The sequence below is a fragment of the Tepidanaerobacter syntrophicus genome (assembly GCF_001485475.2).
Classification (GTDB): Bacteria; Bacillota; Thermosediminibacteria; order Thermosediminibacterales; family Tepidanaerobacteraceae; genus Tepidanaerobacter; species Tepidanaerobacter syntrophicus.
The window spans coordinates 1-57,671 of sequence record NZ_DF977002.1 but is presented as its reverse complement, the minus strand read 5'-3'; the positions used below and the strand labels follow the sequence as shown (position 1 = coordinate 57,671).

Here is a 57,671-nt window from a genome sequence, read left to right as displayed (position 1 = left end):
TTTTGATATATATCCAGTTGAAAATCAAGGCAAAATTTATGGAATAGGAAGAATGGGCTATATAAATGAATCCATGCCCTTAAAAGAATTTTGTGAAGTTGTAAAGCAAAAACTTAAGACCCCTTATGTTAGAGCTGTCGGCGACTTAAACAAAGAAATTAGAAAGGTGGCCATATGTGGCGGAGCAGGAGCAGACTTATTGCAGACCGCTGCCTTAAACGGTGCTGACGTTATGGTTACCGGCGACTTGAAATATCATGAAGCTGTTGATGCAGGTGAGATTGGCATAGCGGTTATTGACGCCGGACATTTTCCAACGGAGAACATTCTACTTTTGGCTCTTAAAAACTATTTAGACAATGAAAGTAAACAGCAAAACAAAGAAATAGATTTTCATATATTTGAAAATAAGGATCCTTTTATTATTATATGAGAACAGGAGTTATCCCGTTCTCTTTTTATTTTGAAAGAGGTGCATAAAATGGCTAGTGTAAAAGAAGAACTAATTTTACTGTATGAATATCAAACGTTGGAAAAGCAATCTAAGATACTTGAGGCATCATTGAATAATCATATGGCCTTAAAAGAATTAGGAAAACTAAAAAGGGAAATGAGCGAGGAAAAGTCTTCTATCGATAGTAAAAGAGAGCGCTTTTTATTTTTAGACAAAGAGCTAAAAAAAGTAGAAAAGAAGATAAATGAATTTACCGATGAAATAGGACAGTTTGAAGAAAGGATTTATGGCGGAGAAGTGACTACAATAAAGGAATTAAACGCTTTAAAAGACAAGCAGGAATTGTTGCAAGACAGGACTAAAAAAAGTGAAGAAAGTGCCATTGAGATGATGGAAGAAATTGAAATACTTAGCAAGGAAATCGAAAAGTCTCAGGAAATTATTGATACTATCAAGAAAGAATATAGCGAAAAACGATTGAAAACTTGTCAAGAACTTGGTAAAATAAAAGAGGGGCTTGAATCAATTGAAGTACGAAAAACTAAATTAGAAAATACGATTTCTCCCGAGCTGCTTAATATATACAAAAGAATAAAGAAAAATAAACCCAATCCGGTTGCTCCGGTGATAGAAAACTCTACGTGTGGAGGATGTATGACCGAATTATCTATTATGATAGCCGATGAGGTAATGCGCTCAGAAAAAATAGTTTACTGCGAGCACTGTGGTCGTATATTGGTTAAACAGTGAAGAAAAATACTAAATAAATTCGTAAAAATATAAGCAATGGGAGGATTTATGAGTAAACTTACAGTTTATACAGATGGGGCTTCTCGAGGCAATCCGGGAAGCGCGGGTATAGGCATAGTTTTCGTAGACGAAAATAATAATGTCATAAAAGAAATCAATGATTACATAGGCGAGACCACAAATAACATTGCAGAGTATACGGCACTTGTTACCGCTTTGAGAGAAGCTCTTGAGATGCAGTGTGATGAAATTGAGGTATTTTCAGACAGCGAACTTATGGTAAAGCAGATAAATAAAGAATATCAGGTAAAAAATGCCGGACTCAAGCCGTTGTATGAAGAAGTATGTTCTTTGATAAATGAATTCAAAAATTTTACTATAAGGCATATAAGAAGAGAATATAATAAGAGAGCAGATGAGCTGGCTAATCAAGGAATTGATGAAGCTATTGATGAAGAAGATATAGAATTTGATTAAAAGCTATAAAATGTAACTGATTTTACATAAAATAACACATACATAAATGAGTAAGTCAGATGGTCGCGGACACTTTGTGTTCGAGGAAAGTCCGAGCTCCATAGGGCAAGGTGCTGGGTAATACCCAGTGAGGGCGACCTCAAGGATAGTGCAACAGAAATATACCGCCCGGTATTTCCCGTGGGATGATACCGGGTAAGGGTGGAAAGGTAAGGTAAGAGCTTACCGGCGGGATGGTGACTTCCCGGCCCTGTAAACCCCACCTGGAGCAAGACCAAATAGAGGAGCTTATGCAGTGGCCCGCTGCGCTCCCGGGTATGGTCGCTTGAGGTGTCAGGCAACTGACATCCTAGATAGATGACCATCTAAAACAGAACTCGGCTTATAGACTTGCTCATTTTGCCAATAAACTCGCGTGCAAAAACATGCGAGTTTTTTGCATATCAATATGTCATTGTTATATTGCTTCTGCTTTTCTTTTTGCGTTTATTAATGTCGCACAAAGCAATGGTGAATGATCTTTACTAAAACTTTATACTAAAGGGAGAGATGAATATGTTTGATTTAACTGGAAGAGTAGCCGCCGTAACAGGGGCTTCAGCAGGCCTTGGGAGACAATTTGCCTTAGCACTGGCCAAACAAGGGGCAGATATTGCTATTATGGCAAGAAGAAAGAATAAACTTGAGGAAGTGGCACAAGAGATACGAACAACGGGAGTAAAGTGCCTTGTTGTTCCCTGCGATGTCACAAAACTTGATCAAGTAAAAGATTCTGTAGCAACAATCATAAATAAATTTGGTAAAGTTGATATCTTAGTTAATAATGCAGGTGGCGGCGGGTCTGCACCTTTAGAGGAAATGACCAATGAAATCTGGCAGCACAATATAGATCTAGAACTTACAGGAACATTTCAATGTACTCGAGAATTCGGGAGAGAAATGCTAAAAAGAGGTTATGGTAGAATTATTAATATAGCTTCGATCTTTGGCCTTGTAGGTAACGCAGATGTTCCAGTGGCAGGATATCATGCCTCGAAAGGAGGGGTAGTCAATTTTACAAGGGCTGCAGCAGCTGAGTGGGCAACAAGAGGAGTGACAGTAAACGCGCTTTGCCCTGGCTTTTTCCCGTCCGAAGCAAATAATCCTGAAGCCATGGCAGCAATGGATTCATTTATAAGAAGGTGCACACCGATGAAACGTCCAGGCAAAGAAGGAGAGCTGGATTCAGCCATCATTTTCCTTGCAGCAGACGAATCTACATATGTAACGGGATCTGTTGTAACATGCGACGGCGGTTGGACTTGCATATAAGGCTTAAACTTTTAAAAAAAGGAAAGGACTGGTAATATGGAAAATAAGTATGCAAAGTTGTTTGAACCTATGAAAATAGGTAACATGAATTTAAGGAATCGCTTAGTAATGTCTCCTATGGGCACATTTACACCTATGCAAGATGGAACTGAAAGCGAAGAAGGCATGATGTATTACGAAGAGCGGGCAAGAGGTGGATTTGGCCTAATTATCATCGGTGCCCAGTTTATAAATGAAAAACTAGCACAAGGAGGACCCACTATAGCATTTAACAATAATCGTGCCATTCCTAAAACTACTGTTTTATGTGAAAGAGTCCACAGATGGGGTGCAAAAATTTGTGCTCAGTTAAGCCCGGGCACAGGCCGTAATGGGATGCCTGACATCGGAGAAGAAGTTCCGGTTTCCTCCTCTGAAAACCCGTCCTTTTATGATCCAAATGTAATTTGCCGTCCTTTGACAGTTGAAGAAATTAAAGAGATAATTAAAGATTTTTCTAAAGCCGCAACTTTTGCTAAAAATGCCGGTTTTGATGCAATCGAAATTCATGGCCATGCAGGTTATCTTATTGATCAATTTTTCTCGCCTATTTGGAATAAGAGAACCGATGAATACGGGGGAAGCGTTGAAAATCGCGCCCGCTTTGCAGTTGAAATTGTTCAAGCTGTAAGAAACGCAGTGGGTCAAGATATGCCTATAATTTTTAGAATAGCTCTTGACCATAGATTTCCTGGCGGACGCACTTTAGAGGATAGTATGCCTATCCTTGAAATATTGGAGAGGGCAGGAGTTGATGCTTTTGATGTTGATGCTGGGGCATATGAAACTATGGACTATATATTCCCTACAGCATATGTCGGAGATGCATGTATGGCTTATGTGTGCAAAGAGGCAAAAAAATATGTAAAAGTCCCGCTAATAAATGCTGGAAATCATACACCTGAAACAGCACTTGAGCTTGTAAATTCCGGCGATTGCGATTTTATAATGTTCGGCCGCCAATCTATAGCAGATCCGGAATTCCCGAAAAAGCTAATGGAAAACCGCAGAGAAGATATGAGACCATGTCTTGTTTGCAATGAAGAGTGTATTGGACGGATTTTTGGCAGGCTTACACAACTAAGTTGTTCAGTAAATATCCAGGTGTGCATGGAAAAGTATTTTCAAATTACAAAAACAGATAACCCAAAAGATATTGTAATAATCGGAGCAGGTCCCAGCGGTCTTGAAGCAGCGAGAGTTGCGGCGCTAAAAGGGCATCATGTAACTATTTATGAAAAGACTAATGATATAGGTGGCATCTTGAAAATTATTGCAACGGCACCTTTTAAAAAACGTATAAGAGAATTAATAGATTGGTACGATGTTCAGCTTAAAAAACTTGGTGTTAAAATAAAATTCAATACTGAAATAAAAGCAGATGATACTATATTAGACTATGCTGATAAAATTTTTGTTGCTACGGGCTCTGTTCCACTTGTTCCGAATATTCCTGGCATTACTGGCAAAAATGTAATAGGTGTTATTGACGCTCATAAAAATGGTGTATTTGGTGAAAGGATTGCGATTTGCGGTGGCGGCCTTAGCGGATGTGATACTGCATTAGAACTTGCCATGCAGGGCAAAAAGGTAACTGTCATCGAAATGTTGAGCGAATGCGCTCAAGATGCAATGCCGATAAATAAGATAAGCTTAATGAGGATGCTGGCAGAAAACGATGTAACATTACTTACAGACAGCAAAGTTGTAGCTATTGAGCCCAACGGCGTTGTTATAGAAAAGAAAGACGGAAGCAGGGAGACAGTGGAAGCTGATACTGTAATTACTGCATTTGGACAAAAAGCAGATACAACTCTTTCTAATGCTATAAAAGCAAAATATAATATAAAGACTACTGTAGTCGGTGATGCCGAAAAAGTGGCAAAAGTCGGAGAAGCTATACGGACAGGCTTTTATGCAGCAATGGCAGTAGAATAAATTATTTAAACCTACAGAAAGTACGGCAACAGATTTTTAAAATTAAAATCGCTGTTGCCGTACTTTCTATTTACTTTCAGGTTCTTCACTGACAAACATAACTAGAAATCCTCCTAATACTGATATAGCTGCAGCCACATAATACGCAGCAACCAGTGAGCCTGTAACATCCTTAATAAATCCTGTAATTATCGGTGCAACTACTGCCGACATCATACCGGAAAAGTTAAATATGCCCATAGCTGTGCCGAGCGCTTTTTTGTCCATTGCAAAGGCATGACTCCCGGTCCAAGCAACTGCTATCGGATCCCAGGAAGATTTGCCTACTACGCCATAAGCTATGAGCGAAAGAATTATGGCAGCTTTGGAGCGGGCATAGGCCATGAGAAAAATAGTAAGGCTTCCGAGGGGAAAAAGAACAAGAGCCATTTTCTTCCTTCCGATTTTATCTGAGATACTACCCATTACCAGGCTCGGAATTATGGCGCTTATTCCTACGATTGCAACAAAAAGACCTGCAAACTCCATACTTATACCTCTTTCCTCATAGAAAAAAGTGGCACCCCATGTAACCGCAGTCCAATAACCATATAGTGCACAAAATTGAGAAAGATTTATAAATAATAGATTTTTATTTTTAAGCACCTCTAAAACCTTAAAGTTTTCCTGCTGGCCGGCTATGCTTTTTTCTATATTCGGTATTGCTTTATTTAAAATAAATGCGGACAGTAAAGTAAGAATTGCAAGCAGAAGAAATATTGCAGAATAATTACCAAAATGTATGTATAAAGGGCCGCTTGCAGCAAGACCTATAATAAGCCCTAATGACATTCCAAGATTTACAATAGCAGCACCCCTACCCCAAGAGTCAGAATCCACTATTTTTAGCATTATTCCATATGCACAAGGATAGAAAAATCCTGCGCCGAATCCGTGAAATACAGTAAATAAAAGCAAAGATAAATAACTTTTAGCAAATAAAGCAAATCCAATAAGAGCAAATCCTACAATTATAAAAGTTGATATCAAAAGCCTTTTCTGTCCGATTTTATCGGCAAATATTCCGGATGGTATCTGCATTGCTACATAGATGAGGAAATAACTGCCGGTAATTGTCCCTATTTGAGTGTTTGTTAAGTGAAAATTATCTCCTATTACCGAAAGAAGAGGATACATTGCAGTTCTATCTGCGTAGATAAGTGTCCATCCGAGACATAAGGCGATTAAAGGCCATAATATCTTGCTGTCTATTTTGGATTTTGACAATTTGACACCTCCGGAATAGATTTTTCTAATACCTTTTTAATATTATAACAGAAATATCATATATATAGTTAAAACAAAAATTAGTTAGAACAAAGATCTTTTATAAAAATCAAGAAATTTACTGGAAATTTTGTGAAAAATATTGTAAAATAATAGTATAAAATGTAGATTAGTATGAATAGTAGTAATAATTGTAAAACCTAGAGGAGCTTTACTGTGGTTACTATCGTACTAAGGCGGTGAAAAATAGTGCAATGGAAAAAAAGTTTATTCGGAAAATCTATGTTTTCCTTTAACAGCTGCACCTTGTCGATACTTCTCTTTTCACTTTATTCCGGTTGGTTGCTTGCTTTTCCCTTTGAAGGACAAATTTTTTATGCTTTAGGGGAAAGCAACAATATTTCTGTACAAAATATGCTTTTTTCTGGAATAGCAGCACATTCCGCAGGACTTATTTCCTGCGGCTTATTAATAAAAAATATTCATGAGGCAAAACGGGTTTTTTCAATTTCAGCCTTAGTATGTATAGCCGGCAGCAGCATTTTCTTCACTCCTTATTCTGCAGCATGGCATGTTTCAATAATAGTTATTTCATTTTCGGCAGGTTTTGCGATAGCATCTTGGGGTTTTTATCTTAAGAATTTTACACCCCCCGAAAAAAGAATAAAAACTGTTGCAGATGCACTTATTTTCTCTAATATTTTAATGATAATTTTTAATATAATTGCAGTAAACTTTTCTCCATTTACAGCTCTTGCAATATCAATCTTTTCTCTTGTCCTTTCCTTTTTTTTAAATATTAAACTAGATGTTGATGGAGCACCGGAAATAAACCAGCAAAATCCGGCGCTAGAAAAAGAGGTAAAAGTTCCATTATTGTTTTTATGCATTTTCATAATTATTATAACTATTAATTCTGGCCTTATGTATCGCATCATAAATCCTGCATTTTACGAGCATCGGTTTCTTGTCAGCTGGTTTTGGGCGGTTCCTTATATTGCAACAATACTTGTTTTGCGAAATATACCATTAGAAACCAACAGAACTTATGCGTTGATTGTCGGCATTGCCATGATAGGATTTTCCTTTCTGCTCTTTGCTTATTTAGATCGTTCCGCAGGAAGCTATATAATAATAGATTCGTTGATGCTAGGGGCATGTGGCATTTTTGATTTATTTTGGTGGAGTATCCTTGGCGAAATGGTAGATTACAGCCAAAATGCTGCAAAGATATTTGGCACAGGTCTTGCAGCAAATGTATTAGGGGTATTTATAGGAGAAATTACAGCAAGCAGAATTTACGCCGCAAATCCGAATACCTCAAGCTCAACAGTAGTAGCCCTTGCTATTGTATTTGTGATAATGTTGATGCTACCTGTCTTAAATAACCAACTTATAAGATTGCTGAAAGAACACGCTTTTCTTACTAATTTTTTTAACATGACTCATCCGGAACAAGATAAGGCAATTTATAATCTTATGACTAGCCGAGGACTTACTGAGCGAGAGAAAGGGATTACAGCGTTACTGTTAAAAGGATTAACATACAAAATGATTGCAGAGGAGCTGCATCTTAGCGAAAATACGGTTAAAACTCATATAAAAAATATTTATTCAAAATGCGAAGTCCAGAACAAGTCCCAGCTTATTAAGTTTTTTGATGAAGACAGTACTACAAATACTAAAACATGAAGAGACGAAAATTGTATAAAAATATAGCTCTATAGCTAAATTACTTGTAAAAATCCCTATCACCCTATTAATGTGATAGGGATTTTTACAAATCACCCTTTTTAGGTGGCGACTTTTTTACATTATTATATTACTATAAAATAAAAGAACGGGACAACATATATAAAAGGGTGTGTCTATTTTGAATATTATAAAATTACGGCTAAAATTTATCCTCGCCTCAATATGCTTATTTACTGGTGCAGCCCTTTTACTGACTATAAGCATGAAGGATTGGCCCTATGCCAGTTTTCTTTTTCTTGCTTTAGCCGGCATTATACTAATACTTATTATCTTGCTCATAGCTGAATACAAAGAATACAGTGATGCGAAACTGATTTTGGAAAATGAAATATTGCATATTCAAATAGTTGGAATCGAAGAAAGGGATGCAAAAGTTGTACCGAAGGTAACAAAATTAAATCCTGAATTTGTGACAATATCATGCTTTGGCATACTTTCAGACTCGAAGATGGTCAAATTTAACAAAGATAAAATATTTTTAGACAGCATAGAGATAACTCAGCACAAAATCTCTTTTACCTACAATATAGGAGGTGCAAACAAGAAGGTTATTATTCTCCACGACAAACTGGCCGATGAGCAGATTCAAAATATAGTTCAAAAATTTAAGTACGAGACCGGTGTTCTCGCCAAAATCTTAGACATGTAATTTGGCATTGCGCAGATAAAGGAATTTTTAGATATTATATAAAATAGATAGATATAAAAATATGGGGATGGGGTTGCTTAAAACTTATATAGGAGGGTAAATCATGATAGATAATTTCGCAGAGAGGGTTAATGGCCCGCCTAAAAAAGTACCAAAAGATTTTTTCGAATTGGACCTTGAGTTCTTACAAATGTTAGAAAATATGGACTATCAAAGTGTCGCAAATGCCCTTTTATTAGTATCAAAAGCTAACTGCGTATTTGTTAATTTGCTTGATGTTTCCGGCGAAAAATTCGTGATTAAAGTTGCATGCGGCCCGAACTTTAACATAAGTGAGGCTAGATCGCTTTCGGAGTACTGTACACTGTTTTGCAGAAGGCTTACTGACTACACAAAATGCAAAAGCGAACAAATTTCGGATGATATAATTATTTTCTCTTCACTTGACGAACTGCTTGGCGAAGAATTTATACAGTCTGAGATTTCAAAAATGATGAACGGACTTGACATAGGCCAGATAGCTGTTGCAAATATCACAAAAGATGGCATTCTTTTGGGAAATGTAATTTTTCTGATGCCAAAAGGCAAAAATTTCAGCAAACATAATAGGATTAGATTTTACCTTAAACATTTGGGTTTATCCATAATACGAAAAAAAGCTGAACAACTTGCAAGACAGAACATTGAGCTGAGCGAAAGCTTAATAAAAATACTCCAGCAAGATTTTAATAGCATAGAGGAATTAATTTATTTCACATTAAATGAGGCGCTAAAGATAACAGAAAGCAAATTGGCATATGCTTTCATTTATAATGAGGACAGTAATGAAATTGAACTTGCTTGTATTTCTGACAACATATTGAACGAGTGCAAATTAGAAAAAAATAATATTAAAGTAGATTTTGAAAAGGCAGGCTTCTGGGCAAATGTTATAAAGGAAAAACAATCGATAGTTATAAATTGTTTCGACAATCTTGATTTTCAAAACAATTATGTCAATCTATCCAGATACTTATCGGTGCCGATATTTGACAAAGGTAAAATTGTTATGGTGACAGCCGTTGCAAACAAAGACTCAGATTATACCAAATATGATGAGTCAAGTCTTACTATCTTGTTTAGTAATGCATGGATTCGAATTATTCGCAAGAGAAATGAAGAAATGCTGATAAATGAAAAAGAGCTTCTCGAAGCTACATTAAAATCAATAGAGTATTTAAGCTACCATGATCAATTAACCGGCCTTTATAACCGCAGATTTTTTGAAGAGGAGTTGCGCAGGCTTGATACTGATAGAAATTTGCCTATTGCTGTAATTATGGCAGATATAAACGGTCTAAAGCTGGCAAATGATGCCTTTGGACATGAATTTGGAGATGAAATACTAAAAAAAGCGGCAGATGCTTTAAGACTTTCCTGTAGAAGAGATGATATAATTGCTAGAATTGGCGGTGACGAATTTGCGGTCTTGCTTCCAAAAACTTCAGAAGAAGGTGTAAAGCAAGTCATCGACCGAATAGTAATTGCAGCTGCCAATACCAAGGTAGGCTCAATAAATTTATCTATTTCTTGCGGGTGGGAAGTTAAGAAATCCGCAGAAGAAGACATAAATGAAATCATAAAAAGAGCGGAAAATCTTATGTATAAAAATAAGTTGTTCGAAAGTTCTAGCATGCGAAATATGACTATTTCAACAATTGTTAAAACTTTATATGAAGCTCATCCTTTAGAAGAAAAACATTCGAAACGAGTAAGCGATCTATGCGTAGCCATAGGAAAGGAGATACTTTTAAGCTCAAGAGAGTTAAGTGAGCTTAAAACAATAGGCCTCCTTCACGATATTGGCAAAGTTGCAATAGACAAATCAATTATAAATAAAACCGGTCCATTGACAGAGGAAGAAATAGCAGAAATGAGACGGCACCCAGAAATAGGCTATCGAATATTGAGCTGCGTAGGTGATTTTTCAGAAATTGCACAATACGTACTTGCGCATCACGAAAACTGGGATGGTTCCGGATACCCAAAGGGTTTAAAGGGCGAAGAAATACCACTGAAAGCAAGAATTGCAGCAATTGCTGATGCATACGATTTTATGACCAATTATAAACCTTACCCAAGAACATTGTCGCAAAATGAAGCAGTGGAAGAACTTAAGAAGGGTGCGGGAAAGGAATATGATCCTGATCTTGTAGCTGTTTTTATAGAAAAAGTTCTTATAAAGTATCACTTTTAAATGTTATAATTAAAATAGAGATAAAAAGACAATCAGACTAAGAAGAAAATGGGTTTTAAAGGGGGGTGTCGGTTTGACTATAAAGATTAATACATTTGGTAATTTCGACATAAAACTTGACGATGAGTCAATTTTAAAAAAAAGCAAACGAAACAATAAGAATCTGGAATTGTTAAAGTATTTTATTACTTATTACAATAAGAAATTAGTTCCGGAAGATATAATAGAGAGTTTATGGCCTGATTCAGATTTTATAGATCCGAAAAATGCCCTTAGAACTCAAATATTTCGTCTTAGAAAAGGCCTTGAGTCTGTCGGACTTATAAATAGCGAGGAGACGAAGCACTACTTTGATATAATTTTCGAAAACGGATTTTATATATTCGATCCCGGCGATTCTTGCACAATTGATTTTGTTCAGTTCGAGGAAAAGGTAAAAGAAGCTGATAGTTTAAGAGTGGATAATCCTGAAAAGGCGAAAAAGGCTTACTTAGAAGCAATAGATATATATAAGGGAGAGTTTCTTGCAGAAAATCCCTATAGCGAATGGGCGTTTCTTTTTCGGAGCCGCTATCATCGTATTTTCGTCCAGTCCGTGTTAAGACTTTTTGAGTTGTTAAAGGAAAATAATGAATATCTGGATATAATAGACATATATGAGAGAGTAGTCAATTATGAACCTTTCGAAGAATCATTCCATGTATACTTTCTCGATGCACTAATCGAATTACATGAGTATAAAAATGCCTTGAATCATTATAATTATATAACTGCAAGACTGTATAAAGAAATGTCTGTAAGACCAACGCCTGAGCTTAAAGCCATATACCGCAAAATTACTGCCGGCAGCGAAGATGACCCTGAAAAGAATCTTACACAGATAAGCTATACCATAATAAATGAAGATGTTATTAACGGAGCGCTATTTTGCGAGCCGGATTATTTCAAAGCCATATATAACTTTGAGCGCCGCAAGATACTTAGATCCGGGGATAAAGAATTTTTAGGCTTGATTTCAATTATTGAAACTGGCAGTAATTGTTCTGACAAAGATATAGATGTAGCAAAAAATATCTTACACGAAATCTTGGCCCGGTTTCTACGCAAAGGAGATGTATTTAGCTGGTGGAACAAATCTCGAGTAGTTGTTTTGCTTACTGATATAGCGGAAGAAAATCTCCAAAATATAGGAAATAGGATTAATGAAGAATTTAAAAAAAGGCTCCTTACGCCGCAAATTTCTCTGGAAATTTCATTTCAGCCCGTAGGTGCCAAAGAATCTTTTATCCAATAAATCTTAAATTAATAATATAATTAATTGATTTTTTCCGGCTTTCTAAGCTTTCTAAGCCGGATTTTTTTGTTACTATAAACTTGCCATCCTAACAAGCAAATATCATTTCATATTCTACCCCTCTTCGTGTCCTGCTGGCCAATCTCGTCGTCCCATATTTTTCTCTTTTATTGCAAGATATGTTAGTCTCACCCCGCTATGTTTTCTCCTTTTCTTTCTATTGTATCTTACTGTTATTGTGCAAACATGAAACCATCTATTGCAAGTCAAATTAGCTCCATAAAGATCTAGCCCTCTATGAGCCTATACTTATTTTGAAGGATAACGAGGTCTTTTTTTATGTCTAAATCATTTTTTCTGCAAAAATCTATAAATATTTATATTATCTGCCATTTTAAATGCAGTAAAGAATCCTGTTATCTGTAATTCAATTGTGCCTGTAATGAAATTTAAATAAAATTAAGAAAAAATTGTAATAACATTCAAATGAAAGTCTAATAAAACACCTCCCTGATACAATAAAAATAGAAAAACTACTAGAAGTGCAGGGGGCATCATAATGAACAAGGAACTGATTACAAATGATGATAAAAGCATAAAACAAACTGCTTCCACAACGACATTTGTAATCAAAGTGCTGTATTGTGAGAACGCAAGTGTTCAGGGATATACTCAGTGGCTGGAAGACGAAAAGACAGTCCCTTTCAGAAGTTTAATGGAACTTATTCATTTAATGGAAGAAGCTTTAGAAAAAGAAGGGAAGGGGTTGGTGAAATTTCGTTCGTGGGAAGCTGATGAAGCATGACTTTTGTTACAAGGAGGTGAAAATTAAATATGATAAGTACCTCAAAGAAAGTTTTAGCCACAATTCTTATGATATTGCTTATCTTCACACCGGCAATTACTGTAGTTTCTGCCGATGAATCTGGCACAGATGCTACACCTTCAATTAACGAATTGGTAAATACGGATACGCAGTCAATAGATTCTGTAAGTTCTGAAGTTCCCGGTGAAATAACTCAAGATCAGGGCACGGGTAATTCTGAAGAAGGCGGTTCTCCCGAAACAGAGGACCCGGTAGCAGGTGATGAAGAAGTGCAGCCGGAAGGTCCGTCAGATCAAACACCTGATGAGGCTCAACCGGAAGAACCTACAAATCCGGATACCGAAATCCCAGGACAAGTTACTAATCCTGAAGATGAAATACTACCTGATGATCAAGAGGCAAATCCTTCAGAAGAAGGTGGTTCTCCCGAGATAGAAGGTCCGTCAGATCAAACACCTGATGAAGATCTACCAGAAGAACCTACAGATCCAGATACTGAACTTCCGGGACAGGTTACTAATCCTGAAGATGAAACAGCGCCGGAAGAGCCGGCAACCACTGAAGAAGATACAAATGGTGAACCTTCTGAAGACACAGGAGAGACAGGTTCTAACGAGGAAACCGTACCTACTGATCCGACAACTCCAGAAAATCCTGACGGACAGCCCCAAGAACCGGAATCTCCCGAGGGAGAGATACCTGCCGAAGAAGGTGGAGAAGTCATACCACCAGAAGTTGTGCTGCCTGAGGAAGTATTAGATCCTTTAGTGCCTGTAGAAGAATTGCCAATTATTCCACCAGTAGTTTACAATCCCGCTTTAAGTATCTCAATTTCTACAGACAATGATTTTTATAATGTAGGCGAAAGCATTAATTACCATGTTGTAGTTTTAAATACAGGTGATGTTCAACTTCAAAATATATCAGTGGATGTAAACAGCAGCCTTAAAAGCTCAAATGAGACAATATCAGAACTTACACCAGGCGGAGAATATCATATTGATGGTGAAATTCCCATAGATCCATACTTTGTTGAGTCGTCACTTGTAATTCAGGCAAAAGCACAATGCCAGTTTGAAGCAAATCTTGTAGAAGCTTCAACTTCTTATGAAGTCTCAATAGAAAACGATCCGTTTCTTGAGTTACTACCACGGCCCGCAGGCATGGATTCAGCAACTTCGCTGAAAGCATTTAGGAGTTTGCAAACTGATACCGTTCTAGATTATGGGGCTCCTAAATCAGTCATAATGCCGGAACTTGTAGCAGCCACATCAGGCACTGATACGATACAAGTTAACAAAACAGCAACTACTGCTACACCGTGCAGAAATTACACTGTAAAACTTCAGATAACAGGCACACCTGCTCCGGCTCCTGTAGATGTAGTTTTAGTAATAGATAGATCAGGCAGTATGAATGATAGAGTATCAGGCAGCCATACTGTACTTTACTATGCCAAACAAGCCGCGAAAGAATTTACAGACACAATTTTAGCTGACAGCAATAATCGCATTTCAGTAGTTTCTTTTGCAGGTCCTTTGTATCTTGGAGATCTAGGCTCGGCTTCTAATGCGACACAAAATATTGGGCTTTCAAGCAATGCTACATCGGTAAAAAATGCAATTGACGGAATTACTGCAAATGGTGGAACAAATATAGAAGCAGGATTTTTAAAAGCCAAAAGCATTTTACAAACCAACGGCCGACAAAACGCTAATAAAGTAATAGTCTTGCTTACGGATGGTGTGGCAACAGCTAGTATAGGAAATCCATCAGGACCAAATGAACCTACAGGGCACAATGTGCATACCATAGCGGCATATACGGCAGGACAGGGTTGTTGGAGCATGGCAATGGTCTTTACAGTTGGGATTATAAGTCAAGTGCCTACCCAAAGCAGAACTGTTGCAAGGGAAACTCTTCAATGGGCTCAGAACTCCGGTTATTACGAAGCTAGCGGAGCACCGGATTTATCAGGGATTTACGATACAATATCCGGACTACTCGGATATTCAGCAATCGATGCTGTAGTAACCGATGTAATTAATGAGAACTTTGAGCTGGTTGACGGAAGCATTACGACAAATCCAAATGCTACAGTAACATACAATCCGTCAACACGGACAATAACCTGGAGTCCCGGCACAATAACTACATTAGCTGAGTTAAGCTATAAGATTAAAGCAAAAGACGGGGTGATGGGCAATAATTTACCGACAAATACAAGCGCTGTGCTTCACTATACTGATATAAACGGTACCCCCAATGTAGAAAAAATTTTCCCGATACCAACAGTAAATGTAATAGGTGTGGAAGCCGGGCCTGACTCTATAATAGTTGTGGGAGATACCATTAATATAGGCCAAAACTTGCAGGTGTATGGTTATTCGCCATTCACATACCTTTGGACAAGCAGCGCTGATTCTACATGGACTTCAACGAGTGCAAATCCTTCACTTGTGCCGGAAGAGGATGCTGTCTATACAATTCAAATAACAGATGCTAATGGATGCAAAGCGACTGATAGCATATCAGTTACAGTAAAAAAGGGAAAGATAATTGTAAAGAAGTTTGTTGAAAACGGTGATTATGGAATAGATACTGTAAAAGAGTTCGCTATACATGTGAATGGCCCTTCAGGGAAAAAATGGAATACACTTGTAAAACACAATGATCAACAGATAATCGACGGATTGTGGCCGGGAAACTATACTGCAAGCGAAACAGTTCCTATGGATTACAGTTTAACAAATTTAACAAACCAAAGTTTTACAATTACAAGAGATATGATTTTAAATAATGTTGCAGTAACTGTAACAGCAACCAACAAAAAAGTCAATGATTCCTGGTTTAGAGACGAGACAGAAAAAAACAACTCCTTTACAATTGCAGTGTCTTACAGCGGTTCAAGCACTGCAGGACAAAAGAGCAGTGCAGAAGTATTACTGAGCTCGATGGATCTGAAAGCTGTTTTACCTGATAAAGAAAAACTTTTAGCATCAACAGAAGAATCTGAAGAGTAAAGAGATGGCAGCATGAAAAAGAACACGGTTTGCAAAGTAAAAGGTTTTCTATCAAATACAATATTGATTCTGCTTACCTGCGCGGTTATAGTGCTCCTGATTTTTGTAGTGCAGAGCAAAATTACAGGAAAGGCTCCGTCGATAGGAGGCTACCAAATGTATATAGTTATGAGCGGAAGCATGAATCCCACTATCAAAACAGGAAGCCTTGTGATAGTAAAACCGGCAGGTCCAAAAGAAATAAAGGCTCAAGATGTTATTACTTTTAGAGGAAAGCAGGACGGTGAAAATACTACCACACACCGGGTAATCGATATATATGAAAAGGACGGGCTCTTTTTCAAGACAAAGGGCGATGCCAATGAAGTCGAAGACCCAATGCCGGTAAGCGCCAATCACTTAATAGGAAAAGTTGTTTTTACAATACCCTACATCGGTTACGCATTTTACTTTGCAAGATCAAGAGGCGGAATTCTGATTTTACTTGCTACATGGACCCTCTTTCTCGCAGTAGAACTGGCGAAAATCATAGTAAGTGAAAGAAAAGGGGACAAAAATAAGAGCGAACGGAAAATAAACGAGGGGGAGATTACAAAAGAAGAAGCATAGAGGGGTAAACGGGAAGAATTAGGGATTGCGGGTTAAAATTATTAAAAACTGCAGTATTAGAGTTAGAGAAGAAAGATAAAACCTTAAAAACCTGAGGAGGGTTTAGAATGAAAAAAAGTTTTCTCATAGGCCTGCTTGTATTTTCACTTGTCGCCCTCCTAGTGGTAGGCGGAACCATGGCTTGGTTTACGGATACAAAAGAAGCTAGTAATAAATTTACTGCAGGAACAGTAAAAATTCAAATACTAGAAAATGGCCAAACAAATCCTGTGGTAAAAGAAAATGTAAATCCCGGCGACATATACGACAAAGAAGTGAAGGTTGAGAGCCTAGGATCAAAACGGACATATGTAAGAGTAAGTATAAATCCTGTATGGGAGGGAAATCTTCCAATAAACAATGTAAATCTTATCTTTGCTGATGGAGAGTTAGGAACGCATTGGGTAGACGGCGGAGACGGATGGTACTATTACAAACATATATTAGCCGCAGGAGCTGTTACCGAACCACTTCTTTCAAAAGTTGAGATTATAGGAAGTTTGACAGGAGATGATTATCAAGGCAAAAAACTTACCGTAAATGTCAAAGCTGAAGCTGTTCAGGCATCTCATGAAGCATATAAAGATGCATGGGGGCTAAGTAATATGCCGACGGGTATAGAGCCGTGGACAGAATAGAGAATATTCCTCTATGCAATATTTAAACAATCAAAGACAAAGCGTGTTTAGTTTAAAACGAAAATAAAAATTTTAAGGAGGATTTTAAGATGAGAAAGAATTTGTTAATAGGTTTACTAGTATTTTCACTGGCTGCTCTTCTCGTGGTAGGCGGAACTATGGCTTGGTTTACGGACAGTCAGACAGCCGATAATAAATTTACAGCAGGAACTGTTGCAATTGAAATTAATGAGCATGACTTTCAAGACATAACAAATTGGAACCCCGGAGATACAACAAATAAGGATGTAAGTATTAAAAGCACAGGTTCAAAAGGAACATATGTCAGGGTCAAATTAACGCCGGTTTGGGGCGCCCTTGACGGAGAAGAGTTTATACCAGATAATACACTTTCAACAACAAATGTTACACTAAATATAATCAATTCTGATAAATGGATCGCCTCTGGCGGGTACTACTATTACTACAAGATAATGAATCAGGGCGTTGAAACAGAATTACTTTTGGACAGTGTGACAATTGCAGGACCAACTACAGGCAATGAATATCAAGGAAAAACCCTTAAAGTTGACGTCGAAGCTGAAGCCGTTCAAGCATCTCATGAGGCGTATAAAGATGCGTTCGGAATTACCTCTTTGCCAGACGGCGTTGAAGCATGGAGCGAAAGCACACCTGAATAAGACCTAAAATCAAGCAGCATAACCTCCAAGGCATGCAGTCTTGCATGCCTTGGCCACCACCTTAGAGGTGAATAAAATTCACCCCCCGACAAAGGAGGGTAGTGAAGGTGAATAAAAATATAAAAAAATATCTCATAGTGCTTTTGGTCTCGTTTTTTGCAGCTAGTGTTTTTACGATGTATGGTGCAGAAGGAGTTTTTGCTGCCGACGATGTGGAACTTAGAGGCGATTCTTCAGGACTTGTCTTAGTGCCGGAAGGCGGAAAACTTTTTGACCTAGGGCGCATGAATCCGGGCGATGCAATAACACGAACGCTGAAGATAACAAATAATTACAGCAGGCCCTTCACTCTCTATATGCGCGCTGAAAGAATCGGAGATGAGCCTACAGGCGCCGATTTGTTAAAACAACTAAGACTTACTATTTCATATCAAGGTGAAGTTATTTACCGGGGTCCTGCTACCGGAGCAAACAGCGAAAGTTCTGGTGGTATTGGAGATATAAGCAGCAATATAAGCCTTGGAAGGTTTGCCTCGTCAGAAAGTAGAAATCTAATTGCAACTATTGAACTTCCGGGTCCTGAAACAGGAAATGAGTTTCAAAATGCTACGGCAGAAGTGAGATGGATTTTTACCGCAGAAACTAGCGGCGGAGGAGGAGGCGGCGGAGGCGGTAAAAAAGAAGAACCGATAGAAGAACCTCCGGTTGAAGTGGAAGAGGAGCCCGTTCCGGAAGGAGAGCCAATACCTCCTGAAATAGAAATTCCTGAGGAGGCCCCTCAAGAAGCTGCCCCTATTGAAATACCTATTGAAGAAGTTCCTATGGGAGCACCGGCAATGCCGAAAACAGGCGAAGAACTTCCATATATATATTATATAGCAGGCATTGTAGCGATTGTTGCAGGAGCCAGCTTGACCATAAGAAGAAAGTGAAGTGCTTAACTTGTTATAACCAACATCCCCTATATATTGCCTGGAATATATTTTACAATATAATCCAGGCAAATTTTTAAAGATGGTGAGGATTATGAAAAGGTTTATTGCTGTAATACTAATTTTGTCCGGCATATTTTTAATATCTTATCCGAAACTAAAAGAAGCCTACTTCGATTATCAACAGAAAAAGCTTATTGAAACATGGAACAAGACAATGGAAGATCTGGGAGATTATCCAGACGAAGCACCGAAAGAAGATACTTCTGCGCCGCTTGCAAGCAAAAAAAATGATTATCTTATAGAATATATAAACTCTCATATGGAAGGCATGCTAAAAATTGATAAAATAAATATTTTCTTGCCCATATTAAAAGGCGCAACAAAAACCAATCTTGATATTTCGGCAGCTTCAGTATCCGGCACGGGTAATCCTGGAGATATAGGCAACTACTGCATTTCGGCACATCGGAGCCGGAGTTACGGCAGGCAGTTTAACAGATTAAATGAACTTAAAAAAGGAGATAAAATCGAGATTATAGTAAAGGATAAAACATGTACTTATGTAGTATCCGAGACATTTCTTGTTGAGGCAGAAGATACCTGGGTGATGCTGCCGCAAAAGGACAAAAAACTCTTAACTCTTATTACGTGCGATTACAGCAGGAAACCTTACCCAAGATTAATAGTAAGAGCTAACCTTTTGGAATCAGGTGAGAATATATAGCCTGGTTTTTTTTGTGCTTGAAAATCTATGTAAATTATGGTAAAATTAGCCTAAATTGAATATTTGATTCGAGAGAATTTTTTTTAGTTAAACTTTCAAACGATAAAGGCAAACTCGTGGAAACGCGGGGACGCAAAGCTAGAGGGCCTTCGCAAGATGGCAGCCAGCTACCGAAAGGAGAGTTTTATTTTGCTTAAACTAAAGAGGATACTCTGCCTTTTGATGTGTTTTTTGTTTATGCTTCCAATTTTAAACAAACCTCTTGCAAGCCAGGCAGATGTATTTGATTTAAGCGATGCAGAACTTGGAATAGTAAAGGTAAATCAGGCGCTGAAAGATAAAAAAATAAAGGTAATGATTCAAAAGAACAATGTAAGTTATTTTTACGATGTAAATAATGTTGGGCAAACACTTCCGCTTCAGATGGGTTCAGGCACATACAAACTGACGCTGTTGGAGTATATTGACAGCAACAAGTACATGCCTAAAGACAGCAAAGATATAGAGGTTAAATTAGCAGACGAAAAATTGCCTTTTTTACAGTCAGCATCTCCGATTTACTGGGATAAAAACGGGGAAGCGGCTAAGATGGCTGCAAAGCTTTCAGAAAACTTAAGCACCGATGAGCAAAAAGCATATGCCATATATGATTACATAGTAAAAAACTTTGAGTATGACAAAGATAAGGTCAAAAGCCTTAACAGTAATTACATACCCTCAGTGGAAGAAACGCTTTCCACAAAAAAAGGTATATGTTTTGACTATGCGGCACTTTATGCTGCAATGCTTAGGAGTATTAACATACCGGCAAAACTTGTCAAGGGCTATAAAAATGACGTAAGCGAGTATCATGCATGGAATGAAGTATATCTTCAAAATCAAGGCTGGATTACAGTTGATGCATGTTATGATTCCATAATGTCAAAAAGCGGTAAAGCAGTTTCATTTAAGAAAAATGCAAATGAATTTAAAAAAGAGAAAGAATATTAGCTAGAGGGGTTTAATAAGGGTAATTATATACATAGAAAAACAATAAGCACTTTGTGGTGTAAAAACCGCAAAGTGCTTATTTTTTATACGACATCAAAATCAAACTTTAAACCAAAAAGGTTTTATGTTAAAATTAGGAGAAACTTAATCAGTTAAAAGCAAAAAACAGTAGGAGAGGATGTATTTGGCAGGCCAGATTCATAAATTTAGAGTATTTGACAAAAATCTAGTCTTGGATGTAAACAGCGGCTCGATTTTTGAGGTAGATAATATAACGTATGATGTACTGGATTATTATAACACTTTGAGTAATAATGATATAATCGCAAAGCTTAAAACCAAGTATTCAAAGCTTGAGATAGAGGAAGCCTTAAAAGAAATTAAGGCAATGGAAACCGAAGGATATCTTTTTAGCAACTTGGATACAAATGCTATTCTAGACAAACTAGATACAAGGCAGTACGTAAAAGCTCTTTGTTTTAACGTTGCCCATGACTGCAATTTACGCTGCAAATATTGCTTTGCGTCAAAGGGAGATTATCACGGCAAAAGAGAAATAATGAGCAGCGAAGTAGGTAAAAAAGCCCTAGAATTTCTTGCAGAAAATTCGGGAGACATGGAAGATGTGGAAGTTGACTTTTTTGGCGGTGAGCCATTGCTTGCTATGGACACTATAAGAGAAGTTATTTCTTATGCGCGTATACTCAAAAAAACATGGGGTAAAAGATTTCATTTCACAATAACAACAAATGCAGTGCTGCTAGACGATGAAACCATTGAATATCTCCATGAGAATATGGACAACATAGTTTTAAGCCTTGATGGCAGAAAAGAAGTAAACGATTTTATTCGAGTGAGGGCAGACGGCAGTGGCAGTTATGATAAAATAGTGCCTAATATAAAAAGGGTTGTGGAACTTAGAGAAAAGGATAACAAAGAATATTATGTAAGAGGTACTTTTACAAAGCACAATCTTGATTTTGCAAAAGATGTTTTTCATATTGCAAACCTTGGGATTCGTGAAATATCTCTCGAACCGGTTGTTGGAAAAGAAGGGGATTATCTTTTAGAAGATAAAGATTTAGATACTTTATGGAAACAGTACGATGAAATTGCCAAGGAATACATGAACCGTAAAAAAACCGGTAAATTACCCTTTAAATTCTATCATTTTAACATAGATATATATAATGGGCCATGTGTATATAAAAGAGTATGGGCCTGTGGAGCAGGCAGAGATTACCTTGCGGTAACTCCTTCGGGAGACATATACCCATGCCACCAGTTTGTAGGGCAAGATGAGTTTTTAATGGGAAATGTGGCTGACGGAAAGCTTGACCAAAAAATTGTGGATATACTGAAGGATACACATGTCTTTGCAAAAGAAGAATGTTCCAAGTGCTGGGCCAGATACTTTTGCAGCGGAGGATGCAATGCTAACAATTTACTAATTTGCGGCGATATGAAAAAACCCTATCATATTACTTGCGAACTCCAGAAAAAGCGAATTGAATACGCAATCTATTTAAATTTGTTTTCATCTGAATAGAGACGAATAAAAACAGCCATGTAGGCTGTTTTATAATCAATGAAGGCTTCTTTACTTTATATTATTTATGGTCGGGGCGGCGGGATTTGAACCCACGGCCTTTCGGACCCGAACCGAACGCGCTACCAAACTGCGCTACGCCCCGACGCACCTATTATACTATAATTTATATTTTATTTCAAACCCTTTTTTACTTTTATGAATCTCGCTTATTTTTACCGAGATTAAAGCAGGAATTTTGCGTTTTAAAGGCGAAGATTACTTAATGCTTATAAGATAAGACAAGCAAGACAAGGAGGCTTATTAATTGGGGAACTTATTTAAACAAAAAGCTTTAGAGAATAATATAAATATCCATATTTACCCTACTTCAAAATTTAAAACCATTAATTTTTATTTATTCGTTCATCAGGAATTAAAGAAAGAAATTGCGACAAAAACCGCACTTTTGCCCTTTGTATTAAAAAGAGGCAGTCAGAATTTCCCTACTCAAAGGAGTATGAATCTATTTCTTGAAAATCTTTATGGGACAAGCACCGACAGCGATATATTAAAACGTGGCGAAGTGCATGTCTTGGAATTTTACATGGAAATACCTAATCCAAAATTTATAGGAGAAGAAAACCTGATTGAAGAAGGATTAAAAGTCTTTCAGGACGTGGTGCAAAATCCTCTTACAGAAAATGGCAGCTTTAAAAAAGAATACGTAGATCAAGAAAAAGAAATCCTAAAAAGAAACATCGAATCTCTCTATAATGATAAGTTTAATTATGTAATCGAAAGATGTATTCAGGAAATGTGCGAAGGCGAACCATTCAGCATTTACAAATACGGTAGTGTAGAGGATTTACAGACTATAGACAGTAATAATTTATACAGCTATTATAATGAATGCATTACTACCTGCCCCATGGATCTTTTTATACTAGGTGATATCGATGAAAATAAAATAGAAAAACTGATAAAAGAAATGTTTTTTATCCAGAGAAAAGACATCAAGAAGATAAATACCGAGTTTTCTGAGAAAATTGTGGAAAAACCTAAATATGTTGAAGAAAAGCAAGATGTAAATCAAGGAAAACTTGCTCTGGGATTTAGGACAAATACAAAGTATGGCGATTCGGATTATTATGCTTTAGCGGTCTATAATAGCATATTAGGCGGAGGCCCGTATTCTAAGCTTTTCCAAAATGTAAGGGAAAAGGAAAGCCTGGCTTATTATGCATTTTCCAAGCTTGAAAAAAATAAGGGCTTGATGCTTATAAGCTCCGGAATAGAGTTTAGCAAAAAAGACAAGGCGCTGGATATAATAGGTAAGCAAGTTGAAGATATGGAAAAAGGCAATATTTCGGCTTATGAGTTTGACAGTGCGGTAAAAAGCCTTGTAAATGCCTTTAAGGAAGCGGCAGACAGCCCCTCTGCAATCATCCAGTCTCGCCTTGACGGTATAATAAACGGCGTAGATGAAACGACAGATGAAATTGTAGATAAACTGCAAAAGGTGACAAAAGATGATGTCGTAAATGTTGCACAAAAAATTAAGTTAGATACTATCTTCTTCTTAAATAAAATCGACTGAAGGGTGGAAAATAATGGACGCATATTTAGGAGAACGCCTAGTTTCCAAAAACTTAAAAGATGGTCTTAAAGTATTTGTAGTGCCAAAGATGGATTATAATAAAGTTTTCGCAATGTATTCTACACACTATGGTTCCGTAGACAACGAATTTGTTGTGCCGGATACAGGTGAGCAGATAAAAGTTCCTGAAGGCATAGCACATTTTTTAGAACATAAAATGTTTGATATGGAATATGGCAACGTTTTTGATAAGTTTTCAGAGCTGGGAGCCTCGACAAATGCTTTTACCAGCTATAATTACACCACATACCTGTTTTCTTCTACATCAAAATTCGAAGAAAATCTAAAATTGCTTCTGGAATTTGTAGAAACTCCTTACTTTACCAAGGAAAGTGTAGAGAAAGAAAGAGGCATTATAGCCCAAGAACTTGAGATGTATGAGGACGAGCCTGATTGGCAGCTTTTACTTAACCTTTTAAAATGCCTTTACCATAAACATCCGGTTAGGATAGATATAGGGGGAACACTGGAGTCTATACAGAAAATTGATGTAGATACATTATATAAATGTTATAACACCTTTTATCATCCAAGCAATATGGTATTATTCGTAAGCGGTTGCATACAGCCTGAGACGGTTTTTGAGATAGTGGAAAAAAGCAGACAGGCAAAAGCTTCTCCTCTTAAAGCAGAGATAAAGAGAATTTACCCCGATGAGCCTCCTACAATATATAAACCTTCTCATACCACATACCTTGACACTGCAGAGCCGCTTTTTCTGATGGGCTTTAAAGACATAGACGTGGGATACGACGGCAGACCGCTTTTGAAAAAGGAAATAGCTACTGATATACTGCTTGAAATTTTACTAGGACGCAGTTCAAAATCCTATGAAAAGCTTTATGAAGAGGGACTCATAGATGATAGATTCAGCTTCAATTATGAAGGGCAAAAAGATTATGGTTTTTGCACAATAGGCGGCGAAACCCCTGACCCTGAAAGACTTCATAAAGAACTTGAACAAATTATCTCAGATAGTCTCAGCAAAGGAATTTCATCTGATGATTTTGAAAGAGTAAAGAAAAAACACATCGGTGAATTTATTCAAGGATTTAATTCATTAGAGTTTATAAGCAGCGCATTTGTTGCATATCATCACAAAAATGTAAATATATTCGATTACTTAAATATCTTAGAAGAAATTAGCTTTGAGGATGTTACAAAGAGACTCAACACATTTTTCAATCTTTCACGACATGCTGTCTCGGTAGTTATGCCAAAAGAAATTATGAAATAGTATAATAGGAAATTAGTTTAACTTTTCACAAATATTGGTGCTGCAGGGCAATAGAAAATACTGCCCTGCAGCACCAATATTTTAGTGGGATATTTTTTTGTCAAAAGCAGGAATTCTCAAATAAACGTAGAATATGGTATGGTAAGTGGTATTTTATGGGTGATTGTGGGGAATTTATTATAATTACAAGTGACACGTTGGAGTGAAGGCTATGTTTATGGGTCAGTTTCAACATTCTCTCGATCATAAGGGCAGACTTATAATGCCTGCCAAGTTTCGTGAGATATTAGGGCCGGTTTTTGTTTTGACAAAAGGCCTTGACTCATGCCTGTTTGCTTACTCCAATGATGAATGGACATTACTGGAACAAAAATTAAAATCTTTGCCTTTTACCCACAAAGACTCCAGAGCCTTTATTCGCCTGTTTTTTTCCGGAGCTGTAGAAGCAGAACTTGACAAGCAGGGCAGAATATTAATTCCGTCTCATCTTAGAGAACATGCTCACATCGACAAAGATGTAATGGTTTTGGGAGTGTCGAACCGAGTGGAAATATGGAGCCTGGAGCAGTGGGAGTCTTACAGTAAAGAGGCTGCTCAATCTTACGAAGAAATAGCGGAAAAACTAGACTTAGATATTTAGGGGATGTAAATTTGTGAAATATCATCACGTGCCAATACTGCTTAAAGAAAGTATTGACATTTTGAATCCAAAGCCAGGTGGAGTTTATGTAGATGCTACCCTGGGCGGAGGAGGACATTTTGAGAATATATTAAAGCATGCAGAGTATAAAGGAACATTTATCGGAATCGACCAAGATGAAGATGCTATTCTTGCTGCAAAAACAAACTTTTCAAAACTGGATTGCGACATACGTTTAGTACATGATAACTTTTGTAACCTGAAGAAGATTCTTCGGGAAAATAAAATAGATGTAATTGATGGTATAATATTTGACTTAGGAGTGTCTTCTCACCAATTAGATGAAGATGCGCGAGGTTTTTCGTACAATAAAGATGCACCATTGGATATGCGGATGAACCAAGAACAGGAATTAAGCGCAGAAGATGTTGTAAATAACCTGCCTCAGGAAGAATTAAAGAGGATAATAGCAGAGTATGGAGAAGAACCTTGGGCAAGCCGGATAGCTGATTTTATTTGTGAAGCGAGACAGAGAGAAAGAATTAGAACAACGGGTGAACTGGTTGAAATAATTAAAAATGCTATTCCTGCAAGAGCAAGGAGAAAAGGCGGACATCCGGCTCGAAAAACCTTTCAGGCACTGCGGATATATGTAAATAAAGAGCTGGATATATTGGAATCTAGTATAAAAGATGCAGTTGAAGTTTTAAGGCCGGGTGGAAGGATTTGTGTTATAACATTTCATTCCTTAGAAGATAGAATTATCAAAGACACCTTTAAACTGCTTTCAACAGACTGCATATGTCCAAAAGATTTACCCGTATGTGTCTGCAATCACAAAAAACTGATTAAGGTGCTTACACGTAAACCTATATATCCGTCAGAAGAAGAAGTAAAGTCGAACCCAAGGGCCCGAAGTGCGAAGCTGAGAGCCGCCGAAAGACTGTAAGTTTAAAAATCCTCGAAGAGGTGATTAAATCAATGGGGGTTGCTGAAAGGGAATTACAGCGAAGAAACTATTTACAAAATCAATACGACATTCCTGAAAAAAGCATAGAAAAACAAGAGAAGAAAAGTAAGGCGAATTACAAATTAAGATACATAATGAAATTGTTTTGTATAGTTCTTTTAGCGCTTTTGCCATTGTATAGATTTGCTGTAATTACCGAGGCTCAAGATAGAATTAACAAACTGCAAACTGAAGCAAAAAAATTAGAAGCGCAAAATGAGCAGCTAAAAGTTGAAGTGGCAAATTTAAAGTCTATCAAGAGAATAGAAGAGATAGCAAGGGGTAAGCTGAGCATGAAAGAACCCGAAAGTGACCAAATATTATATCTCAATACCGATTAACTGTGTAGGTGAAAAATGTGGACAGTTTACAAGCTGTTGTTAAAACAAGGCTATTTATCGTACGCCTGATTTTGACAGTATTAGGTTTTGCTATTTTAGGACGTGTTTTTTGGATACAGATTGTTCGAGGGGATGACTTAAAAGAGCAGGCGCTAAATCAGTGGACAAATGATATGCTCATTGAACCTGCCCGAGGTAATATATACGACAGGAATAATAACCCCCTCGCCATAAGCGCTAAGTCTGATACTGTAGTTGCCAGTATTCCTGATATCAAAGACGAGGATATAGAAAAAACGGCTGCATCATTGTCGGCCGTTTTGCATATTAAAGAGGAAGATTTGGAAAAATCTTTAAGAGATGCTAAAAAAGCAAAGAAGGGCGCTATTTATATTAAACGAAAGATAAGCGACGAAGAATCAGAGGCTTTAAAAAAGCTAAATTTAAAAGGAATATATTTTATAAAAGAAACCAAGCGTTTTTATCCTGAGAAAAATCTATGTTCTCAAGTTTTAGGTTTTACGGGGATAGACGGAGAGGGGCTTAATGGAGTAGAATTAAGTTATGAAAATTACCTTAAAGGAACTCCCGGCAGAACGGTCTTTGAGAAAGACGTTTGGAGCAGAAAACTGCCATTCGGACAAGACCAATATACTCCGCCAAAAGACGGGCTGAATTTAGTGCTTACAATAGACAAAGTGATTCAAAATACTGCGGAAAGCGAATTGGAAAAAGCTCTTGTCGAACATAATGCCAAAAGAGGCACTATTATAGTAATGGACCCAAAAACCGGTGAAATACTGGCTATGGCAAGCAAACCTGATTATGATCCTAATTCATACAGCGAGTTTGATGAACAGCTGTGGAAAAACCCGGCTATATCTGATACGTATGAGCCCGGATCCACTTTTAAAATTATGACTGCACTAGCTTCTTTGGAAGAAGGTGTAGTAAGACCTGAAGATAAATTCTTCGATCCAGGGTATATTATGGTGTCTGGCGTAAAGATAAAATGCTGGTATCACAGTGGCCACGGCAGCCAAACCTTTGTGCAGGCCGTTGAAAATTCATGCAATCCGGTTTTTGTTGAGGTTGCAACAAAACTCGGTAAAGATCGCTTTATGGAGTATATAAATAAATTTGGTTTCGGAAAAGCAACAGGCATTGACCTACCGGGAGAGGCCAAGGGTTTATTACTGGATTCCTCTAAGATTGGTCCGGTAGAGCTGGCAACTATCTCTTTTGGCCAAGGGATATCGGTAACGCCTATACAAATGATTTCTGCGCTTACATGCGTGGCAAATGATGGGAAAATGGTAAAACCTCATATTGCAAAAGCTCTTACCGACAAAAACGGTAATGTGGTTAAGGAAGTTTTACCTGAATTTTCAGACCAGTTGGTCTCACCTAAAACAGCCCAAGAGATGAAAGGGATTTTAGAAAGCGTAGTCAGCAACGGAACAGGCGGAAAAGGGAAAATAGAAGGATACAGCGTGGCAGGTAAAACAGGTACCGCGGAAAAATATTCTCCCGGTAAGTATATTGTTTCATATATGGGATTTGCACCCTGCAAAGATCCAAAACTTGCAGCACTTGTAATCATTGATGAGCCAAAGGAAGATCTTATCTATGGAGGAACTATAGCCGGACCGGTTTTTCAAAAAGTAATGGCTGACTCTTTATCTTATCTTGGTATAAAGCCGGAGACTGCAGCAGTTGTAAATTCTGGCACTATCAAGTTACCAGATTTAAGGAATTTATTTATAGAAGATGCAAAAAAAATATTGACTCAAAATGATCTGGTTCCACAGATTGAAGGCAGCGGTTATGTAGTCGAAGAACAGACGCCGGCTCCGGGAGCCAAAGTTCAGAGAGACTCAAAAGTTATTTTAAAAGTTTCATCATCCAGTACAAACCGCGAACCTGTGATAATACCTGATTTAGAGGGTCGAACAGTTAAAGAAGCGACTGATATTTTAAATGCTATAGGCTTAAATATTGAAATTATCGGCAGCGGGTATGCAATAAAACAAAATCCTGCACCAAACTCCGAAGTAAATCTCGGAACTACGGTTAAAGTTGAATTTTCACAGACGCCGATAGAGGACTAAAAGAGGGATGATTTGTGAAATTAAAAGAAATAATAGAAGTAATTCCTGATGTTTCAGCAGTAAATGGAAATATAAATGTAGAAATAAAATCTGTAGCATATGATTCTAGAAAAACAGAAAAAGGAGCAGTTTTTATTGCGATCTCCGGATTCAATTTTGACGGTCATAAATTTATAGACGATGCATTAGAGCGTGGGGCTTGTGCTGTTGTCGGAGAAAAACCCATAAAACTTGAGGGCGTACCGTATATTCAAGTAAAAAACAGCCGGAGAGCGCTAGCTGCGATATCAGCAAAGTTTTATAACTATCCTGCAGAAAAATTGAAACTAGCAGGGGTTACCGGCACAAGCGGAAAAACAACAGTAACTCATTTAATTGGAAGAATGCTCAAGGGCTCAGGGGCCTCTGCAGGGATTATAGGCACCATTGAAAACACTATAAATAACAAGAAGATTGCTGCTACTCATACGACCCCGGAGTCTCTAGAACTGAATAAAATCTTTTCACAGATGGTGCAAGATAATGTAGAATATGTGGCGATGGAAGTATCTTCACATTCCCTAAAACTTGAACGGGTATATGGCTTAAAGTTTGAAGTAGGGGTTTTTACCAACCTTAGCCGCGATCATCTGGATTTTCATAAGAATTTTGAGGATTATTTTAGTTCAAAGAAAAAGCTTTTTGATAGCGTAAATCAAGCAGTAATTAATATAGATGATGAAAATGGAAGAAAACTGCTAAATATGCTAGCTGTGCCTCCTATTACTTATGGTAGAGATAAATCGGCCGATTTAAGGGCTGAAAATGTTAAAATATCTGCCACAGGCGTCTTGTATGATTTAGTTTTTAAAGGTAAAATTTATCCTGTGTCTTATTCTACACCTGGTATGTTTAGTGTATATAATTCGCTGGCAGCTATAGGAGCGTGCCTTGCCTTAGGATTTCCGGTTGAACAGCTAATAAGCGTTCTTAAAGATGCCGGAGGCGTTCGAGGCAGATTTGAGCTGGTAGAAAACCCGCTGGGCATAAATGTAATAGTGGATTATGCCCACAAACCTGATGGGCTGAAAAATGTATTAGAAACAATAAGAGGATTTTGCTCAAGGAGGATAATTACCGTTTTTGGCTGCGGCGGAGACAGAGACAGGGGTAAAAGACCGCAAATGGGCAAAATTGCCTCTGAGCTTTCTGACTATGTTATAATCACGTCCGACAATCCAAGAAGCGAGGATCCTGAAAGCATTATCAGGGAAATTGAAGCTGGGATTTATAAAAACAATTATGAAAAAATTGCCGACCGAAAAAAGGCTATTCAAAGAGCCATATCTCTTGCAAAAAAGGGAGATATAGTGCTTATCGCAGGTAAAGGTCACGAAACCTACCAAATATTTAAAGATAAGACAATTCACTTTGACGATAGAGAAGTTGCTAAAGAGTTTTTAACAAGGAGCTAAGTCGATGAAACCACTTATTATAAAAGAAATTGTTCATGCCACCGGTGGAGAATATACAGGAAAAAATCATGAAAAACAGATAAAGGGAGTTTCTACAGATTCCAGGACGATTATTGCCGAAAGCCTATTTGTTCCGATCATAGGACCAAATTTTGATGGTCATGATTTTATAGGTAATGCCATTAAAAAAGGTGCTGCAGCAGCACTTTGCAATAAATCTAAAAAGGAAAAACTTGAAGGGCTTTTATTCGATGATATTATATTTGTTGAAAACACAAGCACTGCTTTGCTCGAGCTTGCAAGCTACTACCGCAGCCTTTTTAGCATACCTTTTGTGGCGGTAACAGGCAGTGTAGGCAAGACAACTACAAAGGAAATGATCGCAGAAATATTAATGACAAGGTACGATGTTTTAAAAAGCCGAGGAAATTTTAACAATGAAATAGGTCTACCACTTACAATTTTTTGCCTTGAACAAAAGCATGAGGCAGGGGTAGTTGAGCTTGGCATGAGTGCCCTAGGCGAAATAAGCCGGATGGCAAATGTAGTAAAACCTCACATTGCTGTAATTACAAATATAGGAGTTACACATATAGAGCATTTGGGAAGCAAGGAGAATATAGCTCGTGCTAAGCTGGAAATTTTAGAGCCTCTAAAAAAAGATGATATAGCAATACTAAATGGCGACTGTGCTGAACTTTGGAATGCACGAAAAAATATCGTGCCGAAAACCGTGTTTTTTGGCGAAAAACGCGGTGATGTTTTAATAGACGAAATAAAAAATTTAGGTCCGAATGAATTAGAGTTTACAATCAGCGGCAAGTACGGAGAGGCAAAATTCAAATTACCTCTTTCCGGCAAACATAATGCAATAAATGCAGTTGCTGCTGTAGCTGTAGGTTTTGAAATGGGCTTTACAAAAGAAGAAATTCAGCAAGGGTTATCAAATCTTAAACTGCCGGGTATGAGGCAGGAGTTTAAAAAATCTAAATTTGGATCAGATATTATTGACGATGCTTATAATGCCAATCCGGATTCAATGAAAGCCGCCCTTGATTTAATAAAAGAACTTGCGCCTTATAAAATGAAGGCTGTAATACTTGGGGATATGTTAGAGCTAGGACCGCTTGCCAAAAAAGCTCATTTTGAAGTTGGGACATATGCGGCCTTATGCTCTGACATATGTGTTTTTATAGGCAGCTATGCTGACGCTTTAAAGGAAGGGGCAATAGCTTCAGGATTCAACCCGGCGCGGATTTATACATTTCCTACTGTGCAAGAAAGTGTGCAAGAGATAGAGAAACTTGTAAAAGATTGTGATATAATTTTAGTAAAAGCATCGCGAGGTATGAAATTCGAGCAAATTACGCAGAAGCTAGTCGGGGGATTGTGATAAATGCAAAATAATTTTTACGCAGCAGCTGCTTCATACGGCATGACTATCTTGTTGGGTTTATGGCTAATTCCTGTTTTACACAGGTTAAAATTTGGGCAAATAGTTAGGACTGACGGACCTCTACGGCACCTTGAAAAAACCGGAACCCCTACAATGGGGGGCATCATTTTTATTCTTCCAATAGCATTTTGCACATTGCTTTTTTCAGGTTTTTCTAAAGATGTTTTAGTAGTTATAGCATCCATGATATGCTTTGGAGCAATAGGTTTTATTGATGATTTTATTAAAGTTGCCAAAAGAAGATCTTTAGGCCTTGGAGCAAAACAGAAACTTGCACTTCAATTAATATTTTCGCTAGGTCTTACAAGTTATGTGATTACAAACTTTAAAGACCCATATAATATTTTAATGCCTTTTTCTCATGAGATGATAAACTTAGGATTTTGGTACATTCCGATAACAATGATTATCGTTATCATGGGAACAGTAAACAGCGTGAATTTAACTGATGGTTTGGACGGCCTTGTTGCCGGTGTAACTGCTATTTTAACCCTTATGTATACAATATTTTTAGTTAAAAACGGTTATAACAGTTTAACGGTACCTGCTTGTGCGATATGCGGTGCCTGCCTTGGGTTCTTGGTGTTCAATCGACACCCTGCAAAAGTATTTATGGGAGACACAGGCTCTCTAGGCTTAGGTGGTGCAATAGCCGCGATAGCGGTGCTTTCGCGAAGCCACTTTTATCTTGCGGTTTTTGGCATTATATTTGTAGTCGAAACTTTATCGGTTATACTGCAAGTTATTTCTTTTAAAACTACAGGTAAAAGGATATTTAAGATGAGTCCTATTCATCATCATTTTGAGCTATGCGGATGGAGCGAGGTTAAAGTAGTTCGCACATTTTGGGCTGCAACTTTTATAGCGGGCATTATAGCGCTTCTAATATAGATTGATTGCTACATAAAACTTTGCAAGAGGAGAAATACTGTTGAAAGAAATATATATGGATTTTAAAAACAAGTATGTACTGATATTGGGGCTGGCACGCAGCGGAAGTGCTGCAGCGATTAAATTATCAAATCTTGGAGCACATGTTACGATAAGCGATATAAAGCCAAGAGAGACTTTTGAAAATACGGATGTACTAGAGTCAAAGGGGATAAAGCTGGTATTTGAAGGCCATCCCTTGACACTTTTAGATAATTGCGATCTTCTTGTTTTAAGTCCAGGGATACCAAGCGATATTGAAATCGTGACAGAGGCAAAAAAACGCAATATACCTGTTATAAGCGAACTGGAGCTTGGATACAGATTTGCTGCATCACCGATAATTGCTATTACCGGCACGAATGGAAAGACAACTACAACTACACTAATAGGCGAAATATTGAAAAATGACGGGAAAAGGGTCGCAGTTGCAGGCAACATAGGAACACCATTGGTAAGCGAAGTAGAGAAAACTTTGGAGAACGATTATCTTGTAGTTGAGGTTAGCAGCTTTCAATTGGAAAATATTTTATATTTTAAGCCAAAAATTAGTATTATATTAAATATTACCGAAGATCACTTAAATCGCCATAAAACTTTCGAAAACTATGTTAACATCAAGGCAAGGATTTTTGAAAATCAAACAGAAGAAGATTATACAATATTAAACTATGATGATGCAGTAGTAAGGGAACTGGCAAGATACGCAAAATCCGATGTTTGGTTTTTTAGCCGGAAAGACGTAGTTCGTCATGGTGCCTGCATAGAAAACGACATGATTGTTATAAAAAACAAGGGAAAAACCTATCCTATAGCTAAAGTAGACGAAATAGGAATAAAAGGCAGCCACAACTTAGAAAATGCGCTGGCAGCTGCTTGTTCAACATATTTGGCAAATAGTAAGGTTTCTAGTATTGCTAAAACTCTGAAAAGTTTTCGCGGGATTGAGCATCGCCTGGAATTTGTTGCAGAAATCAATGGTATAAAGTTTATAAACGATTCAAAGGCCACAAATCCAGATGCTGCTCAGAAGGCAATTGAAGCGGTAGATGGACCTATCATCCTTATTGCAGGCGGATATGATAAAAAAAGTGATTATACAGATTTTGTAAAATCATTTGATGGTAAAGTGAAAAAACTTATATTGATAGGTGAGACTGCCGATGCCATAGAGAACGCCGCGATAAAGCAAGGTTTTTTAAACGTTGAAAAGGTAAATTCCCTTAAAGAAGCTGTTATGTGTGGGTACAGAGCGGCATCTTGTGAAGATACAGTTCTTTTATCGCCGGCTTGTGCCAGTTGGGATATGTTTGCAAATTTTGAAGAAAGAGGCCGGCTGTTTAAAGAAGCGGTAAACTCTTTAAAGAAATAAAGGAGCGATTATTATGCGCCTAAAACCGCCGGACTTTTACATATTATTTATAGTTTTACTTCTTTTAAGTATTGGAATTATAATGGTGTTTAGTTCCAGCAATGTAAGAGCATATTATGACTACGGCGACAGCTTCTATTTTTTAAAGCGCCAGTTGCTGTGGTGCTTTATAGGCATTATCGCGATGATATTTTTTATGAATTATGATTATCATCGCTTAAAACAATATGAAGAAATTATTGTGATAGGCATGATACTGCTTTTGATTTTAGTCCTTGTGCCAGGTATCGGAAAAATAGTAAATGATGCCCGCAGATGGATAGGCGTAGGTTCTCTTACGTTTCAGCCCTCAGAGCTTGCAAAGCTAGGCATGATTATTTACCTTGCTGCAGGGCTTGAAAGAAAAGGGGATAAAATCAAATCCTTTTCCATGGGTGTATTGCCGTTTTTGATAGTATTGGCAGTTGTATGCGCTTTGATACTTAAGGAACCCCATATGAGCGCGACTGTTATCATAGGTGCCACAACTTTTATAATGCTATTTATTGCTGGTGCCAGTATGGCCCATATACTTGGGCTTGGAGCAATAGGAGGAGCCGTTGCATTAGCTTTAATGATTAGCAAACCCTATAGGCTTCAAAGAATCACTTCTTTTTCTGATCCGTGGAAAAACTCCACTGAGGGAGGATACCACATTATTCAGTCTTTGTATGCACTAGGATCAGGTGGCTTTTGGGGTTTAGGGCTGGGAAAAAGCCGACAGAAGTTTTTTTATCTTCCTGAGCCGCAAACAGATTTTATCTTTTCGGTAATAGGCGAAGAATTGGGCTTTTTGGGAGCAGGCATAATTATAATACTTTTTATGGTATTTATCTGGCGAGGATATATAATTGCTGCAAATGCTCCTGACTTATTTGGAAAGTTAACGGCCGCAGGTATTACCACTATTATTGCTCTTCAATTTTTAATAAACGTGGCGGTTGTGACTGCATCAGTGCCGGTTACAGGCATGACCCTTCCATTTATAAGCTATGGTGGCTCGTCCTTAACTATTACATTAGTGGAAGTAGGCATTTTATTAAATATTTCAAGATTTGCGGAGGTCAAATAAATGCCACCGGAAAAAAACAAAAAATTTATCTTCGCAGGCGGCGGAACAGGAGGGCATATATACCCGGCAATAGCCATCGCCAGCGGATTAAAACGAAAATATCCAGATTCAGATATACTTTTTATAGGGACAGGAAAGCAACTTGAAAAAGATATTGTAGAAGAAGCGGGATTTCCCTTAAAGATAATTCACGCAAAAGGATTTGAAAGAAAGCTGTCAATAGATACGTTAAGATCTCTGCACCAACTTATACTTGGCGCAGCAGATTCGATTAAGATTTTAAAAGAAGAAAAACCTGATTTGGTAATCGGTACAGGAGGTTATACGGCAGGGCCGGTTGTATTTTTTGCATCACTTATGGGAATTCCTTGTGCAATACATGAGCAAAATGTTATTCCAGGTGTTACAAACAAAATACTGTCACAATTTGCAAAAAAAATTTTTATAAGCTTTCCGGAGTCAGCAAATTATTTTCCAAAAAACAAAGTGATCCTTGCCGGAAATCCCGTAAGGCCTGAAATTACAAAAGGCACGCGGCGGGAGGCTTTAGAAAAATTTGGGTTATCTCCCAATATGCCGACAGTTTTGAGCTTTGGCGGAAGTCAGGGAGCTATGAGCTTAAATAATGCGATTTACTATGTAATTAAAACTTTAATAAAGAGCAAAGAATTTCAACTGATACATGTTACCGGCAAAAACAACTATAGTAAAATTATGCAATCTCTCATGGATGACAAAATTGATCTGGGAAGTGCAAGTCATATTGTCATAAAACCATATATAAATGATATGGAAAATGCTTACGCTGCAGCTGATTTAATTATTTCAAGAGCCGGAGCTTTGACTATAGCGGAACTTAGCGCTTGCGGCAAACCGGCCATTCTAATTCCGCTTCCTTCAGCTGCGAACAGACATCAAGACTTTAATGCTGCTTTAATGGAAAAAAACGGTGCAGCAATAGTTATTTATGAAAAAGATCTCACAGGGGAAAAACTGTATAAGTCGATTTGCAACATTATTTTTGATAAAGAGTGTTTGCTTAAAATGTCTGCTTCAAGTAAAAAACTTGCACGCAACAATGCTCTTGATACAATACTTCAAGAAATAGAAAAGTTATTGAAATAGTGAAGGATTTACTTAAAGTACAGATTATGTTAATATTAATTAGGCCATATCTTTACAAGGCCGATTAGACACCGGACAAGACACATCGCAAACCTTTTTTGCATTAAATATAATCAGCATGAATTACTGCACAAATAATCGTGTAGTTTTATAGGAGGAGCGAATAATTTGAAAGGGAAGAACACTCGAATCCATTTCATAGGAATCGGCGGAACCGGAATGAGTGGTATCGCAAAAATATTGATAAATATGGGATATAAAATATCAGGATCTGATCTGAAAGCATCAGATGCGCTATTTCGACTTAAAGATGCAGGGGCACAAGTTTTTGTAGGCCATAACGCTTCAAATGTAGAGGGAGCTGATATGGTCGTGATTTCATCTGCAATTCCAAAAACTAATCCTGAGTATGTCAGGGCTATTGAATTAGGAATACCGGTAATGCATCGCGCCGATATGCTAAGCTTGCTTATGCTCTCAAAAAAAGGCATTGCAATAACCGGTGCTCACGGAAAAACTACGACTACCTCAATGATTTCCTTAATAATGGAAAAAAGCGGTCTTGATCCTACTGTCGTTATAGGTGGAGAACTTAATGATATTGGAGGAAATGCAACGCTGGGGACCGGCGAATATCTTGTAGCTGAAGCAGATGAAAGTGATGGTTCCTTTATGAAACTGTCACCTTATGCAGCGGTTGTAACAAATATCGAAAATGATCACATGGATTATTATAAAGATATGGTTTCAATGAAAAATGCCTTCAAAAAATTTGTCAGTAATGTAAAGAATGAAGGCTTCATTGTTTTTTGCAATGATAACGAATATGTTAGGGAACTTGCCCAAGAAACTGACAAAAAGTACTATACCGTAGGTCTAAATCAACCGGCTGATTTCATGCCGAAAAATATCAAGATGAACGGCCTAACAAGTGACTTCGAGATATGTTTTAAAGAAAAAACATTAGGACAAATTCAACTACAGGTACCTGGCATCCATAACATAATTAATGCAACCTGTGCCATAGCTTTAGGTATCGGACTAGGGATAGATATAAGGGTTATGGCAGATGCCATAAAAACTTTTAAGGGAGTGCAGCGCAGATTTCAATTGATTGATGAAATTGATGGAATTAAAATTATAGATGATTATGCTCATCATCCCACAGAAATAAAAGCAACATTAAGGGCTGCACGCAATTGCAATCCGAGAAAAATATACGCAATTTTTCAGCCTCACAGGTTTACAAGAACTCAATTGCTTTTTGAAGAGTTTGGCGCAGCATTTGAAGATGCTGATGAAGTTATAATAACTGACATATACAGTGCAGGCGAAGATCCGATAGATGGCGTTTCTTCAAATTTAATAGTAGATGCGTTGAAGAGAAACGGCAAAACACCTATTTTTCTGCCTAATAAAAGCGATATTGCAGATTGTGTGTTAAGTCAGGCTATGCCGGGAGATTATGTAATGACAATAGGAGCCGGAGACATTAACGACGTAGCATATGAAATGGCGGAGAAAATGAGATCTTACCACAGTGAAATCTTTAGCGAATGTCGCAGGGTAAATTAATATATAATACTGAAATACACTGGTTTAACATCAAAAAACCGGCAGAAAGCAGGGATTAAAGATAAATATTTGTAATATATAATAATTTATGATAAAACTGATTTTTTATTTACTGTAAGATTGTTAAATATTAAAGGGCAAGTGGTTGCAAATGCGGAAAAAAAATAATAATAGGCATATAAGACGCAACAACTATAATAAAGAGAAAAAGCCCTATCTTGTAAAGTTATTGTTATTAGGCGGATTTTTATGTATAATAATATCAATGTTTAATATCTCAAATTATATTTTCGCCATTGAAAATTTTGAAATAACAGGAAACGAGAGCATATCTTCTGAAGAAATATCTAATTTGATCCAAGGTTACATAGGTTTAAATTTATTAGAAATCAAGCCTTCGAACATCGAAAAGACTGTTAAAGATACTTTTCCAATAAAAAAAGTCGAAGTAAGCTATAAACTTCCGAACACTCTTATTCTCCGTGTAAAAGAAAGAGAGGCTCTGGCAGCTCTGAATTACTCCAAGGGTTTTGTTCTTATAGATTCAGAGGGTTATGTGGTAAAAATCATATCCAAGCTAGAGAGCTATTCTCTTCCTATAGTGACAGGATTTGATATAAAAAAAGCAGAGATTGCAAAAAAACCCACATTTGAAAAAAACTCAGATTGCTTTCAGACCTTACTTGAAACGATAAAATCAATTGAAGTTGTAAATATGGAACTTTCTGAGATTAATCTGTCGCTTGATATAAATAACGAGCCTAATTTTTATTTATATACATTAGATGGATATCAAGTTTTCTTAGGGAAATTTGACAGCAAAAAAATTGCTATTTTACCCGCATTATTGGAAGATATAAGGGAAAAAGGCATAGGAAGGGGCCTATTGGATATAAGCCATGATACACCCGTTTTTAAACCTTTTAATTAAGTTTAGGGAAGAAAAACCAAATATGAAAGATGCTTCTAAAACCCAGGCACATATTGCCATATCAGTGATATGCTTTATACTTGGCATGCTGCTCGTGGCACAATTTCGCAGCGTTCAAGTAAGCGGTGCTGCTATTTCTATTCAAAGAGCTCAAGAGTTATCTACTCAATTAAAAACGGTCACCGAAGAACGCGATATGTATAAAAAAGAACTGTTAGAACTCAGGACAAGACTTGCAGAATACGAAGATGCCGCATCTAAAACCAGCAGTTTGACAGAAGCAATGAAAAAGGAATTGGAAAAAGTGCGAATGTTAGCCGGACTTACTCCAGGAACAGGTCCCGGTATAGTTGTAACTCTTGACGACAGTAACTTGCCGCGACAGCCCGGAGAAGATGCAAACTTGTTTTTGATTCACGATGAGGATCTTTTGAAGGTAATAAATGAACTTTTTGCCGCAGGAGCAGAGGCGATTTCCGTAAACGGACAACGCATAATAGCAAATAGCGAAGTAAGATGTGTAGGACCTACAATTATCATAAATTCCGTAAAGCTTGCTCCGCCGTTTATCATCCAAGCTATCGGCGATCCTGATACACTGGAAAGCGCTTTGAAAATGCGCGGCGGAGTGATAGAATCATTGCAAGTTTTTGGCATACAGGTCAATATAAAGAAGCAGGAAAAAATTGATATGCCCGCTTATGCAGGAGCTATTCAATTTAAGTATTTTAAACCTGCTAAGGCAGGTGAAGTACAACAATGATATATCCTATCGCAGGTCTTATTTTAGGTCTTGTAGTAGGGTTTTATTTGCCTATAAGCGTGCCTGTTGTATATGCGCCATATGTTTCAATTTCAATACTTGCTGCATTGGACTCTGTACTTGGCGGTATACGAGCTATGGAAGAAGGCAATTTTGATACTCTTATTTTTGTTTCAGGTTTTTTTATTAACACTTTAATGGCCGGCTTTTTAGCGTATTTTGGCGATAGGCTCGGCATTCAGTTATATCTTGCAGCTATATTTGCTTTTGGCGTTAGGATATTTCAAAACCTTGCAATTATACGCCGAAACATGATTCAAAAACTTGTTTCAAAAAGAAGCGAAAAAGAGGAAGAAAATTCCGCTAGCTAAGAAGGCCCGCCTGTAATGGAGGGGGAGGTGCTAACTTGGGAAAGGGCAACATAATAGCAAGCTTAGATTTGGGTACATCTAAAACCTGCTGCATGGTTGGAGAAATAACACGCTCAGGTGATATTGACATCCTGGGCTATGGAATTTGCGAATCTTCAGGTATAAAAAAAGGTGTAGTAGTCAATATCGACCTTGCAGCTCAGAGTATAGCAAAAGCTGTAGAAATTGCAGAACAGATGTCTAATACAAACCTGAGTCATGTAGCAGTAGGAATATCAGGAGACAATATTTCCCTAGTAAACAACCGAGGCGTTGTTGCAATTCCCAAAAATGAAAGCGAAATTACCCCTCAAGACGTAGAAAGGGTTTTGCAAGCCGCAAAGATTATGGCTATACCTCTTGAAAGAGAAATTATAGATATAATACCAAGAGAATTTATTGTAGATGGTTATGATGGCATAAAAGATCCTGTGGGGATGGCAGGCTCGAGACTTGAGGTTTCAGCCTGTATTGTTTTAGGGCTTTTAACTTCTATACAAAATATAGTTAAGTGTGTTCAAAGAGCCGGATTATCGGTAGAATCTATGATACTAAGACCCCTGGCCGCTGCTGAAATGTTGGTTTCTGAAGATGAAATGGATATGGGAGTTGTTTTAATAGATGTTGGAGCTGGTACTACTGAAATTTCGGTTTTCCAGGATGGCTGTATAGCTGCATATGACATGATTCCTATAGGCGGGGACCTTATAACTAACGATATAGCCATTGGCCTTAGACTACCGTATTCTTACGCTGAGGAGATTAAATGTAAATATGGATGCGCCTTAATGTCTATGGCATCAGAGAACAAGGATATTGAAGTCTACAGCTTAGGAGAATCCTCCTCGAAGAAAATTTCTCAGAAAGAGTTAACTGCAATTATCGAGCCGCGGGTACAAGAGATAATTTCTTATATTGCAAAAAGCATAAAAGAATTTGGCCTTAAGTCTATTCCTCCTGCGGGTATTGTATTTACAGGGGGAGGTTTAATACATATAGACGGTGCTCTTGAAATGGCAAAGCAATTGCTTGGCATTCCTGTAAGAGCTGGAGTTACAAGTTCTTATGGCAAAGATCAGACCTTTACAATAGCGTTAGGGTTATTAAATTATTTGATAAAACATAGAATCTTCGATGCAAACACCTTTGCAAAAGAAAAACAACCGGGCTATAGCATCCTAGAAAGAATTAGAAAGTTTTTCAGAGAATATTTTTAGCCTACAAATTTTATTTCTATAAAAAAGTTAAAATGGTGAAACCGCACACCATTTTCCCACTATTAACTATGCCACTGGCGGTAGCGGCGGAATGGAGGTTACCGTGCTGGATTTCGAAGTAGAAATGGAACAATATGCAAATATCAAAGTTATAGGAATTGGCGGAGCCGGCAATAATGCAATAAATCGTATGGTGGAGGCCGGCCTCAAGGGTGTAGAGTTTATCGCGGTAAACACCGATGCACAGGCTCTATATTTATCAAAAGCAGATAAAAAGATTCAAATTGGAGAAAAACTGACAAAAGGCCTTGGGGCAGGAGCGAATCCGGAAATTGGAAGAAAAGCTGCAGAGGAGAGCAAAGATGTAGTCGAAGAAGCGCTAAAAGGCGCTGACATGATCTTTATAACCGCTGGAATGGGAGGCGGAACAGGTACCGGCGCCGCTCCTATAATTGCCGAGGTTTCAAAAAACTTAGGAATATTGACAGTAGGCGTTGTCACAAAACCGTTTTCGTTTGAAGGCAAGAAGCGTATGGCAAACGCTGAGATGGGAATAACAGATATAAAAAGCAATGTTGACACCTTAATTACAATTCCAAATGACAGGCTTTTGACTATTGCAGAGAAGAAAACCTCGATTATAGAAGCTTTTAAGCTGGCAGATGATGTTCTAAGACAAGGCGTCCAAGGCATATCCGATTTAATTGCCGTACCGGGCCTTATAAACTTAGATTTTGCCGATGTAAAAACAGTAATGCAAGATACAGGCCTTGCTCATATGGGAATAGGCAAAGGTTCCGGCGAAACAAGAGCAACAGATGCAGCAAAGCAAGCTATATCAAGCCCGCTTCTTGAGACATCAATTGACGGTGCAAAAGGCGTTCTGCTAAATATTACCGGCGGAGCTAATTTGGGATTGCTGGAAGTTAATGAAGCGGCTGAGTTAATTGCATCAGTTGCAGACAAAGAAGCTAATATCATATTCGGTGCGGTGATTGACGAGAAGCTGCAGGACGAAGTTAGGATTACTGTTATCGCAACAGGCTTTGACAATGTTAAAGAAAGGCAGCCTGAAATTGAAGAATTCGAAGTAGGACATTTTGTAGATGAAGACTTGGAAATTCCCGCGTTTTTGAGAAAAAATAGGAAAAGATAGAGCGCTTGAGCGCTCTTTTTTTATGAGGAAAGTTTAATATTCCTAGAAGGTATTTAATATGGTATTATAGGTATAAAGAATGTAGAGGGCGAAAACACAGCTAAAATATTTCATAAACTTTATACTCTTATCGCATATAGAGGTGATTTTAAATGGCATATTATAGTATTGGGAAATTCGCTCAATTAATAGATAAAACTACACAAACTTTAAGAAATCGGGATAAAAAGAATATCTTAAAACCTGCCTATATAGCACCATCTGATTTAGATACTATTTAGATGATTAAAACCTACAAAGTAATGCTTTTACCAAATAACAAACAAACAACAAAATTATTTGAATGCGCAGGTGTTGCAAGGTGGGCGTACAATTGGGCGTTAGAACAACAACAAACGAAAGTGAAGAAAGTCGAAAAGAAACTCAAAAGGCTTCAAAGAAAGCTATCTAAAAAATACGAACTAAATAAAACTCACACACAGGGAGGTGAATACCGTTACAGAAAAACTAAAAACATTAAAAAGTTAGAACTCCTTGTTCTAAAAACATATAGAAGGCTTAAAAACATTAGGCGCAATTATATTCATCAGATAACTACATCTCTAGCGAGAACCAAGCCGGAGTATGTGGTAATGGAAGACTTAAATACTTGCGGAATGTTAAAAAATAGAAAACTGTCAAAAGCTATACAAGAACAGGTTTTCCATGAATTTAAAAGGCAAATGGAATATAAGTGTGCATGGAATAAAATTCAGTTTATACTTGCGGATAGATATTATCCTTCAAGCAAAACTTGCAGTAGATGTTACAGCATAAAAGATAAATTATCCTTAGCTGAGCGAACATTTATATGCGATGATTGCGGGTATGAAATAGATAGGGATTTAAATGCAAGTATAAATCTGCAACGTTACGGTAAATCAATAGTACAGCATTAAACGCAACTATTGATGTGTACCCAGACGTTACTGGGGAATTTAAGCCTTTGGAGCGCCAAACAAACACCAGTAGAGTTAATCGAAAGTGGGTACGATGAACAAGGAAGGAAACATAAACTTTATAGAGCTTTGAAAATACCTTATAAAGTTTTATAAGTTTTCTGTAACGGTTGCAAAATGAAATGCCCATTTTGCGGTAATGCCGACAGTAAAGTGATGGATTCCAGACCTATAGAAGACGGCACAATAATACGGCGACGCCGTGAATGTCCGTCCTGCAAGAAAAGGTTTACAACTTATGAAAGAGTAGATGAAATGCCCCTTACCGTAATTAAAAGAAACGGCACTCGAGAGGTATTCGATCCACACAAGATAATAAATGGTCTGCTTAAAGCCTGTGAAAAAAGACCTATTTCAATAGATACTATTCAAAATATAGCAAGCGATATCGAAAAAGAGCTAAACAATGCCATGATTCAAGAAATTGAGAGTAGAGAAATTGGCGAAATGGTGATGGAAAGGCTCAAAGAGCTTGATGCTGTGGCGTATGTAAGGTTTGCTTCAGTTTACAGACAATTTAAAGATATAGATTCTTATATTGACGAGATTGAGAAACTAAAAAACAAAAAATAATTTCTATTTACCGGAGGCGTTTAGATGGCAGAAAGTTATCAAAATATAGCTATAAGAAAAAATCTCATTTCAAAAGAAACTGTTCTTGTGCCGAAAAAGACTTTTGGCTCTGTTCCGATAAATGTTGCTTTAGTATATCCTAATACTTACACTATTGGCATGTCAAATTTGGGATTTCATTCTATTTTTTATCAAGTAAATTCTCGTGATGATGCCCTTTGCCATCGAGCATTTTTTTCTCTTAAAAACAGTATAGATGATTATATAAATACACTTGAAGCTGACAAGCCGATAAATGAATATGACATAATCGGTTTTTCTATATCCTTTGAGTTAGATTATATAAATATTCTAAAAATCCTTGATACCATGGGTATTCCTTTGTCTTCAAAAGAGAGGCAAGGGCCGCTGATAATGGCTGGCGGACCTGCCCTTACTTGCAATCCAGAACCTCTTGCAGATTTTATAGATTTTTTTGTAATAGGTGAAGGAGAAGAGATTATCCATGAAATAATCAAAACATACAGAGAACATAAAAGCAGCAGCAAAGATGAAATCCTTGAAGCTTTAGCTCAAATTGAAGGAGTTTATGTACCACAATTTTGTAATGTTGACTATGATGAAACGGAAAATGTTGCAGATATAAAAACACATCCGAAAGCGCAAATGCCGGTTAAAAGACGTTGGATAAAAAATCTAGATGATTATAACACTGAATCAGTAATCCTAACTCCATACACCGAATTTAAAAACATGTTCTTACTTGAAGTGTCTAGAGGATGTGGCAGGAATTGCAGATTTTGTATGGCAGGCTATTGCTACCGAGTTCCGCGCCAACGTTCACTGGATAAAGTCCTGGAAAGAGCTGAGTACGGGGCAAGATTTATGCAGAAGATTGGCCTTGTAGGAGCAGCTGTTTCAGACTATCCTTTTATTGATAAGCTTGCTGAAGAACTTATAAAAAGTCGAATAAAATTTTCCGTATCCTCACTGAGAGCAGATAGCCTTCGGGAGCCTCTTATGGCAGCTCTTGCATATAGCGGCCATAAAACGCTGACAGTTGCTCCGGAGGCGGGCTCTGAAAGGTTGCGCAAAGTGATTAATAAGGGTATTTCAGAAGAACATGTTGTAAATGCAGCAAAATTAGCACGAAAGTTTGGCATTAAAAATTTAAAGCTATATTATATTATCGGCTTGCCTTATGAAAAAAACGAAGATATAGACGAAATGATAGAGTTTTTAGTGGCTTTGAAAAATACTTTTAAAAATTCCTATAGCAATTTAACAGTAAGCATAAATCCGTTTATTCCAAAACCATTTACACCTTTTCAGTGGATTGGTATGGAAGATATAAAATCACTGAACGAAAAAATTAAATTGATTCAAAATAAACTGAAGCCTCACGGCATAAAAGTAATTTTCGAAAGTCCTCGCATGTCGGAAATTCAAGCTGGGCTTGCTAGGGGAAACAGGCATACAGCTAAGTTACTTTATGAAATATATAAAAATGGAGCGACTAATTCGGCTTTTTCAAAAACAAAAATAGACGGCAAGGGCTTAGAATTTTATGCACATAGAGAAATCGACAAAAAAGCTGTATTGCCTTGGGAGCACATCAATATAGGGTTATCTAAGGCTTATTTCCTTGGTGAATACAATCGGGCAACAAATGGACAACCAACCGAAAAGTGCACTGAAGAAAAATGCCAAAAATGCCGAATTTGTCAAATTAAATAGCTGCTTACTTATCCAAAAATCAAAATTTAACTTGACTTTGCTGCTTTTTTCAGAAATAATGTTAGCAGGTAATATAAGCTGATATAAATTTTTAAAACATATAATATACGATGAAATGGAGAAAATAAAATGAGCTTTACTGTTGCGATTGTAGGCAGGCCTAATGTAGGCAAATCCACGCTATTTAATAGAATTATAGGCAAAAGAATTTCAATTGTCGATGATAAACCTGGTGTTACTCGGGATAGAATATATGGAGAAGCTGAATGGAACGGAAAAAGATTTACTTTAATTGATACAGGCGGAATTGAGCCGACGGTTAAAGAAAAGGACATTATTTTAAACAAAATTAAGCAACAAGTTGATTTTGCAATTGACAATTCAGATTTAATATTGTTTGTAACTGATGGAAAAGACGGTTTAACTTCTACAGATTTAGATATTGCCGACATTTTAAGAAAAAGCGGCAAAACCGTTATACTTGTGGTTAATAAAGTGGACAATTTCGACAGCACAAAAATAGACAACGAATTTTATAAGCTTGGCTTTGATGATGTAATTTTTGTTTCTGCAATTCACGGCCTTGCAACAGGAGACTTGTTAGATAAGATTACAAGCTATATAATCGATAGTGGTCTGGACAACGGAGAAGAAGAAATAGTTAAAGTGGCTGTTATAGGCAGACCTAATATAGGAAAATCATCTCTTGTAAATGCTATACTCGGAGAAGAACGAGTGATAGTAAGTGATGTTCCGGGAACAACACGAGATGCTATTGATTCATACTTGGAAGTCGATGGTAAAAAAATGCTGCTTATCGATACTGCCGGGTTAAAAAGAAAAAGTAAAATGAGCGAAGATGTGGAATATTACAGCATGCTTCGTGCTCTTTCTGCAGTAGAGCGAGCGGATGTAGCACTACTTGTTTTGGATGCCACAGAAGATATTTCAGAACAAGACAAGAGAATAGCGGGAATTGCCCATGAAGCAGGAAAGGCAATAATAATAGTTGTAAATAAATGGGATTTAGTAGAAAAAGATTCTTATACAGCAGACGAATTTAGTAAAAAAATCAGAGATGAATTGAATTTTATAAAATATGCTCCGATAGTTTATATTTCGGCAAAAACCGGCCAGCGAGTGGGACAAATCCTAGAGCTCATAAATCGCGTTATGGAAAATTATACTCTCAGAATAAAAACAAGCGTGCTAAATGAAGTTATAAGAGAAGCTACCGCAGTGACAGAACCGCCGTCAATAAAAGGTAAGAAATTGAAATTGTATTATGCATCTCAAGTAGCTGTAAAACCTCCTACATTTTGCTTTTTCGTAAATGATATAAACCTCTTTCACTTTTCTTATGAACGATATTTGGAAAATGTTTTGCGTAAGGCCTTTGGCTTTGAGGGAACTCCTATAGTTATAAAGCCAAAACAACGGAAGGGAGAATCTTAGCGGTGCCAAAAGTAGCAGTAGTTGGTGCAGGAAGTTGGGGGACTGCCCTTGCAAATATATCGGCGCAAAATTTAAATGATACCTATTTGTGGGTCCGACGCAAAGAGTTAGCAGAAGAAATGAAAAAAACTTGCGAGAATCAAGTGTATCTGCCGGGAGTAAAGTTTTCTTCGCGAATCAATATATCCATAGATTTGGAAGAAGTAACAACAAACAGTGATATTGTTATTTTAGCAGTTCCTTCTCATGCCGTAAGAAGCATGGCCAAGCAAATTCGCAACTATTTAAAAAATGATGCGATCGTGGTGAGCGCGGCTAAAGGAATAGAGATCGACAGTTTTAAAAGAATGTCAGAAGTTTTATTTGAAGAACTGCAAGAACTTGAGTGCAAAGATAACATAACTACACTTTCCGGCCCGAGTCATGCTGAAGAAGTTATAAGAAATTTGCCAACCGCCATTGTATCTGCATCGCCGAACCAAAAGGCGGCAGAAATAGTTCAAGACACATTAATGTGCAGCAACTTTAGGGTATATACCAACACCGATATAATTGGAGTAGAACTTGGGGGAGCTTTAAAAAATATTATAGCGATCTGTTCCGGAATTTCAGATGGACTAGAATTTGGCGACAATAGTAAGGCAGCTTTAATGACTCGTGGTATAGCAGAAATGGCTCGAATGGGAGTAGTCCTAGGGGCTCACCCTGCAACTTTTGCAGGTCTTTCCGGAATAGGAGATCTTATTGTAACCTGTACTAGCTCCCTTAGCCGCAACAGACGTGCAGGTATAAAAATAGGTGAAGGACAAACTGTAAAAGAAGTTACAGAATCAACTCGTATGGTCATAGAAGGATTTAACACAACCAAAGCCGCCTTTTTCCTAGCAAAAAAACTTGGAGTAGAGATGCCGATTACTGAACAGGCTTATCTTGTTTTATTCGAAGGAAAAGATCCACTTACTGCTGTCAGCAGTTTAATGAACAGAAGTGGAAAATATGAACACGAGGATGTAATTCTGCAGAATTTTTTGTGTCCCAAAAAAAACGCGGAAAATTAGATTCCAACTTGCATTTTGCACTTATTTTAAAATAAGAAGGGATCCTTATGAAAAAAACTGCACATATTCGCGTCTATGGCATTGTCCAGGGAGTGGGCATGCGCTATTCGGTTTATAGAAAAGCTTTAAGCCTCGATCTTACCGGCTATGTAATGAATATGCCTGATGGAAGTGTGGAAATAGAGGCAGAAGGTGAAGAAAAGTCTATTTTATCGCTTATTGACTATGTTAAAAACGGTGTTCGATGGGCACAAGTTGATAAAATAGAAATAGAGTGGAGAAATTATGAGGGGAAATATAGGGAATTTGAAATTCGCGGGTGGTAATATAAATGAATGATCAAGCTTCAATATTCGATACGAACAAAGCGAATTCGAGCTCGGCTCCTTTAGCGGATAGAATGAGGCCAAGAACTCTTGACGAATTTGAAGGCCAGGAACATATTCTAGGGAAAGATAAAATATTAAGAAAATTAATTGAAAATGATAGCATAACTTCTATGATACTATGGGGTCCTCCGGGCACTGGAAAAACTACAATAGCCAGAATTATCGCAGAAAAGACTAATGCTAAATTTGAAAATTTCAGCGCTGTGCTTTCTGGCATAAAGGAAATCAGAGAAGTAATGAAAGAAGCCGAAGAACGTAAGCATTACGGACAAAGGACCTTGGTTTTTATTGATGAAATCCATCGGTTTAACAAATCCCAGCAGGACGCTTTTTTGCCTTTTGTTGAAAAGGGAGACATTATTTTGATTGGAGCAACAACTGAAAATCCTTCTTTTGAACTTAATTCAGCATTACTTTCCAGGTCAAAAGTCTTTATCTTAAAACCTCTAACTGTTGAAAATATAATTGCTATACTGAAGCGCGCACTTCAAGACGAAAAACGTGGCCTTGGCCGTATGAATATCGAAATCAGTGATGAAATTCTTGAAAAATTGGCAATTTACTCAAACGGCGATGCACGTATAGCGCTAAATACCTTAGAGCTGGCTTCTCTAATTGCATTGCCTGATAAAGAAGGTAAAATAGTTATTACTGAAGATATTCTAGAGGAAGCATTTCAAAAGAAAACACTTCTGTATGACAAAAAAGGTGAGGAACACTACAACCTTATTTCTGCATTTCATAAATCTGTCAGAAACAGCGACAGCGATGCGGCGGTTTATTGGCTTGCCAGAATGCTGGAAGCCGGGGAAGATCCACTATATATTGCAAGACGCATGATTCGTATTGCATCCGAAGATATAGGTCTTGCCGATCCCGCAGCAATTCAGCAGGCTGTTGCCGCATTTTCTGCAGCACACTTTCTTGGAATGCCCGAGTGCAACACCAGCCTTGCACAAGCGGCTGTATATCTTGCTCTTGCACCCAAGTCAAATGCTATTTATGTGGCATATCTAAAAGCAAAAGAAGATGCTGAAAAAACTCTTGCAGAACCTGTTCCTTTACACATTCGAAATGCTCCGACAAATTTAATGAAGGAAGCCGGTTATGGAAAAGGATATAAGTATGCCCATGATTTTGAAGATAAAGTGGCTTTTATGGAATGCTTGCCTGAAAACTTAAGGGGCAAAGAGTATTATCACCCTTCAGATGCGGGAGAAGAAAAAAGATTTAAGGAATTAAAGGGAAAACTTAAATCACTGCAAGGAAAGGAATAAAATAATCATCCACTATTGACAGCATTGGGAGGATAAGCATATGGATAAAATAAGAGTATTAGTTGTAGATGATTCTGCATTTATGAGAAGATATATATCAGATATAATTAATCAAGAACCGGATATGGAAGTGATTGATACAGCCGCAGAAGGGGACAGCGCAATTGAAAAAGTAAAGTTATTAAATCCGGATGTCGTAACACTAGATGTGGAAATGCCGGGTAAAAATGGGCTAGAAGTCCTAAGAGAAATAAAAAAGATAAGTCAAACTGAGGTAATAATGCTAAGCGGCCTTACCAAAGAGGGCTCTGCTGTTACAGTTGAAGCGCTTGGTATTGGCGCATTTGATTTTGTAGAAAAGCCCGGAAGAGCCACACTCTCCGAGATGCAAGATATGAAGCGAAATCTTGTGGACAAAATTCGATATGCATGGCGAGCTAAAGGCAAAAAATCAAGGATTAGTGTAGGCGTAACAGAAAAAGCTCCTCCTAAAAAAAGCCTGCCTCATATAACTTTGGCAGGTAGGATAGAAGCCATAGTTTTAGGAGCGTCTACCGGGGGACCAAAAGTTTTGTACGATGTTATTACCGCATTTCCAAAAGATCTAGATATACCGGTATTTGTTGTCCAGCATATGCCAGCCGGATTTACAAAAGCTTTTGCCGATAGACTGGATAAAAATAGCTCTCTAAGAGTTGTAGAGGCTCAAAATGAAGATATAATTAAACCCGGAGTTGTATATATAGCACCTGGAGGATATCATATGACTGTAGTTTCCGGGAAAATCATTCTTGATACATCTCCCCCTATTCACGGTGTAAGACCTGCTGCCGATAAACTTTTTATTTCTGCTGCAGAAGTTTATAAGAACAGGCTTATTTGTTGCGTTTTTACGGGAATGGGAAGAGATGGTGCAGAAGGTTTGCGAATAATTAAATCTAATGGTGGCATAACGATCGCACAAGATGAATCGACTTCAGTTATTTATGGAATGCCAAAAGCAGCTTATGAAACAGGCTGTGTTGATTTTGTGCTGCCTGACTATGAAATAGCAGAGACAATTGTCAAACTGGTAAAAGAAAGTCGCAACTCCTAAATATAAAGAGGGGGGATAACTATGTCCGGCTATTTAACAGACATAGAAGGAATAAAGATTGGGCATGCACAGGATTATGAAGCAGGTACCGGTTGCACGGTGATTTTATGTCCAAAAGGCGCAATAGGAGGAGTAGATGTAAGAGGCGGCGCTCCCGGAACCCGGGAAACTGACTTGATGGCTCCGGAGAATCTTGTGGAAAAAGTAAATGCAATTTATCTTAGCGGAGGAAGCGCTTTTGGACTTGATGGCGCATCCGGCGTAATGCAGTATCTGTCTGAAAACGGCATAGGCTTTGATACAGGAGCAGTAAAAGTTCCAATTGTTCCGGCAGCGGTGATTTTTGATTTAGATGTGGGAAATCCGATAAAAAGACCAGACTTTAATATGGGCTATGAGGCATGCATAAATGCAACAGAGAAAGATTTTGATTTGGGAAATGTTGGAGCCGGAACCGGTGCTACTGTCGGCAAATACTTTGGCAATGAATTTTCTATGAAGGGCGGTCTAGGCACTTCCCTTATACAAATAGGAGAACTGAAGGTCGGGGCTTTAGCAGTAGTTAATGCTCTAGGTGATGTTATAGATCCTGAAACCGGAAATATCTTGGCTGGAGCCTTAAATAAAACAAAAACAGATTTTATAAACACAGTTAATGCCATAAGGAGCGGTTTGATTTTGGGTAATAATCCTTCTATAGCTAATACTACAATTGGTGCTGTTGCAACTAATGCACGACTTTCAAAAGCTGCAGCACATAAAGTAGCCTCTATGGCGCATGACGGTTTGGCAAGAGCTATAAGGCCGGTTCATACTATGTTTGATGGAGATACAGTTTTCTGTCTTTCAATAGGCGATATCAAAGCAGAACCTTCAATTGTAGGAATTCTTGCAGCAGAAGCGATGGCAGAAGCTATAATCTCTGGGATTAAAAATGCAGAGCCCATGTACGGCAGAATTTCCTTTAAATCTTTCAAATAAGCTTGCGGCGCTGAAAAAGTGTGATATACGAAGAATATAAGAGGATTTTAAACGAGAAATTCATTTGTGATTATTAATCATAATTGAAGTTAGAATCGCCTTATGGTATATTAAAAAACGTTGGCGCCAAAAAAGATGACGCCGGCAGAATAAAGCCGAAAAGATTACAAAAGAGACAACTTGACAAGTTCGGCAAAATGTAGTAAAATAAAAATCCAGTCAGTAATAAATAGTTTTGATGGTCTTTGAAAACTGAACAGTGTTATGCCTGAAACGATAAACCATAATTCAATTCTTTTGTATCCAAGCTTTTAAAGCAACGATATAAAACATTAACATGAGAGTTTGATCCTGGCTCAGGACGAACGCTGGCGGCGTGCCTAACACATGCAAGTCGAGCGGAGTTTGGCCGGTTTTAATTTCGGTTAAAACCGGCCAAACTTAGCGGCGGACGGGTGAGTAACACGTAGGTAACCTGCCCATGACACGGGGATAGCTTCGGGAAACCGAAGGTAATACCCGATACCTTTACGCATCCAATGGTGTGTAAAGAAAGCGATTTAGCGGTCATGGATGGGCCTGCGTCCCATTAGCTAGTTGGTGAGATAACAGCCCACCAAGGCAACGATGGGTAGCCGGCCTGAGAGGGCGACCGGCCACACTGGAACTTAGATACGGTCCAGACTCCTACGGGAGACAGCAGTGGGGAATTTTGCGCAATGGGGGAAACCCTGACGCAGCGACGCCGCGTGAGCGATGAAGGCCTTCGGGTCGTAAAGCTCAGTCATTGGGGATGAAAAGGACAGTACCCAAAGAGGAAGCCCCGGCTAACTACGTGCCAGCAGCCGCGGTAATACGTAGGGGGCGAGCGTTGTCCGGAATTACTGGGTGTAAAGGGCGTGTAGGCGGGGATGCAAGTTACCGGTAAAAACCCGTGGCTCAACCACGGGCTTGCCGATAAAACTGCATCTCTTGAGTGTAGGAGAGGGAAGTGGAATTCCCGGAGTAGCGGTGAAATGCGTAGATACCGGGAGGAACACCAGTGGCGAAGGCGGCTTCCTGGCCTATCACTGACGCTGAGGCGCGAAAGCTAGGGGAGCGAACGGGATTAGATACCCCGGTAGTCCTAGCCGTAAACGATGGTCACTAGGTGTGGGTGGTGGTCAAGCCATCCGTGCCGGAGCTAACGCAATAAGTGACCCACCTGGGGAGTACGGCCGCAAGGTTGAAACTCAAAGGAATTGACGGGGGCCCGCACAAGCGGTGGAGCATGTGGTTTAATTCGAAGCAACGCGAAGAACCTTACCAGGCCTTGACATATAGGTGGTAGAGACCGGAAACGGAATCGACCCTTGGGAAACCAAGGGAGCCTATACAGGTGGTGCATGGTTGTCGTCAGCTCGTGTCGTGAGATGTTGGGTTAAGTCCCGCAACGAGCGCAACCCTTATACTTAGTTGCCAGCACTTAAAGGTGGGCACTCTAAGTAGACCGCCGTCGATAAGACGGAGGAAGGTGGGGATGACGTCAAATCATCATGCCCTTTATGGCCTGGGCCACACACGTGCTACAATGGCCTGAACAACGGGCAGCAAGGGAGCGATCCTAAGCTAATCCCTAAAAACAGGTCTCAGTTCGGATTGCAGGCTGCAACTCGCCTGCATGAAGTCGGAATCGCTAGTAATCGCGGATCAGCATGCCGCGGTGAATACGTTCTCGGGCCTTGTACACACCGCCCGTCACACCACGAAAGTTGGCAACACCCGAAGCCGGGATTAACCGTCGAAGGTGGGGTCAGCGATTGGGGTGAAGTCGTAACAAGGTAGCCGTATCGGAAGGTGCGGCTGGATCACCTCCTTTCTAAGGAGTATGACCGGGCATAACACTGTTTAGTTTTGAGAGACCATCCTCTCTCATATTTATTTTATGGGGGTGTAGCTCAGTTGGGAGAGCACCTGCTTTGCACGCAGGGGGTCAGGAGTTCGAGTCTCCTCATCTCCACCATACAGTAAGAAAAATTCTTGGGCTTGTAGCTCAGGCGGTGAGAGCGCACGCCTGATAAGCGTGAGGTCGATGGTTCGAGTCCATCCAAGCCCACCAATTAGCAGATTTTTTCATTTCTGTACCTTGAAAACTACACAGTGAGGAAAACAAAGCATCAAATCCAAATATCAAGTTCCAAATATCAATTTTTAACAATTTCGCATAGGTCAAGCGAATAAGGGCACACGGAGGATGCCTTGGCGTAAGGGGGCGAAGAAGGACGCAGCTAGCGGCGAAACGCTCCGGGGAGCTGCAAGCAAGTTACGATCCGGAGATTTCCGAATGGGGAACCCCACTTGAGGCGAACCTCAAGTATCCCATACTGAATCCATAGGTATGGGAGGCTAACCGGGTAAACTGAAACATCTAAGTAACCCGAGGAAAAGAAAGAAACATTCGATTCCCTCAGTAGCGGCGAGCGAACGGGGAAGAGCCCAAACCATATATGTGTAAGGCCGCTGGCGTTGCATATATGGGGTTATGGACTGCCAAGCCAACAGCGGTAGGCAGGCGAAGGAATAAAGTAGCAGAACTCTGCTGGAAAGCAGGGCCAAAGAAAGTGAAAGCCTTGTATGCAAAACTTGATTTCCTAGCCGGCAGTTCCAAAGTACTGCGGGGCACGAGGCACCCCGTAGGAAGTCGGGAGGCCCATCTCCCAAGGCTAAATACCACCTTACGACCGATAGTGAACTAGTACCGTGAGGGAAAGGTGAAAAGAACCCCGGGAGGGGAGTGAAATAGAACCTGAAACCGTGTGTCTACAACCGGAGGAAGCGAAAGCGACCTCGTACTTTTTGTAGAACGGACCGGCGAGTTACCGCGCAAAGCAAGGTTAAGGAGTTAAGCTCCGCAGCCGACGCGAAAGCGAGTCTTAAAATGGCGCAAGTTTTGCGCGGTAGACCCGAAACCGTGTGATCTACCCATGGACAGGGTGAAGCGAGACTAACCTCTCGTGGAGGCCCGAACCACGTTGACGTTGAAAAGTCATGGGATGAGCTGTGGGTAGGGGTGAAAAGCCAATCGAACACGGAGATAGCTGGTTCTCCCCGAAATAGCTTTAGGGCTAGCCTTAACTTTACGCCCTCGGAGGTAGAGCACTGAATGGGCTAGGGGCCGAAAAGGTTACCGAACCCTATCAAACTCCGAATGCCGAGGAGCGATAGTTTTGAGTCAGACTGTGGGGGATAAGCTTCATAGTCGAAAGGGAAACAGCCCAGACCGTCAGCTAAGGTCCCTAAGTAAACCTAAGTGGGAAAGGATGTTGTACCGCGAAGACAACCAGGATGTTGGCTTAGAAGCAGCCATTCATTCAAAGAGTGCGTAATAGCTCACTGGTCGAGTGGTGCTGCGCCGAAAATGTAACGGGGCTAAAGGTTTACACCGAAGCAGCGGAAGCAAGCAACAGCTTGCGTGGTAGGGGAGCGATCCAGCAAGGCAGAAGCACATCCGAATGGCTGTGTGGACTTACAGGAAGTGAGAATGCCGGTATAAGTAGCGAACGACAGGTGAGAATCCTGTCCACCGAATGCCTAAGGTTTCCTGAGGAAGGCTCGTCCGCTCAGGGTAAGCCGGGGCCTAAGCCGAGGCAGTGAATGCGTAGGCGATGGACAACTGGTTGATATTCCAGTGCCACCTAAGGCCGCTATGAGCAATGGGGTGACGCAGGAGGGTAGGCTGAGCACGCCGTTGGTAGAGCGTGCCCAAGCGCAAAGGCAAGCCTGATAGGCAAATCCGTCAGGCCATGGCTGAAGCGTGATGGGGAGTGAAATTTAAGTAACGCAGCAGCTGAACCCATACTGCCAAGAAAAGCCTCTAGCAAGGCCAAGGGTGCCCGTACTGCAAACCGACACAGGTAGGCGAGGAGAGAATCCTAAGGTGAGCGGGACAACTCTTGTTAAGGAACTCGGCAAACTAACCCCGTAACTTCGCGAGAAGGGGTGCCTGAGTAGCTTTAGGGTAACCTAAGGCGAAAAGGCCGCAGTGAATGGGCCCAAGCGACTGTTTAGCAAAAACACAGGTCTCTGCTAAGGAGAAATCCGATGTATAGGGGCTGACGCCTGCCCGGTGCTGGAAGGTTAAGGGGAACGCTTAGCCGCTAGGCGAAGGTGTGAACCGAAGCCCCAGTGAACGGCGGCCGTAACTATAACGGTCCTAAGGTAGCGAAATTCCTTGTCGGGTAAGTTCCGACCCGCACGAATGGCGTAACGACTTGGGCGCTGTCTTGACAAGAGACCCGGCGAAATTGTATTATGAGTGAAGATACTCATTACCCGCGACAGGACGGAAAGACCCCATGGAGCTTTACTGCAACCTGATATTGGATTTCGGCATCAAATGTACAGGATAGGTGGGAGGCACAGAACCGGGTTCGTCAGGATCCGGGGAGCCGCCCTTGGGATACCACCCTTTTGATGCTGAGGTTCTAACCGCACTCCGTTATCCGGATGCGGGACATTGTCAGGTGGACAGATTGACTGGGGCGGACGCCTCCTAAAAGGTAACGGAGGCGCCCAAAGGTTACCTCAGCACGGTTAGGAATCGTGCATTGAGTGCAAAGGCATAAGGTAGCCTGCCTGTGAGACCAACAAGTCGAGCAGAGTCGAAAGACGGGCTTAGTGATACGGCGGCACTGTATGGAAGGGCCGTCGCTCATCGGATAAAAGCTACCCTGGGGATAACAGGCTGATCTCCCCCCAGAGTCCACATCGAAGGGGAGGTTTGGCACCACGATGTCGGCTCGTCGCATCCTCGAGCAGATGTAGGTTCCGAGGGTTGGGCTGTTCGCCCTTTAAAGAGGCCCGCGGGCGGGGTTCAGAACGTCGTGAGACAGTTCGGTCCCTATCCGTCGTGGGCGTTGGATTCTTGAAGGGAGCTGCCCCTAGTACGAGAGGACCGGGGTGGACGGACCGATGGTGTATCAGTTGTCGCGCCAGCGGCACAGCTGAGTAGCCAAGTCCGGCAGGGATAAGCGCTGAAAGCATCTAAGTGCGAAGCCCTCCCTAAGATAAGGTATCCCATCCCATTAAGGGAGTAAGGTCCCGGGAAGACTACCCGGTAGATAGGTCGGAGGTGTAAGAGCCGCAAGGCTTTGAGCTGACCGATACTAATAGACCGAGGGCTTGACCAAAATTTTCCTCACTGTGTAATTTTGAAGGTACAGCAAAATACATTCTCGGTGGCCATAGCGGAGGGGAAACACCGGTTTCCATCCCGAACACACAGGTTAAGCCCTCCAGCGCCGATGGTACTGGGCATTGCCCGGGAGAGTAGGTCGCTGCCGAGAATTTATTCATATCTAAACCGTTCCTCGATAGCTCAGCGGTAGAGCATTCGGCTGTTAACCGAAGGGCCGCAGGTTCGAATCCTGCTCGAGGAGCCATTTTTATGTACAAAAGTTTTAATATATA

The 57,671-nt window shown here is 39.0% G+C and carries 46 protein-coding genes, 4 tRNA genes, 3 rRNA genes, 1 other RNA gene, 1 pseudogene and 1 riboswitch (1 of these 56 running past the window's edge); of the genes and pseudogenes, 53 read left to right on the top strand and 2 right to left on the bottom strand.

Annotation, left to right across the window (positions count from 1 at the left end; genetic code table 11):
- The 6 genes from TSYNT_RS07795 to TSYNT_RS07770 all read left to right on the top strand — a co-directional run.
- Positions 1-433: the 3' portion of a Nif3-like dinuclear metal center hexameric protein gene (locus tag TSYNT_RS07795; protein WP_059032945.1), read on the top strand. It extends 680 nt beyond the left edge of the window; the window shows 433 of its 1,113 coding nt (coding positions 681-1,113); the start codon falls outside the window, past its left edge; it ends in the stop codon at positions 431-433.
- A 48-nt stretch (positions 434-481) separates the two neighbouring features.
- The gene (locus TSYNT_RS07790) at positions 482-1,204 is read left to right on the top strand and encodes a zinc ribbon domain-containing protein (protein ID WP_059032944.1); all 723 of its coding nucleotides are present in this window, start codon (positions 482-484) and stop codon (positions 1,202-1,204) included.
- Positions 1,205-1,252: 48 nt separating this feature from the next.
- Positions 1,253-1,681 (top strand): ribonuclease HI family protein, encoded by a 429-nt coding sequence (locus tag TSYNT_RS07785; protein ID WP_059032943.1) that lies wholly within the window; start codon positions 1,253-1,255, stop codon positions 1,679-1,681.
- A 47-nt stretch (positions 1,682-1,728) separates the two neighbouring features.
- Positions 1,729-2,082: RNase P RNA component class A (gene rnpB / locus TSYNT_RS07780), an RNA gene on the top strand.
- Positions 2,083-2,236: 154 nt separating this feature from the next.
- Positions 2,237-2,992: an SDR family NAD(P)-dependent oxidoreductase gene (locus tag TSYNT_RS07775; RefSeq protein ID WP_059032942.1), complete on the top strand. Its 756-nt coding sequence runs from the start codon at positions 2,237-2,239 to the stop codon at positions 2,990-2,992.
- Between the two features lie 36 nt (positions 2,993-3,028).
- Positions 3,029-4,969: an NAD(P)/FAD-dependent oxidoreductase gene (locus TSYNT_RS07770; protein WP_059032941.1), complete on the top strand. Its 1,941-nt coding sequence runs from the start codon at positions 3,029-3,031 to the stop codon at positions 4,967-4,969.
- A gap of 66 nt (positions 4,970-5,035) precedes the next feature.
- Here TSYNT_RS07770 and TSYNT_RS07765 read toward each other — a convergent pair whose 3' ends face one another.
- The gene (locus tag TSYNT_RS07765; RefSeq protein ID WP_059032940.1) at positions 5,036-6,235 is read right to left on the bottom strand and encodes an MFS transporter; all 1,200 of its coding nucleotides are present in this window, start codon (positions 6,233-6,235) and stop codon (positions 5,036-5,038) included.
- Positions 6,236-6,484: 249 nt separating this feature from the next.
- Here TSYNT_RS07765 and TSYNT_RS07760 point away from each other — a divergent pair, with 249 nt between their 5' ends.
- From TSYNT_RS07760 to scfB, 13 genes are all read left to right on the top strand, one after another.
- Positions 6,485-7,927 (top strand): helix-turn-helix transcriptional regulator, encoded by a 1,443-nt coding sequence (locus TSYNT_RS07760; protein ID WP_059032939.1) that lies wholly within the window; start codon positions 6,485-6,487, stop codon positions 7,925-7,927.
- A gap of 181 nt (positions 7,928-8,108) precedes the next feature.
- Positions 8,109-8,639: a hypothetical protein gene (locus TSYNT_RS07755; RefSeq protein WP_059032938.1), complete on the top strand. Its 531-nt coding sequence runs from the start codon at positions 8,109-8,111 to the stop codon at positions 8,637-8,639.
- A gap of 103 nt (positions 8,640-8,742) precedes the next feature.
- Positions 8,743-10,875, top strand: a complete 2,133-nt coding sequence (locus tag TSYNT_RS11915; protein ID WP_083497713.1) for an HD domain-containing phosphohydrolase — start codon at positions 8,743-8,745, stop codon at positions 10,873-10,875.
- Positions 10,876-10,948: 73 nt separating this feature from the next.
- On the top strand, positions 10,949-12,169 hold the full coding sequence (locus TSYNT_RS07745; protein WP_059032937.1) for a BTAD domain-containing putative transcriptional regulator: 1,221 nt from the start codon (positions 10,949-10,951) through the stop codon (positions 12,167-12,169).
- 559 nt (positions 12,170-12,728) lie between these two features.
- A complete protein-coding gene (locus tag TSYNT_RS07740; RefSeq protein ID WP_059032936.1) occupies positions 12,729-12,974 on the top strand; it encodes a hypothetical protein in 246 nt (81 codons plus the stop codon).
- Positions 12,975-13,003: 29 nt separating this feature from the next.
- Positions 13,004-16,018, top strand: coding sequence for a VWA domain-containing protein (locus TSYNT_RS07735; protein ID WP_059032935.1), 3,015 nt, complete (start codon positions 13,004-13,006; stop codon positions 16,016-16,018).
- A gap of 12 nt (positions 16,019-16,030) precedes the next feature.
- Positions 16,031-16,627, top strand: a complete 597-nt coding sequence (locus TSYNT_RS07730; protein WP_059032934.1) for a signal peptidase I — start codon at positions 16,031-16,033, stop codon at positions 16,625-16,627.
- Positions 16,628-16,734: 107 nt separating this feature from the next.
- Positions 16,735-17,304 carry a TasA family protein gene (locus TSYNT_RS07725; protein WP_059032933.1) on the top strand — a complete coding sequence of 190 codons (570 nt, stop codon included), beginning with the start codon at positions 16,735-16,737 and terminating at the stop codon, positions 17,302-17,304.
- Positions 17,305-17,393: 89 nt separating this feature from the next.
- Entirely contained in the window at positions 17,394-17,984 is a 591-nt protein-coding gene (locus TSYNT_RS07720) for a BsaA family SipW-dependent biofilm matrix protein (RefSeq protein ID WP_059032932.1), read from the top strand.
- Between the two features lie 107 nt (positions 17,985-18,091).
- Positions 18,092-18,916, top strand: coding sequence for an LPXTG cell wall anchor domain-containing protein (locus tag TSYNT_RS07715; protein WP_059032931.1), 825 nt, complete (start codon positions 18,092-18,094; stop codon positions 18,914-18,916).
- A 94-nt stretch (positions 18,917-19,010) separates the two neighbouring features.
- Entirely contained in the window at positions 19,011-19,643 is a 633-nt protein-coding gene (locus TSYNT_RS07710) for a class D sortase (protein ID WP_059032930.1), read from the top strand.
- A 97-nt stretch (positions 19,644-19,740) separates the two neighbouring features.
- Positions 19,741-19,818, top strand: a riboswitch (cyclic di-GMP riboswitch).
- 14 nt (positions 19,819-19,832) lie between these two features.
- Entirely contained in the window at positions 19,833-20,633 is an 801-nt protein-coding gene (locus tag TSYNT_RS07705) for a transglutaminase-like domain-containing protein (protein ID WP_083497711.1), read from the top strand.
- Between the two features lie 184 nt (positions 20,634-20,817).
- Positions 20,818-22,182 (top strand): thioether cross-link-forming SCIFF peptide maturase, encoded by a 1,365-nt coding sequence (gene scfB / locus TSYNT_RS07700; protein ID WP_059032928.1) that lies wholly within the window; start codon positions 20,818-20,820, stop codon positions 22,180-22,182.
- A 68-nt stretch (positions 22,183-22,250) separates the two neighbouring features.
- On the opposite strand, the gene TSYNT_RS07695 is transcribed toward scfB, so the two are convergent.
- Positions 22,251-22,327: transfer RNA gene (locus TSYNT_RS07695), tRNA-Pro, on the bottom strand.
- Positions 22,328-22,489: 162 nt separating this feature from the next.
- On the opposite strand from TSYNT_RS07695, the gene yfmF reads away from it, so the two are divergent.
- The 34 genes and pseudogenes from yfmF (at position 22,490) to TSYNT_RS07530 (ending at position 57,643) form a co-directional block, all read left to right on the top strand.
- Positions 22,490-23,761 (top strand): EF-P 5-aminopentanol modification-associated protein YfmF, encoded by a 1,272-nt coding sequence (yfmF, locus tag TSYNT_RS07690; RefSeq protein ID WP_059032927.1) that lies wholly within the window; start codon positions 22,490-22,492, stop codon positions 23,759-23,761.
- 13 nt (positions 23,762-23,774) lie between these two features.
- On the top strand, positions 23,775-25,058 hold the full coding sequence (gene yfmH / locus TSYNT_RS07685) for an EF-P 5-aminopentanol modification-associated protein YfmH (protein WP_059032926.1): 1,284 nt from the start codon (positions 23,775-23,777) through the stop codon (positions 25,056-25,058).
- A 211-nt stretch (positions 25,059-25,269) separates the two neighbouring features.
- Complete coding sequence (gene mraZ, locus TSYNT_RS07680) at positions 25,270-25,698, top strand: division/cell wall cluster transcriptional repressor MraZ (RefSeq protein ID WP_059032925.1); 429 nt, start codon at positions 25,270-25,272, stop codon at positions 25,696-25,698.
- A 13-nt stretch (positions 25,699-25,711) separates the two neighbouring features.
- Positions 25,712-26,647 (top strand): 16S rRNA (cytosine(1402)-N(4))-methyltransferase RsmH, encoded by a 936-nt coding sequence (gene rsmH, locus TSYNT_RS07675; protein WP_059032924.1) that lies wholly within the window; start codon positions 25,712-25,714, stop codon positions 26,645-26,647.
- A gap of 32 nt (positions 26,648-26,679) precedes the next feature.
- Complete coding sequence (gene ftsL / locus TSYNT_RS07670) at positions 26,680-27,048, top strand: cell division protein FtsL (RefSeq protein ID WP_059032923.1); 369 nt, start codon at positions 26,680-26,682, stop codon at positions 27,046-27,048.
- A 17-nt stretch (positions 27,049-27,065) separates the two neighbouring features.
- Positions 27,066-29,159 (top strand): stage V sporulation protein D, encoded by a 2,094-nt coding sequence (locus tag TSYNT_RS07665; RefSeq protein ID WP_059032922.1) that lies wholly within the window; start codon positions 27,066-27,068, stop codon positions 29,157-29,159.
- A 14-nt stretch (positions 29,160-29,173) separates the two neighbouring features.
- Positions 29,174-30,613: a UDP-N-acetylmuramoyl-L-alanyl-D-glutamate--2,6-diaminopimelate ligase gene (locus TSYNT_RS07660; protein WP_059032921.1), complete on the top strand. Its 1,440-nt coding sequence runs from the start codon at positions 29,174-29,176 to the stop codon at positions 30,611-30,613.
- 4 nt (positions 30,614-30,617) lie between these two features.
- On the top strand, positions 30,618-32,006 hold the full coding sequence (locus TSYNT_RS07655) for a UDP-N-acetylmuramoyl-tripeptide--D-alanyl-D-alanine ligase (RefSeq protein ID WP_059032920.1): 1,389 nt from the start codon (positions 30,618-30,620) through the stop codon (positions 32,004-32,006).
- Between the two features lie 3 nt (positions 32,007-32,009).
- Positions 32,010-32,960, top strand: a complete 951-nt coding sequence (gene mraY, locus TSYNT_RS07650; RefSeq protein WP_059032919.1) for a phospho-N-acetylmuramoyl-pentapeptide-transferase — start codon at positions 32,010-32,012, stop codon at positions 32,958-32,960.
- 55 nt (positions 32,961-33,015) lie between these two features.
- Positions 33,016-34,371, top strand: a complete 1,356-nt coding sequence (gene murD / locus TSYNT_RS07645) for a UDP-N-acetylmuramoyl-L-alanine--D-glutamate ligase (protein WP_059033225.1) — start codon at positions 33,016-33,018, stop codon at positions 34,369-34,371.
- 13 nt (positions 34,372-34,384) lie between these two features.
- Positions 34,385-35,482 carry a stage V sporulation protein E gene (spoVE, locus tag TSYNT_RS07640; protein ID WP_059032918.1) on the top strand — a complete coding sequence of 366 codons (1,098 nt, stop codon included), beginning with the start codon at positions 34,385-34,387 and terminating at the stop codon, positions 35,480-35,482.
- Positions 35,483-36,607 (top strand): undecaprenyldiphospho-muramoylpentapeptide beta-N-acetylglucosaminyltransferase, encoded by a 1,125-nt coding sequence (gene murG / locus TSYNT_RS07635; RefSeq protein ID WP_059032917.1) that lies wholly within the window; start codon positions 35,483-35,485, stop codon positions 36,605-36,607.
- 168 nt (positions 36,608-36,775) lie between these two features.
- Positions 36,776-38,182 carry a UDP-N-acetylmuramate--L-alanine ligase gene (gene murC / locus TSYNT_RS07630; RefSeq protein WP_059032916.1) on the top strand — a complete coding sequence of 469 codons (1,407 nt, stop codon included), beginning with the start codon at positions 36,776-36,778 and terminating at the stop codon, positions 38,180-38,182.
- Positions 38,183-38,333: 151 nt separating this feature from the next.
- On the top strand, positions 38,334-39,113 hold the full coding sequence (locus TSYNT_RS07625) for a cell division protein FtsQ/DivIB (protein ID WP_059032915.1): 780 nt from the start codon (positions 38,334-38,336) through the stop codon (positions 39,111-39,113).
- 22 nt (positions 39,114-39,135) lie between these two features.
- Positions 39,136-39,876: a DUF881 domain-containing protein gene (locus TSYNT_RS07620; protein WP_059033223.1), complete on the top strand. Its 741-nt coding sequence runs from the start codon at positions 39,136-39,138 to the stop codon at positions 39,874-39,876.
- Entirely contained in the window at positions 39,873-40,247 is a 375-nt protein-coding gene (locus TSYNT_RS07615) for a small basic family protein (protein ID WP_059032914.1), read from the top strand. Before TSYNT_RS07620 ends, TSYNT_RS07615 begins: the two co-directional genes overlap by 4 nt.
- Before the next feature lie 35 nt (positions 40,248-40,282).
- Positions 40,283-41,503 carry a cell division protein FtsA gene (gene ftsA, locus TSYNT_RS07610; RefSeq protein WP_059032913.1) on the top strand — a complete coding sequence of 407 codons (1,221 nt, stop codon included), beginning with the start codon at positions 40,283-40,285 and terminating at the stop codon, positions 41,501-41,503.
- Positions 41,504-41,606: 103 nt separating this feature from the next.
- Complete coding sequence (gene ftsZ, locus TSYNT_RS07605) at positions 41,607-42,659, top strand: cell division protein FtsZ (RefSeq protein ID WP_059032912.1); 1,053 nt, start codon at positions 41,607-41,609, stop codon at positions 42,657-42,659.
- Between the two features lie 152 nt (positions 42,660-42,811).
- A pseudogene (locus TSYNT_RS11985) lies at positions 42,812-42,922 on the top strand (IS607 family transposase); the annotation flags it as partial.
- Positions 42,923-42,940: 18 nt separating this feature from the next.
- Positions 42,941-43,597, top strand: coding sequence for an RNA-guided endonuclease TnpB family protein (locus tag TSYNT_RS07600; RefSeq protein ID WP_083497710.1), 657 nt, complete (start codon positions 42,941-42,943; stop codon positions 43,595-43,597).
- A 177-nt stretch (positions 43,598-43,774) separates the two neighbouring features.
- Positions 43,775-44,230: a transcriptional regulator NrdR gene (gene nrdR / locus TSYNT_RS07595; RefSeq protein WP_059032911.1), complete on the top strand. Its 456-nt coding sequence runs from the start codon at positions 43,775-43,777 to the stop codon at positions 44,228-44,230.
- A 24-nt stretch (positions 44,231-44,254) separates the two neighbouring features.
- Positions 44,255-45,967, top strand: a complete 1,713-nt coding sequence (locus TSYNT_RS07590; protein WP_059032910.1) for a radical SAM protein — start codon at positions 44,255-44,257, stop codon at positions 45,965-45,967.
- 129 nt (positions 45,968-46,096) lie between these two features.
- Complete coding sequence (gene der, locus TSYNT_RS07585; RefSeq protein WP_059032909.1) at positions 46,097-47,422, top strand: ribosome biogenesis GTPase Der; 1,326 nt, start codon at positions 46,097-46,099, stop codon at positions 47,420-47,422.
- A gap of 2 nt (positions 47,423-47,424) precedes the next feature.
- Positions 47,425-48,480 (top strand): NAD(P)H-dependent glycerol-3-phosphate dehydrogenase, encoded by a 1,056-nt coding sequence (locus TSYNT_RS07580; protein WP_059032908.1) that lies wholly within the window; start codon positions 47,425-47,427, stop codon positions 48,478-48,480.
- A 47-nt stretch (positions 48,481-48,527) separates the two neighbouring features.
- Positions 48,528-48,806, top strand: a complete 279-nt coding sequence (locus TSYNT_RS07575) for an acylphosphatase (RefSeq protein ID WP_059032907.1) — start codon at positions 48,528-48,530, stop codon at positions 48,804-48,806.
- A 5-nt stretch (positions 48,807-48,811) separates the two neighbouring features.
- Positions 48,812-50,146 (top strand): replication-associated recombination protein A, encoded by a 1,335-nt coding sequence (locus TSYNT_RS07570; RefSeq protein WP_059032906.1) that lies wholly within the window; start codon positions 48,812-48,814, stop codon positions 50,144-50,146.
- A 40-nt stretch (positions 50,147-50,186) separates the two neighbouring features.
- Positions 50,187-51,242 carry a protein-glutamate methylesterase/protein-glutamine glutaminase gene (locus TSYNT_RS07565; protein ID WP_059032905.1) on the top strand — a complete coding sequence of 352 codons (1,056 nt, stop codon included), beginning with the start codon at positions 50,187-50,189 and terminating at the stop codon, positions 51,240-51,242.
- A gap of 21 nt (positions 51,243-51,263) precedes the next feature.
- Positions 51,264-52,223, top strand: coding sequence for a P1 family peptidase (locus tag TSYNT_RS07560; protein ID WP_059032904.1), 960 nt, complete (start codon positions 51,264-51,266; stop codon positions 52,221-52,223).
- A gap of 333 nt (positions 52,224-52,556) precedes the next feature.
- Positions 52,557-54,081, top strand: a 16S ribosomal RNA gene (locus TSYNT_RS07555).
- A 68-nt stretch (positions 54,082-54,149) separates the two neighbouring features.
- Positions 54,150-54,225 (top strand) — tRNA-Ala (locus TSYNT_RS07550).
- Positions 54,226-54,244: 19 nt separating this feature from the next.
- A tRNA-Ile gene (locus TSYNT_RS07545) sits at positions 54,245-54,321 on the top strand.
- 108 nt (positions 54,322-54,429) lie between these two features.
- Positions 54,430-57,391: ribosomal RNA gene (locus TSYNT_RS07540) — 23S ribosomal RNA — on the top strand.
- A gap of 44 nt (positions 57,392-57,435) precedes the next feature.
- Positions 57,436-57,547, top strand: a 5S ribosomal RNA gene (gene rrf, locus TSYNT_RS07535).
- Together the 16S, 23S and 5S rRNA genes with 3 tRNA genes alongside form the textbook arrangement of a ribosomal RNA operon.
- Before the next feature lie 21 nt (positions 57,548-57,568).
- A tRNA-Asn gene (locus tag TSYNT_RS07530) sits at positions 57,569-57,643 on the top strand.
- Positions 57,644-57,671 lie beyond the last annotated feature (28 nt).

What these genes read in the sequence shown, in the direction of transcription:
- TSYNT_RS07790 (WP_059032944.1), top strand. Translation starts at nt 482, where the DNA reads ATGGCTAGTGTAAAAGAAGAACTAATTTTACTGTATGAATATCAAACG.
- TSYNT_RS07785 (WP_059032943.1), top strand. Translation starts at nt 1,253, where the DNA reads ATGAGTAAACTTACAGTTTATACAGATGGGGCTTCTCGAGGCAATCCG.
- TSYNT_RS07775 (WP_059032942.1), top strand. Translation starts at nt 2,237, where the DNA reads ATGTTTGATTTAACTGGAAGAGTAGCCGCCGTAACAGGGGCTTCAGCA.
- TSYNT_RS07770 (WP_059032941.1), top strand. Translation starts at nt 3,029, where the DNA reads ATGGAAAATAAGTATGCAAAGTTGTTTGAACCTATGAAAATAGGTAAC.
- TSYNT_RS11915 (WP_083497713.1), top strand. Translation starts at nt 8,743, where the DNA reads ATGATAGATAATTTCGCAGAGAGGGTTAATGGCCCGCCTAAAAAAGTA.
- TSYNT_RS07740 (WP_059032936.1), top strand. Translation starts at nt 12,729, where the DNA reads ATGAACAAGGAACTGATTACAAATGATGATAAAAGCATAAAACAAACT.
- TSYNT_RS07735 (WP_059032935.1), top strand. Translation starts at nt 13,004, where the DNA reads ATGATAAGTACCTCAAAGAAAGTTTTAGCCACAATTCTTATGATATTG.
- TSYNT_RS07730 (WP_059032934.1), top strand. Translation starts at nt 16,031, where the DNA reads ATGAAAAAGAACACGGTTTGCAAAGTAAAAGGTTTTCTATCAAATACA.
- TSYNT_RS07725 (WP_059032933.1), top strand. Translation starts at nt 16,735, where the DNA reads ATGAAAAAAAGTTTTCTCATAGGCCTGCTTGTATTTTCACTTGTCGCC.
- TSYNT_RS07720 (WP_059032932.1), top strand. Translation starts at nt 17,394, where the DNA reads ATGAGAAAGAATTTGTTAATAGGTTTACTAGTATTTTCACTGGCTGCT.
- TSYNT_RS07710 (WP_059032930.1), top strand. Translation starts at nt 19,011, where the DNA reads ATGAAAAGGTTTATTGCTGTAATACTAATTTTGTCCGGCATATTTTTA.
- yfmH (WP_059032926.1), top strand. Translation starts at nt 23,775, where the DNA reads ATGGACGCATATTTAGGAGAACGCCTAGTTTCCAAAAACTTAAAAGAT.
- mraZ (WP_059032925.1), top strand. Translation starts at nt 25,270, where the DNA reads ATGTTTATGGGTCAGTTTCAACATTCTCTCGATCATAAGGGCAGACTT.
- ftsL (WP_059032923.1), top strand. Translation starts at nt 26,680, where the DNA reads ATGGGGGTTGCTGAAAGGGAATTACAGCGAAGAAACTATTTACAAAAT.
- TSYNT_RS07655 (WP_059032920.1), top strand. Translation starts at nt 30,618, where the DNA reads ATGAAACCACTTATTATAAAAGAAATTGTTCATGCCACCGGTGGAGAA.
- mraY (WP_059032919.1), top strand. Translation starts at nt 32,010, where the DNA reads ATGCAAAATAATTTTTACGCAGCAGCTGCTTCATACGGCATGACTATC.
- murD (WP_059033225.1), top strand. Translation starts at nt 33,016, where the DNA reads ATGGATTTTAAAAACAAGTATGTACTGATATTGGGGCTGGCACGCAGC.
- spoVE (WP_059032918.1), top strand. Translation starts at nt 34,385, where the DNA reads ATGCGCCTAAAACCGCCGGACTTTTACATATTATTTATAGTTTTACTT.
- murG (WP_059032917.1), top strand. Translation starts at nt 35,483, where the DNA reads ATGCCACCGGAAAAAAACAAAAAATTTATCTTCGCAGGCGGCGGAACA.
- TSYNT_RS07625 (WP_059032915.1), top strand. Translation starts at nt 38,334, where the DNA reads ATGCGGAAAAAAAATAATAATAGGCATATAAGACGCAACAACTATAAT.
- TSYNT_RS07620 (WP_059033223.1), top strand. Translation starts at nt 39,136, where the DNA reads ATGAAAGATGCTTCTAAAACCCAGGCACATATTGCCATATCAGTGATA.
- TSYNT_RS07615 (WP_059032914.1), top strand. Translation starts at nt 39,873, where the DNA reads ATGATATATCCTATCGCAGGTCTTATTTTAGGTCTTGTAGTAGGGTTT.
- TSYNT_RS07600 (WP_083497710.1), top strand. Translation starts at nt 42,941, where the DNA reads ATGATTAAAACCTACAAAGTAATGCTTTTACCAAATAACAAACAAACA.
- nrdR (WP_059032911.1), top strand. Translation starts at nt 43,775, where the DNA reads ATGAAATGCCCATTTTGCGGTAATGCCGACAGTAAAGTGATGGATTCC.
- TSYNT_RS07590 (WP_059032910.1), top strand. Translation starts at nt 44,255, where the DNA reads ATGGCAGAAAGTTATCAAAATATAGCTATAAGAAAAAATCTCATTTCA.
- der (WP_059032909.1), top strand. Translation starts at nt 46,097, where the DNA reads ATGAGCTTTACTGTTGCGATTGTAGGCAGGCCTAATGTAGGCAAATCC.
- TSYNT_RS07575 (WP_059032907.1), top strand. Translation starts at nt 48,528, where the DNA reads ATGAAAAAAACTGCACATATTCGCGTCTATGGCATTGTCCAGGGAGTG.
- TSYNT_RS07570 (WP_059032906.1), top strand. Translation starts at nt 48,812, where the DNA reads ATGAATGATCAAGCTTCAATATTCGATACGAACAAAGCGAATTCGAGC.
- TSYNT_RS07565 (WP_059032905.1), top strand. Translation starts at nt 50,187, where the DNA reads ATGGATAAAATAAGAGTATTAGTTGTAGATGATTCTGCATTTATGAGA.
- TSYNT_RS07560 (WP_059032904.1), top strand. Translation starts at nt 51,264, where the DNA reads ATGTCCGGCTATTTAACAGACATAGAAGGAATAAAGATTGGGCATGCA.